Source organism: Xanthomonas hortorum pv. pelargonii (assembly GCF_024499015.1).
GTDB lineage: Bacteria > Pseudomonadota > Gammaproteobacteria > Xanthomonadales > Xanthomonadaceae > Xanthomonas > Xanthomonas hortorum_B.
In genome coordinates this window covers 4,834,212-4,891,882 of record NZ_CP098604.1, presented here as the reverse complement: position 1 = coordinate 4,891,882, position 57,671 = coordinate 4,834,212, and the positions used below count along the sequence as shown (strand labels likewise).

Here is a 57,671-nt window from a genome sequence, read left to right as displayed (position 1 = left end):
GCAGTTGTCCGCGGTATCGCGCACAACTTCCATCTCGAATTCCTTCCAGCCCAGCACCGATTCTTCCACCAGCACTTCGGTGGTCGGCGACAGCTCCAGACCACGGCCGACGATGTCGATCAGCTCTTCGCGGTTGTAGGCGATGCCGCCGCCGCTGCCGCCCAGGGTGAAGCTGGGGCGGATGATGGTCGGGTAGCCAACGCGGGTCTGGATATCAAGCGCTTCTTCCAGCGTGTGCGCCACTTCGGCCCGGGGGCAATCCAGGCCGATCTCGCCCATCGCCACGCGGAACAGCTCGCGGTCTTCGGCCATGCGGATGGCTTCGCGCTTGGCGCCGATCAGCTCGACGTTGTACTTCTCCAGCACGCCGTGGTCGGCCAGATCCAGCGCGCAGTTCAGCGCGGTCTGCCCGCCCATGGTCGGCAGCAGGGCGTCGGGCTTTTCCTTGGCGATGATCTTCTCGACCGTCTGCCAGTTGATCGGCTCGATGTACACCGCATCGGCCATGTCCGGGTCGGTCATGATCGTGGCCGGATTGCTGTTGACCAGCACCACGCGGTAGCCCTCGTCGCGCAGCGCCTTGCACGCCTGCGCGCCGGAGTAATCGAACTCGCAGGCCTGGCCGATGACGATCGGGCCGGCGCCGATGATCAGGATGGTTTTTAGGTCGGTGCGCTTTGGCATTGTCTTCTCTAAGTCTGGACAGCGTGACAAATATGGGGAGTGATCGGACGCTGTCGATCAGGAAACGTCATCGGCGGTCAGCACGATTCCGCACTGCGCCTTCAGGTCTTTCGCCATGCGTGCTTCGTGGTCGTCGGGCATCGGCGAGGCGGCATCCAGCGCGGCCATCAGACGGGCGCCGGAGGGGCTGCGCAGGAACGTGTCCAGCTCGGCACGTGCCTTCTGGTCCAGGCCTGCACCGGCCCTGTCGGCGATCGTCTGCGCGTTGGAACCGGCAAACGCGCTCGCCAGCGACTTGCCTGCGGAGGTATCCAGAAACCGCGCCCAATCTGCAACCACCTGCTCGCCGTCGTCGCCGAGACCGGTGATCATCGAGCTGCGAAAGCCTTGGTCGATCATGTCCTGGATCGGCTTGCGCGCGCAGACGCGCTGCGCATCATCCAGAGCGCTCAAGGATGGCGTGCTCTTGACCGTCAATTCGGCCATGTCGGTTCCAAGCCCGCCCATACCCAACCGGGTCAGCAGGGTCTTGACCGCGCCATCGCTGGCCGGCGCGGCATGCACTGCGCCCACCGTGCAGGACAGCGCCAGCAGCAGGCACACCCGCATCAAGACTTTGCCTCGGCCATCAACGCAGTAAACCGATCGAACAACGGCCCCACATCGCGCGGGCCCGGCGAAGCTTCCGGGTGACCCTGGAACGAGAACGCCGGTGCATCGGTCAGCGCGATGCCCTGGTTAGTGCCATCGAACAGCGACCGATGGGTCACCCGCACATTGGCCGGCAACGTGCTTTCGTCAACCGCGAAACCATGGTTCTGCGAGGTGATCATCACTCGCCCGCCATCCAGATCCTGCACCGGATGGTTGGCGCCATGGTGGCCGGTGGCCATCTTGACCGTGCTGGCACCGGCGGCCAGCGCCAGCAGCTGATGGCCCAGGCAGATGCCGAAGGTTGGCACCTTCTTGGCAATCAATTCCTGGATCGCGCTGATGGCGTAATCGCACGGCTCCGGATCGCCCGGGCCGTTGGACAGGAACACGCCGTCCGGATTCATCGCCAGCACCTCGGCCACCGGCGTGCGTGCCGGCACCACGGTGACGTCACAACCACGATCGGCCAGCATGCGCAGGATGTTGAGCTTGACGCCGTAGTCGTACGCGACAACTTTGTATTTCAGCTCGGCCCGCGCGAAGGTGTCGGAGTTCAGATCCAGCGAGCCCTCCTGCCAGTTGTAGCGGGTCTCGGTGGAAACCACCTTGGCCAGGTCCATGCCCTTCAGACCGGGGAAACTGCGCGCCGCTTCCAGCGCCTTTTCCACGTCGATCTCGCCGGCCATCAGCGCGCCGTTCTGGGCGCCCTTCTGCCGCAGCAGGCGGGTCAGCTTGCGCGTGTCGATGCCGGAAATGGCCACCACACCGCGGGCCTGCAGCCATTCCGGCAAAGCCACTTCGCTACGCCAGCTGCTGGGACGACGCGGCACATCGCGCACGATCAGGCCGGCGGCCCAGATCTTTGTGGCCTCGTCGTCCTGATCGGTGAAACCGGTGTTGCCGATATGCGGATAGGTCAGCGTGACCATCTGGCGGGCATAGGAGGGATCGGTCAGGACTTCCTGATAACCGGTCATGGCGGTGTTGAACACCACTTCGCCGACGGAAAGCCCGTTGGCGCCTACGGATTCGCCCTCGAACACGGTGCCGTCTTCGAGGACAAGGATTGCGGGTTGGGTCACGTGGGGTCTCGCTCTGGCTGCCTGGGACTCCGATGCGCTTCCGGCCAAATTCCGGTTGCAGCAAAGCGCGGACGCGGTGCTGAGGACCGGTCCGACGCTGGTTCGGGCAAGCGAGAATTGTAAAGGCAAGTGCCCCGGCATGCCAGCCTGAAGAGCACCCGATGCTGCAGTGACATCGCAACAGCGAAGTGAATGCGCTGCTGGAGCAGCTCGCCATTCATGCGCGGTTGCGTGCCGGGTTACAGCACCAGGTCGCGCACCCGATAGCTGCCGGCCGGCTTGCCGATCAGGCACTTGGCCGCATGCAGCGCACCACGCGCGAAGATGTCGCGGTTGCTGGCGCGGTGAATCAGTTCCACCCGCTCGCCCAGCCCGGTGAACTGCACCGTGTGCTCGCCGACGATATCGCCGGCACGCAGGCTGGCGAAGCGCGGCTGCGCGCCACTACCGGTGGCCGCTTCGCCCAGCGTCAGTGCGGTGCCGGATGGCGCGTCCTGCTTGTGCACGTGATGCGCCTCGACGATATCGCAATCCCAACCCGGCAGACTGCCGGCGGCACGCTCAACCAGCTCGGTGAGCACCGCGACACCCAGACTGAAGTTGGACGCCCACACCAACGGGATCTTGCCTGCGGCATCGAGCAACGCAGCACGCTGCGCATCGTCCAGCCCGGTGGTGCCGGACACCAGTGGTTTGCCGCGTTGCGCACACAAGGCCAGGATCGGCGCGAAGCCTGGCGGCAGGCTGAAGTCGATTGCCACATCGAAGGCCGGCGCACCGCCGAGTTCGCTGGCGGCAAAGTACGGTACGCCGTCCACCACGCGTTGCGACGGCGAACGCCCCACCACCGCACCGACGACGTGCAAGCCCTCGTCTTCGGCGGCCAGTCGCAGCAATGCCTTGCCCATCCGCCCGGAGGCGCCATGGATCAGAACTTTCACAGGAGACGTTGTCATGGCGGCAGGCTAGCTAGGCGATGTGGGTTGTACAGGATAGCCGGGATTGGGGGTTCGGGATTGGGGGTTCGAAAATCGCAAAAGCGCCGAGCAGTGCGGGCGTTGGCGCAATCGGTGCGCTTTGCAGTGACGTGCCGGCCTTCGTTATGCACCCTGCCTTGGCAATTCGGCCAGTGCTTCGCGCAACACCTCGCCCAGGATCTGGATACCGGCATCGATCTTCTCGCCCGGCACCGTCACGAACGACAGCCGCAAGGTATTGGTCTGCGGCAACGTGGCGTAGAACGGCGCACCAGGCACGAAAGCGACATTGCGCGCGATCGCACGCGCCAGCAATGCGGTGCCATCCAGTCCGGGAGGCAGGGTCACCCACAGGAACATGCCGCCTTCTGGGCGGTTCCACTGCACCTGTGACGGGAAATGGCGATCCAGCGCTTCCAGCATCAGGCTGCACTGGCGCGCGTACAGTGCGCGAATTTGCGGGATGTGCGTCTCGAGAAAATCGTCCTGCAGCGTCTGGTAGACCAGGCGCTGGGTGAAAGAAGGCGTGTGCAGATCGGCCGCCTGCTTGGCCTGAATCAGCTTGCCCAGCACCGCCTCCGGTGCGACCACATAGCCCAGTCGCAGCCCGGGCGCGAGCACCTTGGAGAACGAGCCCATATAGATCACGCCCTCCGGGTTGAGCGAGAGCAGGCTCGGCAACGGCTGGCCGCTGTAGTACAGCTCGCCGTATGGATCGTCTTCAACGATCGGCACGCCCGCTTCAGCTGCGCGTGCGACCAAGGCCTGACGCCGTGCCAAAGGCAAGCGGCGCCCGGTAGGATTCTGGAAATTCGGCAGGCAATACAGAAAACGCGCATCGGCCAGCATCGCCGGATCCAGCGCATCCACCACCACGCCGTCCTCGTCCGACGGCATGCCGACGAACGCCGGCTGAAACAACGAAAATGCCTGCAACGCACCCAGATAGCTCGGGGTTTCCACCAGCACCTTGCTGCCTTCGTCGATAAAGACCTTGCCGAGCAAATCCAGGCCCTGCTGCGAGCCAGTGGTGATCAGCACCTGGCTGGGGCGGATGCTGGCGCCGTCACGACTCAGGCGTGCGGCGACCCATTCGCGCAGCGGCGCATAACCTTCGGTAGGGCCGTATTGCAGCGCGGCCTGCGGCGCATCGCGCAGCACCTGATCGCTGGCCGCACGCATGCGCTCCACCGGAAAGGTGGCCGGCGACGGCAAGCCACCGGCGAAGGAAATCACCTCCGGCCGCTCGGTGATCTTGAGGATTTCGCGAATCGCCGAACTGGTTAGCGCCTGCGCACGTCGGGAGATCTGGAAGGAGGTCGTCATCGGTCAAGCATAGCGAAGGCCTGTGGCCGAGGCGCTGTGCAGTGCAGCGCGTTCAGTGACTACGTGGCGGCGTGGGCCCGCAGCTGTCGCAACCACCGCAGGCTGCGGCGCCCTGCGTCGCCGGCGGTGCCACGCGACGGCCCAGCGATTGCATCCATGCAGGTCGCCCATCGCGCAGCAGACCGATCGCCAGCGCGCCACGCATGCGCCGCAAGACGCTGGGGAACTGCTTCTTCATCACCACCCACAGGCTCAGCAGCACCGCGAATGCGATGACCACGTATTGCAGCGTGAGCGAGAGATCCATCTCAGCCTGCTCCGAGCAGCACGGCTACTTGGTAAGTCACCAGCGAGGCCAGATACGCCAGCGCGAACAGGTACACCGCGCTGATGGTCATCTGCTTCCACGAGTTGGTTTCGCGCTTGATGGTCGCCAGCGTGGAGATGCACATCGGCGCGTAGATGTACCAGACCAGCAGCGACAGTGCGGTGGCCAGCGACCAGCCATCGCTGATCAGCGGCGACAAGGCTTGCGCGGCAGCATCGTCATCTGCGGCCGACAGTGCGTAGACCGTGGCCAGCGATGCCACCGCCACTTCGCGCGCGGCCAGGCCCGGAATAAGCGCGATACAGATCTGCCAGTTGAAGCCCAGCGGCGCGAAGAAGGTCGACATTGCATGCCCGATGCGGCCGGCAAAGCTGTAGTCGATTGCTGGCAAGGTCGCATTGGCCGGCGCTGCCGGAAACGACAGCAGAAACCACAGCAGCACGGTCAGCGCCAGGATGATGCCGCCGACGCGCTTGAGAAAGATCACTGCACGTTCCCACAAGCCCAGCGCCAGATCGCGCAGCTGCGGAACGCGATAGGACGGCAACTCCAGCATCAATGGATGCTCGCTCTTGTCGCGGCGCCACTTCTTCATCGTCCACGACACCAGCAGCGCGCTGACGATGGCCGCGGCATACAGCGCGAACAGGATCAGCCCCTGCTGATTGAAAATGCCCCACACGGTTTTTTGCGGGATGAAGGCGCCGATCAGCAACGCGTAGACCGGCAAGCGCGCCGAACAGGTCATCAACGGCGCGACCATGATGGTGGCGAGCCGGTCGCGCGGGTCCTGGATGCTGCGCGTGGACATGATGCCCGGCACCGCACACGCAAAACTCGACAGCAAGGGAATGAACGAGCGCCCGGACAAGCCGGCCGCGGCCATCATGCGATCCAGCAAAAACGCCGCGCGCGGCAGATAGCCGGATTCTTCCAACGCCAGGATGAAGGCGAACAGGATCAGGATCTGCGGCAGGAACTTGATCACCCCGCCCAGGCCGGTGACGATGCCGTCCTTGAGCAGGCTGTTGAGCGGGCCCTCCGGCAGCGTGGTGCCCACCCACTCGCCCAGCATCGCGGTGCCGACATCGATCAGGTCCATCACTGGGGTGGCCCAGGCGTATACCGCCTGAAAGATCAGGAACATCACCACCGCCAGCGTCACCAGACCCCAGATCGGATGCAGTAACCAGCAGTCCAGTGCGTCGTCCACGCGCGAGGTGCGGGTGGGCATGGTCACCGATGCGCTCAGGATCTGCCGCACCTGCGCGTGATAGTTACCGCCGGCCGGCGGCGTCGCGGTCGGTGCGACCAGGTGCGCGGCCTGCGCATCGATGCGCTCCACCAGCGCCTTGGCACCGCCGCGGCGTACCGCCACCGTTTCCACCACCGGCACACCGAGCGCCTGTTCCAGCGCCGGCAGGTCGATGACGATGCCGCGGCGCTGCGCGGCATCGACCATGTTCAAGGCCACGATCATCGGCCGCCCCAACTCGCGCAGCTCCAGCGCAAAACGCAGATGCAGGCGCAGGTTGGTCGCGTCCATCACGCACACCAACACGTCTGGCGCCGGCTCGCCCGGATAGAAACCACGGCACAGATCGCGGGTGATCGCTTCGTCCAGGCTGGCCGGTTGCAGGCTGTAGGCGCCGGGCAGATCCAGTACCGCGAAGTCGCGTCCGGACGGCGCACGGAAATGTCCTTCCTTACGCTCGACGGTGACGCCGGTGTAATTGGCCACCTTCTGCCGGCTGCCGGTCAGCTGGTTGAACAGCGCGGTCTTGCCACTGTTGGGGTTGCCGACCAAAGCCAGGCGCAGCGGAACGCTTACCGCATTCATGCCTGTGCTCCTTCGATGCGCACCTGCACGCGCGCAGCCTCACTGCGCCGCAGGGCGAACCGCGTGTAACCGACCTGCACCAGCAACGGTTCGCGTCCAACCGGCCCGGTTGCCAGCACCGTCACTTCTTCGCCGGCGACAAAGCCCAGTTCGCGCAGGCGCCGGGCGATCGTGTCGTTGGGCTGACGATCCTCTACCGAATCCACAATGGCAGCGCGATGCAAAGGCATGTCGGACAACGTCACAAAGACGGCCTGATTGTTAGGAATGGTTCTCAATTCTAGCATCGACGCACCGCGTCATGGCTGGGGCCAGCTGTGCCGCTATCATGGTTCGCATCCCATTCATGGACGTCGATGCAATGCAGGACACCGGCTTGATCGTGGAGGACCAGGGAGCGGTCCGCACGCTGCGTCTGAACCGCCCGGCGGTGCACAACGCCTTCGACCCAACCTTGATCAACGCGCTCACCGAGGCGTTGCAGCAAGCCGGCCAGGCGGCGCAGATCCGGGTGGTCGTGATCACCGGTGCAGGCGGCGCCTTCTCAGCCGGCGCGGACCTGAACTGGATGCGCGGCATGGCCAGCGCCAGCGAGGCCGAGAATGCTGCCGATGCACTGGCGCTCGCACGTTTGATGCGCACGCTCGACGAATTGCCCAAGCCGACCATCGCACGCGTCAATGGCGCCGCGTTCGGCGGCGGCGTAGGCCTGGTGGCGTGCTGCGATATCGCGATCGGCTGCACCGAGGCGCGCTTCGGCTTGACCGAGAGCAAGCTCGGCCTGCTACCGGCGGTGATTTCGCCGTATGTGATTGCAGCGATCGGCGCGCGCCAGGCGCGGCGCTGGTTCGCCACTGCCGAAATTTTCGACGCCAGCACGGCGCAGTTGCTGGGCCTGTTGCATCAACTGGTTGCCGCCGATCAATTGGACATCGCGGTGGAGCGACAGGTCCGCTTGCTGCTGGCGGCCGCACCACTGGCGGCGGCCAGCGCCAAATCCCTGGTGCGTTCGGTGTTGCCGCCTGCCGACCGCAATGCCATCGATGCGGCCAATGCCGCGTGGATCGCGCGCCTGCGCGTCTCGCCCGAGGGGCAGGAAGGCTTGAGCGCCTTTCTCGACAAGCGCGCGCCAGCCTGGGTGCCGGAGGACATGGCATGAGCGCGTTCGTGCGCATTGTCGAAGTCGGCCCGCGCGATGGCTTGCAGAACGAAGCGCAGCCGATCGCGACCGCCGACAAGATCGCCTTGATCGATCGGCTTTCGGCCACCGGGCTACGCACCATCGAAGCGACCAGCTTCGTCAGCCCGCGCTGGGTGCCGCAACTGGCCGATGCGGCCGAGGTGTTCGCCGGCATCACCCAGGCGCCGGGGATTGCCTATCCGGTGCTGGTGCCGAACCTGCAGGGCTATGTGCGGGCACGCGCGGCCGGCGCGCAGGAAGTGGCGGTATTCACTGCGGCCTCCGAAGCCTTCAATCGCACCAACACCAATGCCGGCATCGACGAATCGATCGAGCGCTTTCGCCCGGTGCTGGAACAGGCCGCGCTCGACGGTGTGCGCGTGCGCGGTTACGTCTCCACCGTGCTGGGGTGCCCGTATCAGGGCGCCGTGCCGGTGGCCGACGTGGTAGATGTCGCGCAACGGCTGTACGCGCTGGGCTGCTATGAAATTTCGCTGGGCGACACCATCGGCGTCGGGACGCCGGTCAAGGCGCGCCAGATGCTGGCCGCAGTGGCCCAAGCCGTGCCGATGCAGGCATTGGCGGTGCACTTTCACGACACCTATGGCCAGGCGCTGGCCAATATCGCCGCCTGCCTGGAGCAAGGCGTGCGCGTGGTCGATGCGGCGGTGTCCGGCGCAGGCGGTTGCCCGTATGCCAAGGGCGCCAGCGGCAACGTGGCCAGCGAAGATGTGGTCTATCTGCTGCACGGATCAGGCATGCAAACCGGCATCGATCTGGCTGCCCTCGCCCGCACCGGCCGCTGGCTGGCGCAACTGCTCGGCCGCGAGACCGGCAGCAAGGTCGGCAAGGCGTTGGCGGCGGCTGGCTGAGGCGTTGACGCAACAGCTCGCCCACGGCCAACTCACATACCCTGCCGCCAAGGCGATCGCCTGGACGCTTCGGCTAGAATTGCCGACCGCTTCGCCCACCGATCGCCGCCAGCCTCCATCGGCATCCAATGTTTCCCGGGGAACCACCGCATGCAGCCATCTTCCGTTCTTGCCATCGTCAGCGGCGGCGTGTCCGGCCTGGGCCTGGCCGTGGCGCAGCGCATCGTTGCCGACGGCGGCAAGGTCGCCTTGTTCGACGTCAATGCCGACAAGGCCGATGCCGCGCTCGCACTGCTCGGCGCAGGCAACGCGCATTACTTCGCCACCGACGTCACCGACGAGGCGCAGGTTGCCGCGAATGTGGCGCAAGCCACCCAAGCGCTGGGCGGGCTCAACCTTGCGGTCAACTGCGCCGGCATTCTGGGGTCGGGCCGCGTGCTGGGCAAGGAAGCACCGATGCCGCTGGCGACCTTCCGCACCACCGTGCTGGTCAACCTGGTCGGCAGCTTCAATGTCGCCAAGGCGGCGGCCGATGTGATGCAGCACAACGCCGCCGGCGATGACGGCGAGCGCGGTGTGATCGTCAATACCGCGTCGGTCGCCGCTTACGAAGGTCAGATCGGCCAGGCTGCGTATGCCGCCAGCAAGGGCGGCGTGGTCGGCATGACCTTGCCGATGGCACGCGAACTGGCACGCTTCGGCATCCGCGTGATGACGATTGCCCCGGGCGTGTTCTGGACCCCGATGGTGGACGGCATGCCCGAGGCCGTGCAGCAATCGCTGGCCGCGTCGATCCCGTTCCCCTCACGCCTGGGCCAACCCGACGAATACGCCGATACCGTCGCCTTCATCCTGCGCAATCGCTATCTCAACGGTGAAGTGATTCGCCTGGACGGCGGCGTGCGGCTGGCGCCCAAGTAGCCGGGAATGGGGAATCGAGAATGGGGAATCGTAACGGCGCCCTACTCTCAGCACCCCGCACTCGGCGTTTCCGATTCCCCATTCCCAACTCCCGATTCCCATGAAAGCTAACGACATCAAGAAAGGCAACGTCGTCGAATACAACGGCGGCATTTACCAGATCCGCGACATCGAACGCAGCTCGCCGCAGGGCCGCGGCGGCAATGTGCGCTTCCGCTTCATCATGTATAGCGTGCCAGGTGGAGTGAAAACCGATGCCAGCTTCGATGCCGATGACAACCTGCCGGAAGTGGAGCTGCTGCGTCGTCTGTCCACGTTTTCGTACAAGGACGGCGAGGCGTTCGTGTTCATGGACGACGAGGACTTCACCCCGTACACGCTGGACGCGGATGTGATCGGCACCGATGCCGGCTACATCACCGACGGGCTGACCGGCATCTACGTGCAGGTGATCGACGACCAGCCGGTGGCCGTGCAGTTGCCGCAAACGGTGACGCTGGAAGTGATCGAAACCCCACCCGAGCTCAAGGGCGGCACCGCCACCAAGCGCCCCAAGCCGGCCAAGCTCGACACCGGCCTGGAAATCATGGTGCCCGAGTACATCACCAACGGCGAGCGCGTGCTGGTCAACACCACCACCGGCGAATTTGCAGGCCGCGCCGACTGATGCGCACGCTGGTCGTTGCCTTGATGCTGGGGTTGTTGACCGCCTGCACGGCGGAACCTGCCCCGGCGCCGGCATCTGCATCCAAGCCCGCGCCGGTGGCCTGCACCGATGCCAAGGTGGACGACGAATGGCTGCAACATCCTCCGAGCTTATGCAGCATGCCGGAGGATGTGCGCACGCTGGTGGAGGACTACGACACCTGCGAGCACTTCGCTGGCGAAGAGCCCTACGATGCCGACCGTCGACACGAGATCGAAGTGGCGATTGCGCAGTTCTGCACACCGGCACCGGCGCGGCTGGCCAAGCTACTAAGGCAGTACCGCAGCGATGCGCATGTCATCGAATGGCTGCGCAAGTATTCGGTGCAAGCGGATCTGAAACCAGCTGGCTGAGGTATGCCGGTGCAGCCCTTCTCCCATCGGGAGAAGGTGCCCCGCAGGGGCAGATGAGGGTGCGGGAGCCTCGTGCAGCTGGACCCACACGAGAGCTTCGCCCCGTACCCTCACCCCAACCCCTCTCCCGATGGGAGAGGGGCTTGTACTGCTCAGCTAACCCGGGAGTCCGGGGCGCTATTGCGCTTCCAGCGGCATGCCCATATCCGACTGCACCTTGTCGGCGGCCGCGTCGCCGCGCGCAAGCACGCGCAGTCGCGCGCGCAAGCGCTCCACATTCGCCTCGCCCTGCTCCAATCCAATGCGCACGTCGGCCGGCAATTGCTGCCGACCCAGCGCTTGTAGCTGCTTCCAACCGTCGATCAACACGCCACTCTCTTGCGCCACACGTGCAGTCAATTGTTGTTGCTCGTCTGCCTGCGGCACTCCGTAACCGGACGTTCCCAGCAGCGTGGCCGGGTGACTGAGTTGTGCCTGCCGTGCGAACAACGCCTGTAGCTGGCCTTGCACGGCATCACGCCCGGCAGCACCCGGTTGCAGCAGGCGCTTGAGCGCATCGCGCGCCAGCAATTCCTGTCGCCGCAATGCAGCTTGTTCGAGCAGCAAGGCTGCTGCCGTCTCGCGCAAACCGCCTTGGTCCACCCATTGCGCACGTGCATCCGGTCGCGCATCCAGCCATTGCTCCACGCTCGTCTGCGGCACCGGCATGCCGCGGCGGATCACCTCGAACATGCTCTGATAATGCGCGGCCGCCGATTCGAAGTAATAGCCTTGGCGAATCGCTTGCGCACGGTCGTCCAGCACCTGCATGTCGGCGATGCCGGCGCGTTGCAGGCGATGCCGCACACCGCGCGGGGTGATCGACGACAACCTGGCTGCGGCCAGGCGTGGCACGCCGTCGTGCAGCAGCTTGAAGGTCTCCACCGCACAGTTGTTGCCGATGAAGTAATAGCGCCCGTCGTAGCTCCAATGCACCTGCGCCACGCGCGCGAGCAGCGCGGCGATTTCCTCGGGCGTGAGCTTCAGCGGCACCGACGACAAAGCGCGCAGTTCGACCTTGGTGTATTCGTCGACCACCTGATTCAACGGCAGTACGAACAGCCGCGACGGATACGAACCAGTCAGCCCGCGCCAGCTGGAAATCTGCACATCGCCGACAAACGCGCGGAACGACAGCACACGGTGATATTGCAGATCCATGCGGCAATCCGGGCCAGGTGCGCGGCCTGGCGCACAGATCACCAGGCGTAGCATGCTGTGACCCCAGCGGCTCATCGGCTGCTCGTTGCCTTCAGCAAGCAGATAATCCACCGCATACACGCGCGACGGATTCAGTTTCAGCAGCGACATCGCACCGGCATCGCTATCGGCCTGCAGGTACGGCAACGTCGTGTCGCATGCGGCCACCGCGCGTGGCGCGCCAAGCTGCTCACCGAACCAGGCAGACAACGCCGGGCGCCGGCAGTGATAGTCGGCATCCAGCACGTAATGTTCGAGATTCACCGCAACAAATTCGGCAGGACTGCGCCGTTCGTACTCGTCCGGGCTGCGATCGCTAAATTGATTTTCGCCACGCCCGAGCCGCCATGGGCGCACCTGCCAGCCAGCCAGATCGCGCAGACGCGGATCGCGCGACAACCCGCCTTGCGGGCCACGATCGAGCACATGCGCCAGCTCGTGCACCACGGCGGCCATTGCCGCGCGCGTGGCCGGTGCGCCGATATCCGCCTGCGCCGTCGCCGATTGCGCGCTCCACGCCTGCAGCAATGCGCGATCGAGCAGAACGCGCTGACCGATCGCACGACCATGCACGTGCGCCGGTAGATCCGTGCGCCATTGCAGCTGGATCGGTGCAGTGATGCGCTGCGTCCACCCTGACGGCAGACGCTGCGCCACCTGTTCAACTAAGACATGCGTTGCTGTGATCTGCGCCGGTTTGAGGTCCAACGGAACAACTTCAACATGCAACTCGGCCTGCGCCGCCGGTGCGATCACGGCGGCCAACCACAGCCACCCGCACCAGCGGCGAAAACTCACTGGGCCAGGATGGACTGAGCCAGTTGCAGGTCGCTGGACAGCCGCGCCGCATCGTTGCGGCTACGCAGCTGCAGCAGCGCCGCTTCAAGACGCGCGCCACGGATGGCGCCATCGCTGGCGACGAAGCCGGCCGCGTCTTCGCGTGCATCGGCAACCACTTTGTCGTCGCCCGAACTGCTGCTGTCGGACGAACCGGCCGACGATGCACCCGCCGAGGTACCAGCCAGGCTGGTTGCGAAAGCTGCCAGCGGCAGCAGCGTCAAAGCGCAAAACACGAGAGAGCGCATCATCGGCGTATCGATTCCATGTGAAGGTGGTGAGAGACTAACCGGCGCGCGTGGTGCCGGGCAGCTCGTCCAGCTCGAACAGCTTGCCGGGATTCAGCAAAAGATGAGGATCGAGCACATGTTTGATGCCGCGCATCAAGGCGATTTCCGCCGCAGAGCGCGTGCTCCACAGGTACGCCTTCTTGACCAACCCAATCCCGTGTTCGGCAGAAATGCTGCCGCCAAAACGCTGCAAGGCCTGCGCCAGCAGCTTGGTGACGTGGTCGCAGGCAGCAACGAAATCGGCCTGCGTCATGTCATCCGGCTTGAGCACATTGATGTGCAGATTGCCGTCGCCGATATGGCCGAACCACACCACATCGAAATGCGGATACGCGTCATGCAACAACGCCTGCGTTTCGGCCATAAACGCCGGCATTGCCGAGATACGCACCGAGACGTCGTTTTTATAGGGCGTGTAGCGCGCCAATGCTTCGGTAATGCCTTCGCGCAAGCGCCACAGCTGCGCAGCCTGCGCATCGCTCTGGCTGATCACGCCGTCGCTGACCCAGCCCTGCTCCATGCAGGTTTCGAACGCGGCCATCGCGGCGGCTTCCTGCGCCTCGTCGCCGGCAGCGAATTCGGTGACCACGTAATAGGGGTGGACTTCCGCAAATGGCGCCTGTGCGCCATGCGCCAGCACGTGTTCCAGCGCGCGGTCGGTGAAGAATTCGAACGCTTCCAGACGCAACTGCGCGCGGAACGCGGCAAACACCTGCATCAATACATCGAAGGACGGCAGCGCCAGCAGCATCACGTTGCTCGGCGGCGGCGGGTCGGTCAGCCGCAGCGTCGCTTCGACCACAATGCCGAGCGTGCCTTCGGAGCCGATCATCAGATGGCGGAAGTCGTAGCCGCTGGAATTTTTCACCAGCGCATTGTTGAGCTCGAGCACTTCGCCGGCACCGGTGACCACCTTCAAGCCGGCCACCCATTCTCGCGTATTGCCGTAGCGAATCACCCGGATGCCGCCGGCATTGGTGGCGATATTGCCGCCGATCGAACACGAACCGCGCGCAGCGAAATCCACTGGATAGACCAAGCCATGTTCGCGTGCGGCGTTGTGCACCGCTTCCAGCGGCATGCCGGCCTGCACGGTGAGCGTGCGGTCCACCGCGTTGAACTCCAGCGGCTTGTTCAAGCGCTCCAGGCTCAGCACCAGTTCGCCGTTGGCCGCCACCGCGCCGCCGGACAACCCGGTGCGCCCGCCCGACGGCACCACCGCCACACCTTGCGCATTTGCCCAGCGCACCACGGCCTGCACTTCGTCCACTGAACCGGGCAAGGCGATCGCAAGCGGGTTGGGCGTCCAGCGCCGCGTCCAGTCGCGGCCGTAATGCTCCAGGTCGGCTGGCTCAGTCTTCAAACGCAACGCGGGCACGGCCTGTTGCAACGAAAGGATGCGGGGATCGGTCATGGCACGCGGCGCTGCGGTAGGAGCCGCACAGCCTGCCAGTGTGCGCCAGCCTCGTCCAGCTGCACGGCGTGGCGTCAACGCGGCGTTGGATTCAGCTGAAACCGTTGCACCGCAAGGACTTTGCCTGCGCAAACACTGCGTTGCGGCCGCCAAATCCGGCACCCCATCTGGCATAGTTGCCGACCCGATTGCTGCAGTACGCCCCCCTCATGTCGCCGAAGAGAACCTCGTTTCCCAAGCAGGACATCCGCGTCCTGTTGCTGGAAGGCATCAGCCAGACCGCCGTGGATGTGCTGCGCGCCGCCGGTTATTCGCAGATCGAACTGCATGCCAAGTCGTTGCCGGAAGACGAACTCAAGGCGCGCATCGCCGAGGCGCACATCGTCGGCATCCGCTCGCGCACGCAACTGAGTGCCGAGGTGCTGGCGCATGCCAAGCGTTTGATCGCCATTGGCTGCTTCTGCATCGGCACCAACCAGGTCGACCTGGACGCGGCCGAGCTCGCCGGCATCCCGGTCTTCAACGCGCCCTACTCCAATACCCGCAGCGTGGCCGAACTGGTCATCGCCGAGGCAATCCTGCTGTTGCGCGGCATTCCGCAGAAGAACGCCGAATGCCATCGCGGCGGCTGGTCCAAGTCGGCCGCCGGCAGCCACGAAACGCGCGGCAAGGTGCTGGGCATCGTCGGTTACGGGCACATCGGCACCCAGGTCGGCGTGCTGGCCGAATCCTTGGGCATGCAGGTGATCTTCCACGACATCGAAACTAAACTGTCGCTGGGTAACGCGCGTGCGGCGATCGATCTGAACGACCTGCTGGCGCGCTCGGACGTGGTGACCTTGCACGTGCCCGAAACACCGTCCACCAAGGACATGATCGGCGCTGCAGAAATTGCCCGCATGAAGCATGGCGCGCATCTGATCAACGCCTCGCGCGGCACCGTTATCGACATCGACGCGCTGGATGAGGCGCTGACCTCCGGCCAGATCGGCGGCGCGGCGGTGGACGTGTTCCCGATCGAGCCCAAGGGCAACGGCGATGCGTTCGAATCCCCGTTGATTGCGCACGACAACGTGATCCTGACCCCGCACGTGGGCGGCAGCACGCTGGAAGCGCAGGACAATATCGGTGTCGAAGTGGCCGCCAAACTGGTGCGCTACAGCGACAACGGCAGCACCTTGTCGGCGGTGAATTTCCCTGAAGTCACCCTGCCCGAGCACCCCGACAGCCTGCGCTTGCTGCACATCCACCGCAACGTGCCGGGTGTGCTGTCCAAGATCAACGAACTGTTCTCGCGCCATAACGTCAACATCGACGGCCAGTTCCTGCGCACCGACGCCAAGGTGGGCTACGTGGTGATCGATGTCAGCGCCAGCGAGGCGCAGGCCACTGCGTTGAAAGAAGGATTGGCATTGATCGAAGGGACGTTGCGGACGCGGATTTTGTATTGAGTTGGTCCCTTCTCCCATCGGGAGAAGGGCGTGCAGAGCCGGATGAGGGGCGCCGCGAGCGCCTTCAGAGGTCGGCCATGGCGAACGCGTCGCTACGCGCCAGCAAGGGGTGAATCATCGACCTGACAGGCAACGGCTTCGCCGTACCCTCACCCCAACCCCTCTCCCGCAGGAGAGGGGCTTAAAGCAAGGCGTCAATGAGTTTCTTCGAGACCTCTTTAGGTCATTGAAATGATCTGCCGAGGCAGCAGCGTGGCTGGGGATTGGCGGAAAGCGGCACATGGATGTGCCGCGGCGGCGAGTCAGACAGGATGTCTGACCGAGCCGAGCAGCCGATCCCCGGCCGCGCTGCTGCAGCTCACCGAAGCCAGTTAAGTAACAAGCCCGCGCTTGCGGCGCGGGCGCTCCCAGCAAGCCGCTTAACTCGCACGCGCAACCCACTTCTCCGCCATGCGCCGCATCGACGGATCCAGCTCCGGCTCGGCAAGCAGCTCTGCGATCGGCCGCCACGCCAATGCCAGCGACTCTTCGCTGACTTCGAACGCCTCGTTCGCGCCGGCCACTACCACATAGCGCGCATCGTAGTGCCAATGTCCGGCTACCTCGCCCCTTGCTGGAATCCAGTGCCGGTCCAGGTCGAAGATTGCCGTCTCGGCCAGGCGCAGCCCGCTCAATCCGGATTCCTCCTGCGCCTCGCGCAAGGCGACCTGCGCCAGATCGCGGTCGCCGTCGGCGTGTCCGCCCAGCTGCAGCCACCGCTGCAGCTTGCGGTGATGGGTCAGCAACGTGCGCGTGCCATCGGCGCTGACCACCCACGCAGAACCGGTGAAATGACCTTCGACACGCTCGCGCACGAATGGATTACTGGCATCGTCCAGCAGTCGCGCGAACTGCTCGGCCAACTCGGCTTCGTCCGGCCAGCGTGCGCGGTAGGCAGCCAATTGCTGTTGCAGCGTCGCATCCACCATCTGTCGTTCTCGGTCGCCCGTTGCGGGCCAGGCGGCCATTATCGTCGTTCATGCTGCGTACGTGCTTGTCGTGAGCGTGTAGCTTTGGCAAGGTAGGCCGCTTGCCTGTCCCACCGGGATGCGGCGCACCACCTTCGTCCGGGCGCCTGCGCCTTAGCTTTGCCACTTAGGGATGTACCGAATGCTGAAGTCTTTGTTGAGGGTCAAACCGATCGAACCCGCCGGACGTGTCGATGCGGGCGAACCGGTCGAAGGCAGCCTGCAAGGCGAGGCCACGCTGCAACGCACCCTCACCGCCAAGCACCTGATCATGCTCGGCATCGGCGCGGTGATCGGCGCCGGCATCTTCGTGCTGACCGGCCAGGCCGCTGCCAACCACGCAGGACCGGCGGTGATGCTGTCGTTCGTGTTTGCCGGCATCGCCTGCGCGTTCGCCGGCCTGTGCTACGCAGAGTTTGCCGCGATGATGCCGGTGTCCGGCAGCGCCTATTCGTATTCATACGCCACGCTCGGCGAGGGCATCGCCTGGTTCATCGGCTGGTGCCTGGTGCTGGAATACCTGTTCGCTGGCTCCAGCGTCGCCGTCGGTTGGTCCGCCTACCTGATCAGCTTTTTGACCGGCACGCTCGGATTACCGTTCCCGGCGGAACTGGCCGGTGCGCCATTGGCCTGGGACGGCCATAACTTCGTCAGCTCCGGCAACCTCATCAACCTGCCGGCCGTGCTGATCGTGGCTGCAGTGAGCATGCTGTGCTACGTCGGCGTCACCCAGTCGGCGTTCGCCAATGCAATCGTGGTGGCGATCAAGGTGGTGGTGATCTGCCTGTTCGTCGGCTTCGGCATTTCGTATATCGACCCGGCCAACTGGCACCCCTTCATCCCGGAAAACACCGGGCCGGGCAAGTTCGGCTGGGACGGGGTATTCCGTGCGGCGTCCATCGTGTTCTTCTCTTACATCGGTTTCGACGCGGTCTCTACCTCCGCCGGCGAGACCAAGGATCCGCAGAAGAACATGCCGATCGGCATCCTGGTGTCGCTGGCGGTCTGCACCGTCATCTACATCATTGTCTGCGCCGTGTTGACCGGCTTGCTGCCCTACACCCAGCTCGGCACCGCCAAGCCGGTGGCCACCGCACTGGAAGCGCACCCGCAGCTGACCTGGCTCAAGACCGCCGTGGAAATCGGTGCGATCGCCGGCCTGTCCTCGGTGGTGCTGGTGATGCTGATGGCGCAGCCGCGCATCTTCTACACCATGGCCAAGGACGGGTTGATGCCCAAACTGTTCGGCAAGGTGCATCCGAAGTTCCACACGCCCTATGTCGGCACGATCTTCGTCGGCGTGGTCGCGGCGCTACTGGCCGGGTTGATCCCGCTCAGCGTGTTGGGCGAACTGGTGTCGATGGGCACCCTGCTCGCCTTCGCCACCGTGTGCGCCGGCGTGATGGTCTTGCGCTTCACCAAGCCCGAGCTGGAGCGCCCGTTCCGGGTGCCGTTGGCGATGGTGATCTGCCCGCTGGGCGCGCTGGCCTGCCTGTTCCTGTTCTTCCAGGCCTTCCAGGAGCACTGGAAAGTGTTCGTGGGCTGGACCGTGATCGGTCTGTTTATCTATTTCGGTTACGGCATCCGCCATAGCCGTCTTGCCCGTAAGGTGTAACTGCGAGTCACTACTGCGAGTCCCTCGCAAGAGCCCGCACATCCGTGTGCGGGGATTCAATCACGCGAGTCCCTCGCAAGAGCCCGCATATCTCGCACACGCCCGCACCTCCATGTGCAGGGATTCAACAGGAACCGCTGCATGTTCAAGCAACTCTGGGCCACCAAACACCCGCACGCCAGCCATGAGGCGGCCGACGGGCTGGGCCTGCAACGCGCGCTCGGGCCGTGGGGATTGACTGCACTGGGCATCGGCGCAGTGATCGGCGGCGGCATCTTCGTCATCACCGGCCAGGCAGCCGCCGACCATGCCGGCCCGGCGATCATGCTGTCGTTCGTGCTGGCAGCGGTGTGCTGCGCGTTCTGCGCGATGGCCTACGCCGAGTTTGCCGCGATGGTGCCGGTCTCCGGCAGCGCCTATACCTATACTTACGCCACCTTCGGCGAGCTGGCGGCCTGGTTCATCGGCTGGATGCTGGTGCTGGAATACGGCGTCTCCGCCTCAGCCGTGGCGGTCAGCTGGACCGGCTATTTCCTCAGCCTGCTGGAACACTTCGGGATTCATCTGCCGGCCGCCCTGGTCAGCGCACCGCTGGACGGCAAACTGCAGCGCACCGGTGCGATCGCCAACCTGCCCGCGGCCGGTATCGTGCTGCTGCTGACCTGGCTGTGCTACGTGGGCATCCGCAAGTCGTCGGCGATGAACATGGCCATGGTGATCCTCAAGACCGGGCTGATCCTGCTGGTGATCGGGGTGGGCTGGAAATACGTGGACACCGCCAACTGGCACCCGTTCATCCCAGCCAATGAAGGCCCGGGCAAGTACGGCATGGAAGGTGTGCTGCGCGGTGCGGCGATGGTGTTCTTCGCCTATATCGGCTTCGAGGCGGTGTCGGTGGCGGCGCAGGAATCGCACCGCCCGCAACGCGATCTGCCGATCGGCATGATCCTGTCGCTGGTCATCTGCACCGTGCTCTACATCGCGATGGCGGCGGTGATGACCGGGCTGGTGCCCTACACCCTGCTTGGCACCGACGAGCCGGTGGTGACTGCCGTGGCGGCGCATCCGCAGCTGGCCTGGCTGCGCGTGATCGTGGAAGTGGGTGCGTTGATCGGGCTGTCGTCGGTGGTGCTGGTGATGATCATCGGGCAGCCGCGCATCTTCATGATCATTGCGCGCGATGGGCTGCTGCCATCGATCTTCACCCGCATCCATCCCAAGTACCGCACCCCGCACGTCAATACCGTGATCACCGGTGTCGGCATTGCCTTGCTGGCGGCGGTGTTCCCGCTGGATGTGCTGGGTGAGTTGACCTCGATGGGCACGCTGATCGCCTTTGCGGCGGTGTGCGCCGGCGTGTTGATCCTGCGTCGCACCCACCCCGAACTGCCGCGCCCGTTCCGCATGCCGGTGGCCTGGCTGATCTGCAGCGCCGGCGTGTTGAGCTGTCTGGCCCTGCTGTCGGCGATGACGCTGCACAACTGGATGCTGATGGGGGTGTGGACGCTGGTCGGGCTGGTGGTCTATTTCGGCTACGGCTATCGCCACAGCCGTCTGCGGGACGGTCGCTGATTACTTACGTGGGCTGAGAGCGGCTGACAAAACGGCTGCGCGCCGTCTATGGCAGAAGATGACCCAGAGGCCTTCGCTGCAGGGCGGATGATCTGAGGCTTGGCTGCGGGGCCCTTGCCCGCCCACCGTCGCGGGACACGCTGCAAGTACGTCCTTGTAAGCTCTTACGCGGCATCCATGCCGCGTAAGGTCCCGCGACGGTGGGCAGGCAAGGACCAGTCGAGATGGTCGGTGTTCATGGCTTTCAACGAAGCGACCTAGGAACTCTCTGGTGCGGTGTCCTCACCGATTGCGGGACCGTGTGGCGGCATGGATGCCGCCACCGAGCCTCCACGGACGGATTCACGGCGTGTCCCGCGAGCGGTGAGGGCACCGCGCCCTCGGCTCACCAAGGCTTTTGCCCTGAGCTTCTGACTGAATCCAACAAGAGAAAGCTAACAAAACCGCTGCGCTTACTGCTAGGCGCGCGCTCTACGTTTTGCCAGCCGCTCTCGCTCAGGGCGTGGCAGGAACACACCCTGCTGCGCTGCACCTGGCCGTAATCGAGTGGCGCAGTAGAATAGTTCCATGAATGCGACCACTGCCCCCCTGCCCTATAGCGCCGCGCGTCTGCACGAGCTGGCGCAGTTGTTGATCGGCAACATCCGCGAGCTGGCCCAGGCCGGCTGGACGCCGGCCACCAGCAGCAATTTCTCCCACCGCCTGGACGAACAGCACGCTGCGATCACAGTGTCCGGCCGCGACAAGGGCCGCCTGGTCGAAGAAGACATCATGGTGGTGGACTTCGATGGCCTGGCCGTCGGCCGGCCGTTGCGCCCCTCTGCCGAAACCCTGCTGCACACCCAGCTGTACCGCCGGTTTCCGGAGATCGGCTGCGTGCTGCACACGCATTCGCCGGTGCAGACCATCGCCTCGCGGCTGTACGCCGGCAGCGGCGTGATCCGGCTGGAGGGCTATGAGCTGTTGAAAGCCTTTGAAGGCAACACCACCCATGAAACTGCGGTGGACGTGCCAGTGTTCGCCAATACCCAGGACATGCAGGTGCTGGCCGCGCAGGTCGAAGCCTTGCTGGACAAACAGAACCTGTGGGGGTATCTCATCGAAGGACACGGCCTGTATGCCTGGGGCCGCAACATGGCCGAGGCGCGCCGTCATCTGGAGGCGTTCGAGTTCCTGCTGCATTGCGAACTCGAGCTGCTGAAACTGCGCGGCACGCGCTGAGTCCTCGCCACCTCCCTTACCCCTTGTGAGCCAGATCGCCATGAGCCGACTTCGCATCTTCAACGATTCCGACCCCAACCTGGCGCAGTTCGATAGCCGCCACGGCGAGCAGATCGCCGCCGAGCTGAGCAAGATCGGCGTGACCTTCGAGCGCTGGCAGGCCACGCAGCCGATCGAACCGGGCGCCACACCCGAACAGGTCATGGCCGCCTATCGCGAGGATATCGAGCGGCTGAGCGCCGAGCGCGGCTTGAAGACCGTGGATGTGGTCAGCATCGCGCCGGACAATCCCAAGCGCGAAGAAATGCGCGCCAAATTTCTGGATGAGCACTTCCACAAGGAAGACGAGGTGCGATTCTTCGTCGCCGGCTCGGGCCAGTTCACGCTGCACGTGGACGACAAGGTCTACGAGATCGAATGCGTCAAGGACGACCTGATCGCGGTGCCCGACAGCACCCTGCACTGGTTCGACATGGGGCCGGAGCCGCACTTCGTGGCGATCCGCTTCTTCACCGAGCCCGATGGCTGGGTCGGCCACTTCACCGGTACCGAAATCGCCCAACAATTCCCCCGCTATGCCCCCGAGAAACCTCACAAGGCCAGCTGACGATGACACGACCGCAAGCGATCCTCACCGATATCGAAGGCACAACCAGCAGCATCTCGTTCGTCAAGGACGTGTTGTTTCCGTATGCGCGCCGCGCCATGCCGGCCTATGTGCAGGAGCACGGCAGCCACCCGCAGGTGCGCCACTGGCTCAACCAGGTGGCCGATGAAATCGGCGAGGACGTGCCCGACGAGGTCCTGGTCAGCACGCTGCAGACCTGGATCGACGAAGACCGCAAGCACACCGCGCTCAAGGCCCTGCAGGGGCTGATCTGGGGCGATGGCTACAAGACCGCCGACTTCACTGCGCATATCTATGCCGATGCGGCGATCCAGCTGCAGGCCTGGCATGCGGCCGGCATTCCGCTGTACGTGTACTCGTCCGGCTCGGTGCCGGCGCAGAAGCTGTTCTTCGCGCATAGCGATGCGGGCGACCTGAGCGGGCTGGTCAGCGACTGGTTCGATACCGAGGTCGGCCCCAAGCGCGAGAGCGCCAGCTACCGTCGCATTGCCGAACGCATCGGTGTGCCACCGGGCGAGATCCTGTTCTTGTCGGACGTGATCGAAGAGCTCGATGCCGCCAAACGTGCCGGTATGCGCACCGCGCTGCTGGACCGTCTGGAGGACTACCCCACCCCGCGTTCGGCTGAGGATGTCGGTAGCCATCAGCGTGTGGAGAGCTTTACCCAGCTGGTGCTGTAAGCGCGCTCGACAAACCGGCTGGGCGCACTGGCATGTGAGTGCAGTCGGTGTTCGATGCGGCATGTATCACGCGCCTTTTATCGCGCGTAGGCTGCGGCCTTCGGCGCGCCGTCCAAATCCATGGGACGACCGCCGGCCAGGTTCTGTTAGCCGAGTGATGCCGGCGGATGATGCCGATTAAGTATCGGCGACGCATGCACTTAGAGCGGCTAACAAAACGTAGCTAGCAGTTTGTCAGGTGGGCGCGGAGGAACCGGAGTAAGTGGTAGATGCCGATTCCGAGCACCGACCGCGCCTGCCTGGCGGCTGCGCAGTAATTTTGCAAGCCACGCTTAAAGGGCCGCTCTATAAAACGTATTCTGCAAGACCTGTTCTTCAAGACGTGCTTGAAATGGATCAGTGGACGTCATGCAACGTCACGGTCTACGTTGCGATCACTGCGCCCAGGCGCTCCACCCGTTTCTCTTAGACCTCGGCGTTTTTCATGTCGCTGCATTTCACCATCGGACCGAACGCCTTGCTGCGGCGCCTGTCGCTGTTGATCGTCATCGTGACCTTGATGGCCGGTTGCCATCCCGACGCCGGTGCCGCGTTGCCGAGCCAATCTGCGAAGAGCCAGGCTGCGGCAACTCAGGACGAGGTCGATGCGGTCGACCAGGCCGCGCTTGCGCAGGCATTGAAAGCGTTGCAGCCACAGCGCCCCGGCATCACCGACCTGTATGTGGTCGGCTTCGCCGGCGATGCCAGCGACGACGTGTTCCGCAACGAGACGCTGTACCTCAAGCAGCTGTTCGAGCAGCGCTTCGATGCGCGCGGCCGCGTGGTCACGTTGGTCAACAACCCGGACAATCTGGGCGAGCAGCCATACGCACCGCTGGCAACCTACGACAACCTCTACGACACGCTCGCCGCGGTCGGCAAGCGCATGGATCGCAAGGAAGACGCGCTGCTGCTGTTCGTCACCACCCACGGCACCGAAGACCACGCGCTGTATGTGCAGGTGGACGAGAACGAAGAGGATTTCATCAGCCCGCAGGACCTGCGCAAGGCGCTGGACGATGCCGGCATCGGCAATCGCATCATCGTGCTGTCGGCCTGCTACTCGGGCGGCTTCATTCCGGCGCTGCGCTCGCCGGACACGCTGATCCTCACCGCTGCGCGTGCCGATCGCCCATCGTTCGGCTGCGGCAATACCTCCAACGCGACCTACTTCGGCCAGGCCTGGCTGATCGATGCGATGAACCAGCGCGACGACCCGTTGGCTGCGTTCGATGTGGCCAAGGCCGCCATCACTGCGCGCGAGAGACAGGACGGCGAACTGCCCTCGTTGCCGCAGCAATCGCTCGGCAGACGCATCGCGCCGGTGCTGGCACGCTGGCGTGCGGGGCTGCACGCAGGGCCGGCGGTTGCCTATCCATATCCGCCGCTGGAGGTTGCGCCGGACGCCGAGCAGGAAAGCGATCCGAAGGCCGACTCCGAGGCTGAGTCAGCGGACAGCCCGACGAGAACCAAGCTGCCGACGGCCTCCACCACTACGCGCAAACCGTCGCCTGTACCTGCGCCGTCGACACCCTGACAGCTGCAACCCGCTGAGACTAATTCTCATTTCGTCAGCGCTTACGCGGCCTCGCTACACTCGCGCAGCCAGCCAGCGCACGCCAGCCAGCATCGATCCCCGCCAGCGCGCCATCGCCTGCCAGCCCGGATCCCAAAACGCCTCCCTTGTGGAGGCGTTTGTGTTTCTGGCGACAGGGTTGATGCGCCGCATCCAACGCAAACGTTCCGACCAAGAAAATGCCGTAGGAGCGCATTTATGCGCGATGGGCTACACACCAAGAACCCACGCACGACGCACGCCTCTCCATCAAGGATCCGCACGCTGCAAGCGATACACAGTGTTTGCGCTGTACTCACCAGTCGGCAACGCAGCACGCACTTCAACCGTATGCTCGCCAACCTCTAACGTGGTCGGCAACGCGCCACGCCATAGATGCGTGGACGGTGTGGCCTCTGGCGAGCGGTCGTAACCGCGCAATTGCTCGGCCGCATCGTCGCGCACGTTCTCGGCCAGCAAGCGTGGGTCGGCACGCTCCACCCGCTTCATCGGCTGCCATGCGCCATTGTCGATACGCATCTGAACAACGGTATCGTCCTGCCCCATGAACACATTGGCGTAGATGCCCCACGCCGCATACGCGCCCTGGCGCAGCACCTTGGGCGCATGCAACAGCAGTTGCGCGTCGTCGGCCGCGCGCGCGGCGTGATACGCCAGGGTGTAGTCGCCGCTGGGCGCGACCTGCAGCACCGCATAACCATTCGGCGTGCCGTCGCTCATCGTGGCGGTGGGAATGCCGTCGCCGTCCTTGGCGCCCGACCAGAACGCGCCACAGGCCGCGCCGACGTTGTATTCGTGCAGCGGGCGGGCGCCCTGCCACCCTTCGTCGGCGCCGTGATCGACCTGCCGCTGGGTATGGCTGTGCCCGCTGAGCACCAGTACATGCGGAAACTCCTTCAACAGCGCAAACAAGCGACTGCGATCTGCATGCCGGAAGGTTTCCTGTCCTGGCGCTGCATCGAACAATGGAATATGCATGCCCAGCACCAGCAGGCGCTCGCGCGGCAACTGCGCCAGATACGCCCGCAGAAACACGAATTGATCCTCGCGCAGTCCGCCGACATACGCCGGCTTAGCGCCGGGCGTATAGATCACATCGTCCAGAAACACGAAGCTGGCGTTGGCCTGTTCCACCGCATAGGTATCCGGGCCGTAGACCGCACGCCAGCTATCCAGTGAATGCGCATCGTCGCCGGCATCGAAGTTGAGATCGTGATTGCCCGGCACATGGAACCACGGCACGCCCAACTGCGTGGTGACCTTGTTCAAGGCCGGATACAGGCTCAGATCGTCGCTGACGATATCGCCCAGCGTGGTGCCGAGCCGGGCCGAGGTCTTGCCGACGATCGGCGCGACGATGTCGCGCTGGTAGTAACCCACGTCGACGAGGCTGGCGGTCTGGCTGTCGGCGAACACCAGCATCTGAAAGCCATCGGCGGCAGCACTTGCGCGCGGGGTCAGTGCAAAATCCCAGCTGTGCGTATTGCGCCCGGTGGCGGCGATGCCTGGGTACTTGCGCTTGGCCGACCCCTTGGGCGCGTAGTGACGCCAGAAACCCGGCAGTCCGTCGGCGGTTGGTACAAAGCTGCGGTCGCCCGGCTTGATCACGAACACCGTCTGCCCGTCGCGCACCGGCAAGCGGTAGCGGCCTTGCGCATCTGTGCGCACCAGCTGCTCGCCGTTGGAAACGGTGACCCCGGCGATGCCCGGCTCATCCGCGCTGCGTCCGGCCTGCCCGTCGCGCTCTTCGTAGACGATGCCGTCGACAGCCGCATCGCGCGCGTATGCGCTTCCCGCGAGCAATCCCAGGGCCAACAGAGCGATACGAAGCTGCATGCGTTTTCCCGCGAAAAGATCAGCGGAAATTGTACCTGTGGTGGCGAGGCGCACAGCGCGGTTTTGAAGGCCGAAAGACATACGACACATCCTCGTAGGAGCGCCCTTGGGCGCGATGGGCGTTATCGATAACGCCTCATCGCGCCCAAGGGCGCTCTACAACGCCACGTTACTTGTGCCGCGACTCCAACAGCGCCACCGCATCACCCAGGCCCAGGCCGCGCGCGCGCAGCAGCACGATCAGGTGATACAGCAGATCGGCCGATTCGCCGAGCAACTCGGCATCGCCCTGCACCACGCCGGCCAGTGCGGTTTCCACGCCCTCTTCGCCCACTTTTTGCGCGATGCGGCGGATGCCCTGCTCGAACAGTTTGGTGGTGTAGCTGCCGTGCGGGCGCTCGTGTTCGCGCGCGGCGATCAAGGCATCCAGACTGCCGAGGAACTGGCCTGGCGCATTCGTGAAACAGCTGGTGCGGCCAAGATGGCAGGTTGGCCCATGCGGGCGCGCCTGCACCAGCAGCGTATCGGCATCGCAATCGGTCTCGATCGACACCACGCGCAAGACATTGCCCGAGCTCTCGCCCTTGGTCCACAAACGCTGCTTGCTGCGGCTGAAGAAGGTGACTTCGCCACGCTGCTGGGTGACCGCCAAGGCTTCGGCATTCATGTAGCCCAGCATCAGCACGCGCAGGTTGTCGGCGTCCTGCACGACCACCGGCAGCAAGCCGTCGCCCTTGCTCCAGTCCAGCGCGGCGAGCGCGTCGCCCGCTGCTGTTTCGTTCGTTACTGCCCATCACGTACCTCGATCTGTTGCGCGCGCAGGAATTGCTTGAGTTCCGGAATCGGAATCGCGCCGCTATGAAACACGCTGGCGGCCAATGCGCCATCGACATCGGCCTGGTCGAATACATCGGCAAAATGCTGCATCTCACCCGCACCGCCTGAGGCGATCAACGGCACGTGGCACAGCGCACGCACCTGACGCAATTGCGCGATGTCATAGCCACGCCGCACGCCATCGTTGTCCATGCAGTTGAGCACGATCTCGCCGGCACCCAGACGCTGCGCTTCGGCCACCCAATCCAGGGTGCGCATCGGCAAGGCCTGGGTCTTGCTCGGGTCGCCGGTATAGCGACGCACGCGCCACTCACCATCTTCCTCACGAATCGAGTCGACACCGACCACCACGCATTGCACGCCGAAGGCATCGGCCAGCTCGGAGATCAGCTGCGGCCTGCCGAGTGCCGGCGAGTTGATCGAAATCTTGTCGGCACCGGCATGCAGCACCGCACGTGCCGTTTCCACATCGCGAATACCACCAGCCACGCAGAACGGAATATCGATCAACCGCGCGACCCGCTCGACCCAGGTGTAATCGACCGAGCGTCCTTCCGGGCTGGCGCCGATGTCGTAGAACACCAGCTCGTCGGCACCTTGCGCGCGATAGCGCAGCGCCAGCTCGACGATGTCGCCCATGTCGATGTGGTCGCGGAACTTGACGCCCTTGACCACGCGCCCGTCGCGCACGTCCAGGCAGGGAATGATGCGGCGACTCAGCATGCCAGTGCCTCCTTCAAGGCCAGATGCCCTTCCAGCAAGGCCTTGCCGAGCACGATGCCGGCGCAGCCTGCAGCCTTGGCGGCAGCCACATCGGCCAGATTGCGCGCACCGCCGGAGACCTGCACCTGCAGTTGCGGCGCCAGCGTTCGCAGGTGTGCGTACAAGTCCATGTTGGGGCCGGACAGCATGCCGTCGCGCGCGATGTCGGTACACAGCAGATGCTGTAGCCCGGCCTGCGCGTAACGCACGGCCAGCTGATCCAACGTGGCTTCCGCCGCTTCGGTCCAGCCATGCACCGGCAATTGCCAGACGCCGTGCGCGTCTTGCCTGGTATCCAGCGCGATGGTCAAGCGATCAGCACCGAATTCCTGCAGCCAGCCGATGACGGTTTCGCTCTCGCGCACGGCCAAGGAACCCACTACCACGCGTGCGGCGCCGGCATCGAGGATGCGTGCCACATCGTCGCGCGAACGCACACCGCCGCCGGTCTGCACGTGCAGGCCAGTCTGGCGCACGATCTCGCCAAGTGTCGCGGCCAAGGTATAGCCGCCCGCCTTCGCCGCATCCAGATCGACCAGATGCATCCACTGCGCGCCGGCATCGGCAAACGCCTGCGCGCGCGGCAGTACATCGTCGCCGTACTGGGTTTCGCTTGCGTAATCGCCTTGCAGCAAACGCACCACGCGGCCGTTGCGGATATCCAGCGCCGGGTAAACGGTGAAACTCATGGGAAGCTCATCTCAAGAAAATTGCGCAGGATGCGTGCACCGGTTTCGGCCGAACGCTCGGGGTGGAACTGCGCGCCGCAGCGCAGGCCTTGCTGCACCACCGCGGTAAACAAGCCACCGTGATCGCAGGCGGCTACGGTATCGGCCGTCACCGGCGCGGCATAACCGTGCACGAAATAGGCGCTTGCACGTTCCGGCAGACCGGCCAGCAACGCGGATTCGCGCATCGGCACCAGTTGATTCCAGCCCATATGCGGCACGCGAATACCCAGCGCAGGCGTCATGTGGCGCACGATGCCCGGCAACAACCCGAGGCAATCGACATCGCCTTCTTCGGAATGTTCGAACAGCAATTGCATCCCCAAGCAGATGCCGATCAGCGGCACCTGCAGTTGTCGCAAAGGTTCGATCAAGCCCTGCGCGCGCAAGCGCGACATCGCTTCGGGTGCGGCGCCGACGCCGGGCAGGATGACGCGCTGCGCGCCCTGCAACCCTTCGGCATCACGTACCACGCGCGCTTCCACGCTCAACCGCTCCAACGCATAGCGCACCGAGCCCAGATTGGCGCCGCCGGCATCGATCAGCGCAAGGTCGGTCATAGCGCACCCTTGGTCGATGGCAACGCGGTACCTTCGCGGCGGATCGCCTGACGCAGCGCACGCGCCAGGGCCTTGAAGCAGGCTTCGACCTTGTGGTGATCGTTCTCGCCGCGCACGCTCAGGTGCAGATTCAAACCGGACGCATCGCAGATCGAACGGAAAAAATGCGGCACCAGTTCGGTGGGCATGTCGCCCACGCGCTCGCGCTTGAAATCGCCTTCGAACACGAAGTACGGCCGGCCGCTGAAATCCAGCGCAGCACTGGCGATGGTTTCGTCCATCGGCAGCGTGAAGCCATGTTGCGCGGTGTCGCCGGCAACACGCCACGGGCTGTCTTCAGGATCGAAGCCGTAACGGCCGATGCCGCGCTTATCGCCCAGCGCTTCGCGCAAGGCCTGGCCCAGCGCAAGACCGGTGTCTTCGATGGTGTGGTGCTCGTCGATATGCAGATCGCCTTCGGCGCGAATGTCCAGCGCAAAGCCGCCGTGTTTGCCGATCTGCTCCAGCATGTGATCGAAGAACGGCAGGCCGGTGGCAGTGTGCGGTTCGGCCACGCGATCCAGATCCAGTGCGACGCGGATCTTGGTTTCCTTGGTGTTGCGCTGGACTACCGCACGCCTGGGTGCATCGGCCAGCTCGTGTGCGATGCCAGGCCAGTCCCACTCGCCGCCAAACTCGTCGGTACGCAGCTGGAAGCCACGGATATTGAGGTTCTGCGCGAACTGAATGTCGGTGATGCGGTCGCCCACCATCGCCGAGCGTGCCCAGTCGATATTGCGATCCTGCAGATACGGCACCATCAGGCCGACGCCGGGCTTACGCGTGGGCGCGTTGTCAGCGGGCCAGCTGCAGTCGATCAACACTTCGCGAAACACGATGCCCTGGCTGGCGAAGATCTGCAGCATCAGCTTGTTGGGGCCATCGAAGGACGCACGCGGATAGCTTTCGCTGCCCAGGCCGTCCTGATTGCTGACGATGACGAACTGGTAGCCGGCATCGCGCAACTTGAGCATCGCCGGAATCACGTTGTCGACGAAGCGCAGTTTTTCGTAGGCGTCGATCTGGTAATCGGCCGGCTCGGTGATCAGCGTGCCGTCGCGGTCGACGAAAAGAATCGGGGTCATGCGGCGGCCTCCTGCTTGCGTTGTAGCGCACTCAACACGCGCTCGTTTTGTTCGTGCGTGCCCAGAGTGATGCGCAGTGCATCGAACAGCTGCGGCACCGCGCGTTGGTCGCGCACCACCACACCGGCCTCCAGCAGCGCCTGAAATACCGCTTCGGCATCGTCGAAGCGCACCAGCAAGAAGTTACCTTGCGAGGGATACACCTGACGCACACCGGCCAGTTGTTCAAGCGCCTTGTGCACGCGTGTGCGCTCGCTGCGCACCTCCGCAATGCGCCGACGGGTGACTTCCAGCGCCGGCGCGGACAAGGCCTGCTCGGCCATCGCCGCGCACGGGGTCGGCACCGGGTACGGCGCCTGGCAGCGCCGCAGCAAGGCGATCAATTCGGCGTTGGCGATCAGGCTGCCGATGCGTGCCGCCGCCAGCGCATGCGCCTTGGACAGCGTGCGCAACACGGCCAGATTGTCGTAGCGCGCAAGCAGACTCACTGCCGATGGCACATCGGAGAATTCGCCATAGGCTTCATCGACAACCACCAGCGCTTTGCCCTGTAATGCCTGCAAGGCGGTTTCGATCTCGTCCAACGCAATCGCCGAGCCGGCCGGGTTGGACGGCGAACACAGGAACACCAACTTGGCACGCGAGGCCAACGCTGCTTCGACAATCGCAGGGATGTCCGCGTGGAAACCCTCAGGCCCATCCACCAGCGGCACTTCGACCAACGGCGCGTTCTGCAAGCGCGCGCACACCGCGTACATGCCGAACACCGGCGGGGTCACCACCACCGCATCGCGCTCGGGCACGCACAGTCCGCGCACCAGCAGATCGATCGCCTCGTCGCTGCCGCGGCCGATCAACAGTTGCTCGGGCGCGCAGCCGTACAGCGCCGCCAGCGCGCTGCGCAGCCCCTTGGGTTGCGGATCCGGATAGCGCCGCGTGCTGGCGCCCGGGTCGGCCAGATTTCCCCACGCCGACTCGTTGGCATTGAGCCACACATCGCCCTGCAAGGCGCTGGTACGTGCCGACGAGTAGCCGGCAAAGGCGCGCAGGTCCTCACGCACAAGATCCAGAATCGATGTGGTCCTCATGCTGCCACTCCCATCCGCAACGCCACCGCATTGGCGTGCGCATCCAGGCCTTCGGCACGCGCGAGAATCAATGCGCATTCGCCGATGCCGTCGATGCCTGCCTTGCTGGCGGCCTGCACGCTGACCATGTTCTGGAAGCTGGCCACGCTCACGCCGCTATAGGCGCGTGCCGCGCCGCTGGTCGGCAATACATGGTTGGTGCCGCTGCAGTAATCGCCCAGCGCTTCGGGCGTGTAATCGCCTAAAAACACCGAGCCGGCCGCTTCGACCTGGCTCAGCCACGCACGCGGTTCGCGCAGTGCGAGAATCAGGTGTTCCGGCGCATAGCGGTTGCTGATCGCAAATGCCTCGTCCAGCGTCTGCACCTTGATCAGGCGCGATTGCGCCAAGGCCTGGCGCGCGATTTCGGCACGCGACAGCTGCGCCAGCTGAACGTCCAACTGCGCCTCTACAGCTGCAATCAACGCATCGCTGTCGGACAACAGCAACACTTGCGAATCCGGGCCATGTTCGGCCTGCGAGAGTAGATCGGCGGCGACAAAGGCCGGCTGCGCACCGGCATCGGCAATCACCAGCACTTCTGACGGGCCTGCAGGCATGTCGATCGCCGCCGCACCGGACTGCGCCACCTGCTGCTTGGCTTCGGTAACGAAGCTGTTGCCAGGGCCGAACAACTTGTCGCAACTCGGAACCGATTCGGTGCCATACGCCATCGCCGCAATTGCCTGCGCACCACCGAGCTTGAACACACGGCGCACGCCGGTCAGCTGCGCGGCGACCAGCACCGCCGGATCCACACTGCCGTCCTTGCGCGGCGGCGTGCACAGCACCACCTCACGGCAACCAGCTAGGTGCGCCGGCACGCCGAGCATCAATGCGGTCGAGGGCAACGGCGCGCTTCCGGCCGGCACATACAAGCCGACCCGGCCGATCGGCCGCACGATCTTTTCGCATACCACGCCCGGCGCGGTTTCCACCGCATAGCCTGCGCTCATGCCGGCGCGGTGAAAGGTGTCGATCCGCGCCACAGCGTCCTGCATGGCCTGACGCAGCTCCGGGGCCACCGCCGCTTCGGCTGCTGCGAATTCGGCCTCGCTCACGGCGAAGCTCTCCAGCAACACGCCATCGAAGCGCGCAGTGATGTCGCGCAATGCGACATCGCCGCGGGCGCGCACATCGGCAATCAACGCAGCGACCGCCTCGCGTGTCTGAGTGGCCACGGTCTGCACCGGGCGGGTCAATGCCTGGCTGCGTGCAGCGGCATCGAGTTGGGACCAATCGAGAATGTTCATGCCAGCGAGCGCTCCACCGTCAACACCATCAGACCTTGCGCACCGGCGCGTTCGAGTTCTTCCAAGCGTTGCCAGGTCACCGCGCCATGACACATGGTCTGCAACCGCAGAACGCCGTTTCCATCGTCTGGCAACTGCACCAGTGGGTCGGCGTCGGGCAGCAGGCGGCGCAACGCATCCACGTTGTCCTGTTCGGCTCGGAACATCAGCAGCTTGCTGTCGCGCAGCTTGAGCACGCCGTCCATGCGCCGCAGCAGCATCGCCAACAAGGCGGCACGTGCATCGGCCGGTTCGCGCACGGCGCCGGCCAGCACTGCTTCGCTTTCCATGACCAGTTCGACCGGCTTGAGCTGGTTGGCGGCCAGGGTGGCGCCGCTGGAAACCAGATCGCAGATCAGATCGGCGGTGCCCAGGCGCGGTGCGATTTCCACCGAGCCGGACAATTCCACCACCGCCGCGTCGATGCCCTGGCGCTCCAGCCAGTCGGCCAGGATCGCAGGATAGCTGGTGGCGATACGCTTGCCGGCCAGTTGCTCCACACCCTGCCAGTCCCACTCCTCCGGCACCGCGAGCATCAGGCGGCACTGGCCGAAACCGACCCCGCGCACCGCGTGATACGCGGCCGGCAAGCCGTTGCGGCGGCGCTCGGCGGCCTGCTCTTCCAGCTCGTTCTGGCCGACGATGCCCAGGTCGCAGACGCCATCGGCGATCAGGCCTGGGATGTCGTCGTCGCGTACCAGCAGCAGGTCCACCGGCAGCGATTCGCCGTAGCAGAACAACTTGTCGCGGCTCTGCCGCCAGCTCAGCCCGCAGGCAGCCAGCAGGCTGCGCGCCGGTTCGGCCAGACGGCCGCTCTTCTGGATGGCGATACGCAACCGGTCACGTGCCGGTGCTGCCGTGGAAGCACTCATCTTGTTCTCTCAGTGGGATTCGTCAGGGCGCGCCGATTGCTCGCGCAGGGCCGTGGCATAGCCGCCGGCACCGTGTTCCAGGGTGCGTGCAACGCGCCCGATGGTGGTCACGCTGACCTGGGTCAGCTCGTGGATCTCGCGATACGGCACGCCCTTGATCAACAACGGCACCACCCGCCAGCGGTCGGACATGGCCTCCAGCTCGGCAGGCGTGCACAGATCGCGCAGAAAGGCCTCGACTGCGCCGGGCTCCTTCAGGCACGCCAGGGCATCGGCCAGCATCTTGAGGGAGGCGGCGACATCAGCACTTTCGCGGGGAGCGGGTCGTTGTTTCATTGCGTTAATGTAATAGCGTGTTAGTACGTTAACGCAAGCGGGGTCCGCGGGACAAGCGCTGCAGTCCGAAGCGTTCAGCGAAGTAGCGGACCCTGCTGCGGACCGGAAACGAAAAACCCACCGACAGTGAGGTGTCAGTGGGTTTGTTTCCGCATCGGTACCCGGGGGCGCCATCGCCTACGCTGTACCAACCTGGCTGCATTCCCTAGCTGGCCAGCCAGCGACTCAATCGGCCTTGAAGCCACCAGCCACCAGCATCGCCTTGGCCTGCTCCAGCTCCACCAGCAAGGTGCTCGCCAGCTCGTCGCGGGCGACATCGAACTGCTGCTCGCGCACCAGGTCCTTGACCGCCACCACGCCGCGCGCCAGTTCGTCGTCGCCGGCCAGCACCACGAAGCGGATGCCCGCACGCGCGGCGTACTGGAACTGCTTGCCGATCTTCTTCGGCTCCATTTGCACTTCGGTGTTGATGCCGCCGATGCGTAGCCGGCGCGCGATATCCAGCGCATCGCCCAGGCGCGACTCGTCCATCAACGCCACCATCGCGTGCACGCTGCTTTCGGCGATGCCCTGGATCAGGCCCGCTTCGCGCAGCTGCCAGAACAGGCGGGTCAGACCGATCGAAATGCCTACGCCGGGCAATTTGGACTTGGTGTAGTGGCTGGCCAGGCTCTCGTAACGGCCGCCCGAGCAGATCGAACCGATCTGCGGGTGATCGGTCAGCGTGGTCTCGTAGACGGTGCCGGTGTAGTAATCCAGCCCGCGTGCGATCGAGAAGTTCAGGCGGTACGCGCTCTCGGGCACGCCCAACGCCTTGACCAATTCAAGGACCTCGCGCAGTTCGGCAATGCCCTCGCCCAGCGTCGCGCTCGCGCCGACCGAGGCGTCCAGCGCCTGCAACTGCGCCAACGCATCGGCATGCCCGTTCGAGCGTACCGCCACGAAGGCCAGGATCTTGTCGACCTGTGCGGCTGCAATGCCGAATCCCTCGCCCACCAGCGTATCGCGCACGTAATCGGCGCCGCGCTTGTCGATCTTGTCGACCTCGCGCAGCACCGCCAGCTGCAGCTCGCCCTCGGCCACGCCCAGGCTTTCGAAAAAGCCGCGCAGCAGCTTGCGGTTGTTCAACTGCACCTTGAACTCGCCGATGCCCAGCTCGGCGAACACCGCGTGGATCACCGCCAGCACTTCGGCGTCGTAGCGGATGCTCAACGCATCCTTGCCGATCACGTCGATGTCGCACTGATAGAACTCACGGAAGCGCCCGCGCTGCGCACGCTCGCCGCGGTACACGCGCTGCATCTGATAACGGCGGAACGGGAAGCTCAAGTCGTGCTCGTGCTCGGCCACATAGCGCGCCAGCGGCACGGTCAGGTCGAAGCGCAGCGCCAGCTCCGGCAGGCCGCCGCTCTCGGCGCCCTCGTCGGCGGCGGCCGCCGCATTGGCCAGCGCGCCGGTGGACTGCACGAAGTACACCTGGCGCTCGGTCTCGCCGCCGGATTTGGTCAACAGCACGTCGGACAGCTCGAACACCGGGGTTTCGACCGGTAGGAACCCGAACCGCTCGTAATTGCGGCGGATGACGTCCAGCATGCGCTGGAACGCGATCTGCTCGCGCGGCAGCAATTCCATGATGCCGGGCGGCGTACGGGGCTTGATCACGAGCGAAACTCCTGCAGGGCAATGTGGCGAACGCGCAATTCTACCGGCTGGCGGCCGCGCTGACCGCATGGCGTATCATTGCAGCGCCTCTTGGCAATGCATGGCCCATGTACCGGCAGCTTTCAGATCCCAGCACGAACTGTGCGGTGCCAAGCGCCGTATCGGGCAGCGACGCGCGCCATTCCGAATGCGCGCAGTGCGCGGTGCGCGACCGGGCCATCTGCGCGGCGCTGTCGCCACAGGAAATGGAAGCACTGGACCAGGCCACCCACGCCCAGACCTATGCGCCCGGCAGCACCCTGGTGCGCGCGGGCGAGAGCCGCCATCACGTCTACACCGTCACCTCCGGCGCGTTGCGGCTGGTACGCACGCTGGCCGACGGACGCCGCCAGATCACCGGATTCGTGTTGCCCGGCGACTACGTCGGGCTGACCGAAACGCCACAGCACCGCCACGACATTGAAGCCATCATCGACAGCCGGGTCTGCCGCACGCCGATCACACAGATGCGCCAGTTGCGCGATCGCTACCCGCAGCTGGAACGCAAGCTGCTGCAGCGCGCCAGCATGGAACTGGCCGCCGCGCAGGACACCGGCCTGCTGCTGGCGCGCCTGCAACCCAGCGAACGGCTGGCGCATTTCCTGCTGCGGCTGGCGGCGCGCTCCACCCAGCCCGGTGCCAGCGGCGACACCGTGGCGCTGCCGATGAGCCGCAGCGATATTGCCGACCATCTCGGGCTGACCGTGGAAACGGTGAGCCGCACCTTCACCAAGCTCAGGCAACAGCAGCTGATCGCGCTGCCGCAACTGCATCTGGTGCAGATCCTGGATTACGCGGCGCTGCGCAGCCTGGCCGGCGATACGGTTTGAGGTGTGGCAGCTCTGGTCAGACCGGTTCATCTAGCTAAGGCCTGTTAACACTAATGGCCCGAGCGATTAAACTATTGGGCATGGAGATCACGCCAGCACAATTTTCTCTGATCGAACACTGCCTGCCGGCGCAGCGCGGCGATGTCAGCATGACCAACCTGCAAGTGGTCAACGCCATCCTTTACGTTGCCGAGCATGGCTGCAAATGGCGCGGCCTACCCAAGCGCTTTGGCAACTGGCATACGGTCTACACACGCATGAACCGTTGGGCCAAGGCGGGTGTGCTGGACCGGATGTTCGCCCAATTGCAGAAGTCCCAGATCGTGCGCATCAAGATCGAAGCAGTCTCGCTGGACTCCACCAGCGTCAAGGTCCATCCCGATGGCACGGGTGCATTAAAAAAACGGCCCGCAGGCCGTCGGCAAGTCTCGCGGTGGATGGAACACCAAGATTCATATGGTTGCCGCAGATGCTCGAACAGCCATCACCTTTGGATTGACGCCTGGCAACGTGCATGACGCACCTGCAGGCCGCGCGTTGCTTGAACACCTGGGGCCAGTGGAGCGGCCGATTCATTTGTTGATGGACCGTGCTTACGAAGGCAACGAAACCCGCCAGTTGGCGCTCGATCTTGGCTTCGTGCCGGTGGTCCCGCCGAAATCCAATCGGGTCGAGCCTTGGGAATACAACCGGGAGATGTACAAGCGGCGTAACGAAGTGGAGAGACTGTTCCGTCGCTTGAAAGGCTACCGCCGGATTTTCTCGCGCTTCGAGAAGCTGGATGTCATGTTCCTTGGATTCCTCAGCTTCGTCCTGGTCGTTGATGGGCTTCGGATGTGTTAACAGGCCCTAGATAGAGCGCGCGCACTCAACAAGCGCGGCTGGCAGCAGCAAGCACATAACCTCTGCACGCCTGCCCGCACCGGATCACTGAGGACCACTGCCGACGATTTGCAGGTTGCCCCGGTACCCACATCGCCGAGTGACCGACGCGCCAGTTCGAAAGCACTGCCAGCGTTGCAGGCCGATCGCGCTGGTGACAGCCCCGCGACTAAGACGCTAAGGAATCAGCGCCCGCCCACGTTCGCACTCGCCACCGATGCGCCACATCCGCCACTCAACAGCCGCGATTGCCGCAGCCAGGCACGGTCCGGGTAGTAAGCGAACACGAAGGCGCCTTCACGCAAGGTGTCGATCAACTGTTTGGCCACCGCCGGTCGCACGGCCGGGCAGCCCAGGCTGCGCCCGAGCCGGCCCTGGGAGCGGATCACCGCCTCGCTGACGTAGGGCGCGCCGTGGATCACGATCGCGCGGTCGCGCGCATGGTCGTTGAAGCCGGGCTCCAGGCCTTTGAGCCGCAACGAATAGCCGTTGTGGCCGGTATGGGACTCCTGCGCGGTGAACGCGCCCAGGCTGGACTGGAAACTGCCATCGTCGTTGGAAAACTTCGCCGCCAGGTTGTTGCCGGTGTTGCGCCCGTGCGCCACCCATTCCTGAAACAGCAGCCGCTGCCGCTCAAGATCGAATACCCACAGCCGGCGCTCGGTCGATGGCCGGCTGTAGTCGATGACGCTGAGCACGCGCTCGGCACCCACCTGCTGGCGCTGCCGGGCGCATTGCAGCGCCTCGGCAGCCAAGGCCAGCACCTGGCGGTCCAGCGACGGCGCCTGGCGCGCCAACGCGTCAACCAGGCCCATGCCCGGCGCGCCCAAGGGCGCCACGGTGGAGGCTGAAATGGCGTCGGCCGCAAAGGCCGCTCCAGCCATTGCGTACCCACTCAACGCGGCGGCAATGGCAATTACTCGATAAGACATGCAACAACCCACAGCGGACGCGACACCACGCCGGGGCCGCACCCGATAGAGATAGCCCCATGTGCGGCACTTTCCAACCCCTGGCGCCTGAACACGTTGGGGTCAGGCCGCATCCGCAAGCAGGCGCTGCCGGAAAGCGGCGTAGTCCGGCGCAAGTGCTTCGGCGTGTGCGGGACGCTGCAAGAGCGCGGCCAGCGCCGGTGGAACCTCGACTTCACGGCCGATCAGCGGCTCCACCACGCCCTCGAACTTGGCAGGATGCGCGGTGGCCGCCACCGCCCAGTCGCCGGTTCCGCCCTCGGCCCCTTCTGCGCGCAGTTGTTCGAGTACGTGCACGGCGGTGGCGGTGTGCGGGCAGTGCACTTCGCCGTAGCGCGCAAAGCGCTGCTGCACGGTGTGGCGGATCGCCGCATCGTCCACCGACAACGCACGGAATGCCTCGCGCAACGCGGCATCGTCGCCCTGGTAGAGCCAACGCAGGCGTTCGAAATTGCTCGGCGCACCCACGTCCATCGCATTGGCCAGCGTCGCCACGCTGGGCTGCGGCGCGTAATCGTCGCCGGCAAAATAATCCGGCAACACGTGATTGGCATTGGACGCCAGCGCGATACGGCCCAACGGCACACCGAGCGCGCGCGCCAGGATCGCCGCCAGCCCGTTGCCCAGATTGCCGGTGGGCACCACCAGATTCAGCGCCGCGCCCGCGCCGGCATGGTGTTGCAGAGCGGCATGCGCGTAGTAACTCATCTGCGGCAGCAAGCGCCCCAGGCTGATGCTGTTGGCCGAACTCAGCGGCACCTGCGCCTGCAGCGCGGCATCGCTCAAGGCCTGCTTGACCATCGCCTGGCAGTCGTCGAACGAGCCGGCCACGCGCAAGGCCTGGATGTTGTCGCCGAAGCATCCCAACTGATGCGCCTGGCGCGGCGACACGCGGCCATCCGGATACAGCACCACCACGCGCAAGCCCGGCTGGCGATGGAATGCCGCAGCCACCGCAGCCCCGGTATCGCCGGAAGTGGCGACCAGAATGGTGAGCGGGCGGTCTTCGGCGCGGCGCAGGCGGGTCAGGCAGGCGGCAAGGAAGCGCGCGCCGAAATCCTTGAATGCGGCGGTCGGCCCATGGAACAGCTCCAGCGCGTAATCGCCGGGCGTAGCCAGCGGCACCAACGGCGCGGGGAAGTCGAACGCTTCGGCGCAGATGGCCGGCAGCTCTGTTGCCAGCGCATCGCCTTCGAAGAAAGGCTGCAGCAACGTAGCGGCGGTGTCGGCCAGATCGGCGCCGGCCGTGAGCGTGCGTGCCGGCGGCAGGATCTGCGGCACGTACAGGCCGCCATCGGGCGCCAGGCCGGCGGCAATCGCCTGACTCAGGCTTGCGGCAGGCGCGCCGCCGCGGGTGGAGATGAAGTTCATGGTGACTCCAGACAAAGCGAGAACGAGGTGGGCAACGCGGCATTGCCCGAGAACGCGGAGACCGGGATTGGCGGTTGGGCCGATGTCGGTGCCCCGGCCGCATCCGGCCAGATGGTCATCCACCGCCAGCGCCACGGCGCTATGCTGCGGGCACCTTTCCGTGGAGCAGGCAGATGATCAAGGTCAGCGTGATGTACCCGTACCGCGACGGCGCCCGCTTCGACCACGCCTACTACCGCGACACCCACATGCCGCTGGTGAGCGCACGGATGGGCGCGGCTTGCCTCAGTTACACGGTGGATAAAGGCATCAGTGGCGGCGAGCCGGGCAGCACCCCGCCCTACATCGGCATGTGCCACATTTTTTGTGACTCGGTGGAGGCCTTCGGCGCCAGTTTCGGGCCGCATGCCGAGGAAATCCTGGGCGACATCCCCAACTACACCGATCTTGCGCCGGTGATGCAGATCAGCGAGGTCGTGGTCGGTTGAATGCTGCGTCGCAGGTTGCACGGCATGCGTGCACTGCAAGCGTGATTGGTCGAGTACCGCATGCGCGCGCCGACTCATGCGAGCAACCGCGCGGCCGGGCTGGCGATCGGAGACACCCAGTGCTGGCTATCCAGGCCAACGTCTGCGAATGCAGCCTTCACCGATGCGGCCGCAGCGTCGGCGGCCGCGCGCGATTCGAACCAGGCGAACACACTGGGGCCGGCGCCGGAAATGCTGGCACCCAGTGCATCGTGATCCAGCGCAGCTTGCTTGGCAGCCGCGAACCCGGCGATCAACGGCGCGCGGCGTGGCTCGATCAACACATCGCGCAAGCCTGCGCGCACCAGGCCCGCATCGCCGGCATGGCAGCCAGCCAACACCAACGCCAGGTTGGTGCTCTGCGCGACGAACTCGCGTAATTGATAGTCGCCGGCCAAGGCTTCACGCGCGCGGCGGGTTTCCAACACCGCGTCCGGATGCACCAGCAGGCTATGCCACGCGGCCGGCACGCTGATCGGCACCAGCCGCTCCAACGTGCACAACACCAGGCCGCCTAAAAACAGCGGCCCCAGGTTGTCGCCATGGCGGCTACCGCTGGCCACCGCCTCGCCATCGAGTGCGTACTGGTAGAGCTGCTCGTTGCGCAGCGGCGCATCCAGCAGCGCGTTGGCGGCAACCATAGCCGCTACGCACGATGCAGCCGAGCCGCCCATGCCCGAACTCAAGGCGATGCCTTTGTCGATCTCTATCTCGAAGCCGAATGGCAGCGCCAATGCCGCACGCAACGAGATCAACGCCGCGCCCGCCGTGTTGCGTTCGGCATCCAGTGGCAAGGCGACGGTGGTGCCGCGGATGGCAGCGATACGCACCAGTGGCTCGTCGATGCGCCGCACCGTGACGGTGTCGCCGACGCCGTCGATGGGATAACCGAGCAGATCGAATCCTATTGCCACATTCGCCACCGAAGCCGGTGCGAAGGCGCGTGCTTCGTGCAGGCCCTGTGTCGCGGTCGCCACGTGATTCGCTTCGGTTGTCTGATTTAGCGCCGTTTGATTTACAGCCGCCTGGTTTGCAACCGCCTGATTCACAACCGCGCCCCCTCGCCCGCCGCCACCCGCAGCAGGTCAGCGAACACGCCTGCCGCAGTGACTTCCGGCCCCGCGCCCGGTCCCTGCACCACCAACGGGTTCTCGCAGTAGCGGCGCGTGGTGAACTGCACCACGTTGTCGGTCAGACGCAGATTGGCGAACGCGTGATCGGCCGGCAGCTCGACCAGACCCACGCTAGGCGCACGATCCGGCGGCAGCTGCGCGACGTAACGCAGCACATTGCCGCGTGCACGCGCATCGGCCAGGCGCTGTGCGAACGTGGCATCCACTTCATGCAGGCGCGCTATGAAATCGTCCACGCTGGCCTGGCGCAATGCTTCGGGCACCAGGCTCTCGACCTGCACGTCCTCCAGGCTGATCTCGCGCCCGGCTTCGCGCGCTAGGATCACCAGCTTGCGCGCCACATCCACGCCGGACAGATCGTCGCGCGGATCAGGTTCGGTATAGCCCATGCCGCGCGCCTGCGTCACCAATTCGGCGAACGGCACGCTGCCATCGTATTTGTTGAACAACCAGGCCAGCGTGCCCGAAAAGATGCCTTCGATCGAGGTCACCGTATCGCCGGTATCGACCAGATCGCGCAGCGTGGTGATCACCGGCAGCCCCGCGCCCACGGTGGCTTCGTAACGGAAACGCGCACCGCTGGCATCGGCCGCCGCACGGATGGCCTGATAGCGCTGCAACGGGCCGGAGCCGGCCTGTTTGTTCGGCGTCACCACATGGATGCCGGCGGCCAACCACTCCGCATAGCGGTCGGCCACTTCCGCGCTGCCGCTGCAATCGATGATCACCGTATGCGGCAGATGTGCAGACAGCAGATGCGTGGTGAACTGTTCCAGATCAGTGGCAGTGGCTGCAGAGGCAAACGCATCGCGCCAGTTGCCGACCAGGCCGCGCTCGTCGAGCAACATGCGGCCGCGCGAAACCACTGCGCGCAGGCGCAGATCGATGTTGGCCTTGCCCAGCAATTGCGGCTGCGCAATGCGCAGTTGATCCAGCAACGCCGCGCCCACGTTGCCCGGCCCGATCACGCCCACCGAGAAGGTTTGCGGCGACAACCAGAAGCCCGCATGCGCCGCACGCAAGGCCTTGGTCGCATGCGCCGCATCGATCGCCACCGAGATATTGCGCTCGGACGAGCCTTGCGCGATCGCCAGGATATTGACCTGCGCACGCCCCAACGACTCGAACAAGCGCGCCGCCACACCCGGTTGCCCAGCCATGCCATCGCCTACCGCGGCCAGCACACTGATGCCGGTAGTCAGCTGCACGCGCTGCACCTGGCCAACCGTGAGTTCGTGCGCAAAGGCCTGCAACAAGGCATTGCGCGCACGCTCTGACTCATGCTGCTTGACCACGCAACAGATCGAATGCTCCGACGAGCCCTGCGAGATCATCACCACCGAGACCTGCGCCACGCGCAGCGCCGCAAACACCCGCTCGGCCGTGCCCGGCACACCGATCAGGCCGGTGCCCTCCAGATTGAGCACCGCCAGATCCGGGCTCAAGGTCAGCCCCTTGATCGGCCCGCTCACCTTGCTGCTTGCGGTGATGCGCGTGCCCGGATGTTCGGGCTGAAAGGTGTTGCGGATGATGATCGGCAGCCCGCGCTCGATCGCCGGCGACATCGTCTGCGGATGCACCACCTTCGCGCCAAAATACGCCAGTTCGCAGGCCTCGTCGTAGCTCAGCGTTTCCAGCTGAACCGCTTCTGGCACCACGCGCGGATCGGCCGAGAGCACGCCATCCACATCGGTCCAGATATGCAACTCATCGGCATCGAACAAGGCCGCGAAGATCGCACCGGAATAATCGCTGCCGTTGCGCCCCAACGTGGTGATGCGATCGGCGCGGTCGCGCGCCACAAACCCGGTGACCACAACGCGTGTCTGCGGATGCGCCTGGCGCCAGGTCTGCAAGCGCTGCGCGCTGACATCCCAATCCACATCCACGCCGAGTTCGCCGCGATTGACCACCAGCACATCGCGCGCATCCAGCACTGCACAGTCTTCGCCAAGCGCGCGAAAGTGATCGCCAAGCAATTGCGCCGAATACACCTCACCCAACCCTTGCATACGATCGAGCACTTCGCGCGGCAGCTCGCCGATCACCGCCAATGCACCAAGGATCTGCGACAGATGCTCGAAGCGCTCGTCCAACCACTCCACCGTGGGCCCGGAATGTTCGCCCAGCAACGCCACCGCCGCACCGCGATGGCGCGCCCGCGTTTCATGCCAGCGCTCGCGCCACTCGGGGCGGTTGTGCGCTGCCAGTTCGGCCAGTTCGATCAGTGCATCGGTCACGCCCTTCATCGCCGACACCACGGTGACCTGCACAGTCTCCTCGCGGGCAAGCAACAGCTGCGCCACATGCCGGTAGCGCTCGGCATCGGCCACCGACGTGCCACCGAATTTGTGCACAACGGTGCGCGCAGAGGACGCGGGAACTGCAGCGGGTTCGAGCGAAACAGCAAGCGATGACATCGACAGACCTCGTTTGGGAGGCCCCGTCCGCTTCAGGTGAGAGAGGGAGACCCCCGCATCCTGATCCGGGTGCGGGGCCGTTGTTTTCGGAAATTACGCGAAGACGACGGACCGCACCGGGCGAATGGTGGCGGTGGTAATGGTGGTGCTAATGCCGGCCACGCCCGCACCCGGCCGCAGCTGCGGCTGGCAAAGGAGCGATGCGATGGCGGAAGCGTTAGGCATGTATGCAAAAGACATCACCAGACCAAAGGCTGTCAAGCACTGCGTATTACGCCAGCCCTGCGCGGCTGCGCGCCTGTACAGAAAGCCTTGCAGGACAAAGATTTAAGCGACGCAGCCACAAGCGATTGATTGCTATGGAAACTTTTAATGCGCTGGGCCAAGCGTTGCTTGCGCAGCATCCTGTAGCGGAGACCTGGTGCCAGACGAGGTCGTATTCGGCTGATTCCGCCTAGCGGCCGCGCACCCATCTCGCGCCGAACGCAGAAGTGCATCAGCCACTTTGATCCATGCAGGCCTTAGCCAAGCACCTGAGGATTGAGCTGCCACACCGAATAGTTCAACGCCGCCGCAAAACTTACCCATAGCAGATATGGAACCAACAACCACGCAGCAACCCGCTGCCACTTGGCGAACGCTACGATCGTCAGCACCAACGCCACCCACAGCGCCACGATATCGACAAACGCCCAGGCGCCCATGTGCCAGGCAAAGAACAACCAGCTCCACAACCCGTTCAACCCCAACTGCAGCACGAACAGACTCAGCGCCCCACGCGTACTGTTCCACCCACCGCGCCGCCAGACCAACCACGCCGACACCGCCATCATCCCGTACAACGTGGTCCACACCGGCCCGAACAACCACCCGGGCGGCGCCCACGCCGGCCGCTGCAACTCAGCGTAGAAGCTCGCCGCTTTGATCGAAGCCGCCGCTCCCAGGGCAGCGACCAGATAGCACAGCACCAACCACCCCAGCAGTCCAAACCACTGCGATTTCTTCGTCATCGACATCTCCATACAGAGCTAGCGAGTGAGAGCATGCTATTCAGGCATCCGAATGTCGGGCACGCTGCCACATAGACCGTCCAGTCGATGCAAACAGAGCGGCGACTATCAAGGCCCGGCGCTCGCTGGCACCGCACCCAATCCACTCGCGCACCAGCGCATGACGCGCCGGTGCGCTCACCACCTTTTTCGCAGCGCATCCTTGATCAGGTCGTTCTCGAACACCTGCTCGGCCAGCAACTTCTTCAGCCGCGCGTTCTCGGCCTCCAGGTCCTTGAGCCGTTTGGCATCGGGCACGCTCATCCCGCCGAACTTGCTGCGCCACATGTAGTACGAGGCCTCACTGAAGCCATGGCGCCGGCATAGGTCCTTCATCGCCACGCCCGCTTCGGCTTCGCGCAGGAAGCCGATGATCTGTTCTTCGGAAAAACGCCTCTTCACGTCCAATCTCCTTGGGGTAGGGAATTGGACTCCAAACTAGGGCGCTACTCAAAGTTGGGGGACGTCGCCCCTAACCAGACAAAAATCTAACTTTCCAGTAGCTTCTCGATTTTCTTACCCAGTACCGGTGGGAATCCGGAATAAGGAACTCAAAGTCTCCACGTTTTGAAACCCAGCCGCCATGAGCTAGATCCTCATGAAACCGAGAACCGTCCAAATGCATAAAAATATGCCTGTCAAAATTTATATAGAAGCTAGGAAGCCTAGAAGCAAGCATATTAATTCTTTTGAAGTGGCCTGCAGATATATCGCGCCCAGAAGTATAGTGCCCTTCCAATTCGTCCAGCAAACCATCACCCGTGCCACAAGCACTATCGAAAAATAACTCCCCCAGATCATTTGTCGACAGCACTTTCGCTGAGGTGTTCTTCAAATAATAATCAAAATTTTCAGAATCTAGACGCAACACCCCCTCTAAATTCTTTACACGCCGCCTCATACTGAGAATTTGTTATGTCACCCCTTTCAAGATAGGCCCTATAGTCTTTTTCGGCATCTAAGGAATAATTCACCTTATCATCCACTACCCAGATAGCCTCCTCATTAAAAACAAATAAGCATATATTCAGGTCTCCATCCCACATTGCGTCACGCAAAGAATTATTTCGAATCATTCCCAAACTCCTTTAAAAATTCAGACTGAGAATAAACGCGAGCTCCGCTAGAATGCTCTTCAAGCAAAGACTCCCACATCCTTGGAAGTTCCAACGCGGTACCTGGTTGATTTCGATCCACTTTCTTAGGAGCCAAAGGATCCCTGGGAATACCTGGCACAGGTCTTTGCGGCACAGCTGACTCCATAATTTGATTGTGAAGCACGTCATCGACCTCAAAGACGACTACAGAGCCATCAGGCCGCCTATTAGTCAGATAGTAGACTGCATGCTCACTATTGCCAACACTCACGCAAAGTTGCCCCAAACAGCCAGGATTAATCGTAATGCTGCCATCTGCATTCGGAGTAATTCTCTGCTGACTCGTAGCATTACCTGCACCTCCTCCCTCAACTCTGAAATATGTTGTTGAGCTACGACTATCAGAGGCTGCGTAAGTTGCTCTCGTAGCGTTATTTGCAGCAACCTCCGCATTAATTGCGCGATTGGCGGATATGGCCAATCCAGCACTAGGGAACCTCTGAACAACGCACCATAGATACGCGACACTACCCGCCTCATGTTGAGGAGTAATCCATGCAACTGACGTTCGGCGACGCTGAAGGCCTGGGCAAGCGCAAGCAGACCCGCCGGGAGATCTTCCTGGCCGAGATGGAGCAGGTCGTTCCGTGGCAGCACTTGCTCGGTCTGATCGCACCGCACTATCCGGTGTCGGGACGCCCTGGTCGACAGCCATACGCACTGGCGACGATGTTGCGGATTCATTTGCTGCAGCAGTGGTATGCGTTGAGCGATCCGGCGATGGAAGAAGCGCTGCACGAGATTCCGACCTTGCGGCGCTTTGCCCAGCTCGGTGGCTTGGACAACGTTCCGGACGAGACCACGATTTTGAACTTTCGGCGCCTGCTGGAGACCCATGGCCTTGCCGCGCGGATGCTGGACGCGGTCAACGCGCATCTGGCACGCAAGGGGCAGAGCCTGCGGTCGGGCACGATCGTCGATGCGACGCTGATCGCTGCACCCAGTTCGACCAAGAACGCCGATCACGCGCGCGACCCTGAAATGCATCAGACCAGGAAGGGCAATCAGTGGTATTTCGGGATGAAGGCGCACATCGGCGTGGATGAATTTTCCGGGCTGGTGCACCACGTCCATTGCACAGCCGCCAATGTCGCCGACGTCACGGTGACGCACGCATTACTGCATGGCAAAGAAGACAGCGTGTTCGGCGACAGCGGCTACACCGGTGCGGACAAACGCGAAGAACTGCAGACCTGCAAGGCTGCATTTTTCATTGCCGCCAAGCGTTCGACGCTGAAAGCCATCGGCAACAAACGCGAGCGTGCTCGGGAACAGCGTTGGGAACACTTCAAGGCCAGCGTGCGCGCGAAGGTGGAGCATCCGTTCCGGGTGATCAAGCGCCAGTTCGGTTACACCAAGGTCCGCTATCGCGGCCTGGCCAAGAACACCGCACACGTGCTGACCTTGTTTGCGCTCTCCAATCTGTGGATGAAGCGAAAGCAGTTACTGCCTGCCATGGGGAGCGTGCGCCTGTAACCCGGGAATTCCCAAGGAAAGTGCCAGAAATAGCGGAAGATCCGAAGATCCAAACGCGACTCTCCGGACCGACGCGACATCCCGCACTCTCAGGCCTCGTTGTTCAGACCTTCCCTAGGGGCCAACTGAGTCATTCCATACAAAAGTTCAGCAGTCTCAGCTTCAAAGCCAAGCCCCTGCAACGCGGTTCCGCCCCAGGTATTTTGACGCTTACCCGTAAACAACTGATCGAGACCAGCTTTTCCGGTGTCGTAGCCACTAAAAACCAGAAATGGTGCTGCGATACAGCCAACCAAGCTGACGCATGCTTCAACGCCACCTATAATCTGCGCAATACCTCCGGCCGTCTGGAGGCCGCCAGCAACACGTGGTCCTACCAAGTTACGTGAGCCCCAATCTGTCGTGGCGTCTGTCCAACCGTAATTAAACAGATTCTTCGTGACCGGCAGACCATTTCCAGCCGTATAAATCAGCTCACCATTGGTCTGATTGGCCAACCACTCGCGATCCTGTTGATACTCCGGCTTACTCCCGAGCGCTTCAATTCCGGCCCAATAGATGTACTCGTCTGTACCTACTTCATACTGAGCAGAACATTTGATAAGCGCGCAGCTAGCTGCGAGTAGCTCAGCTTGGCGTTTGGGATCATCGCCGGCCAGCTCCTTGATACGCGCCACCTCATCTTGATGTAGCTGACGATTGAATTTATCTCCCGCAACTGCGATGCTTGTGTCGACTCCCCGTAATTCAATGCCAGCCAAAATTAGAGGTCTGCGGTTGATGTTGATCACGGAACTCGGCGGGCGTTAGCCCGCCCAGGCTGTCGTGCGGGATCTGCTGGTTGTAGTCGGCCAGCCAGTGTTCGGTCTGTTCGCGAACCTCGCTCAGCGTGCGGAAGAGATGCATGTCCAGCACGCCGCGCCGGTAGCTGCCGTTGAAGCGTTCGATAAAACCGTTTTGCATTGGACGCCCCGGCTCGATGAAGTCCAAGGCGATGCCTTTGCGCTCGGCCCACTCGGCCAAGGCCAATGCGACAAACTCCGGGCCATTGTCCAAGCGAAGTTTGGCGGGGTAGCCGCGCCAGGCTGCGATGCGTTCCAAGGTGCGGATGACGCGGGCGGCCGGGAGATTCAAGTCCACTTCGATCGCCAAGGCTTCCCGACTGAAATCGTCGATGACATTGAACGTGCGGAAGCGTCGACCATCCCACAACGCATCGGACATGAAGTCGATCGACCATCCAGCATTGGGTCGCTCTCCGCATGCCAGCGGTTGTGGATGACGCGTCGGGACCCGGCGCCTGCTGCGACGACGTTGATTGAGTTTCATCAGGCAATACACGCGCCACACCCTTTTGTGATTCCACACATGTCCGCGACGGCGGATGATCTGAAAGAGCTTTCCAAAACCACGCTCGGGAAAACGCTCGGCCAATTCGGACAACAGCGCAATGACCTCCTCGTCGCGATCGGGACGACGCCGATAGCGCACTGTCGAGCGAGCCACGCCAACGACCGCACAGGCCCGGCGCTCGCTCCAGCCATGCTGCTCGACGAGCCAGGCAAGAAGCGGGCGTTTGTGCGCCGGGTCTACAGCTTTTTGCGATGACATCCTTCAATGCATGGTTTTCCATGGCGAGCTCGGCGTACATGCGTTTGAGCTTGCTGTGCTCGGTCTCCAGGTCGCGAAGGCGCTGCACATCGGCTGCCTCCATGCCACCGTACTTGGACTTCCAGACGTAGTACGTCGCATCGGAAATGCCCAGCTCACGGCACACATCCTTGACCTGGCGGCCGCCCTCAACCTGCTTCAGCGTGGCGACAATCTGGCTTTCGGTGAACTTGCTCTTGCGCATCGTTGGTCTCCTTGGTGGCTAGTGTGCCCGGAGACCTCTAGTTATGGATGGATCAATTTTACGGGGAGTCGACAGTTGCGCGTAGCGCCGTTCAAACTCTACAGGGGACAAGTCGCCAGTTGAACCGTGGCGGCGGTTGGGGTTGTAGAACATCTCGATGTAGTCGAATACCTCGGCGCGAGCGGCGTCCTTGGTGGGATAGGTCCGCCGCCTGATCCGCTCGCGTTTGAGCAGGCCGAAGAAGCTCTCTACGGGTGCGTTGTCGTGGCAGTTGCCACGCCGACTCATGCTGCACACCAAGCCATGGGACGCCAGGAAACTGCGCCAGTCATCGCTGGTGTAGACAGACCCTTGGTCCGAGTGAACCAAGCAACCAGTGTTGGGTTTGCGCCGCCACACCGCAGACAACAAGGCCTGCACGACCAACTCGGTGTCGGCCCGATCGCGCATCGCCCAGCCGACGACCTGCCTGGAAAACAGATCGATCACAACAGCCAGGTACATCCAGCCTTCATGCGTGCGGATGAAGGTGAAATCGCTCGCCCAGGCCGTGTCCGGCTCCGTCACGTCGAACTGTCGGTCAAGCAGATTGGCAGCCGCCTTGCACTGCATCCCTCCATGGAAGCGCGGTTTGCGACCATAGCCCACCTGGGCACGCAGTCCCTCGGTGCGCATCAGCCGATGCACCCGATGGCGACTACAACGCTCACCCAGATCGCGCAGATCCGTGGTGATCTTGCGATGCCCATAGACACTGCCGCTGGCCAGCCAGTGGTGCTTGATTAGTCCAAGCAAGCGATCATCTTCCTTGGCGCGCTCACTGTTGGGCGAGCACAACCAGGCGTAATAACCCGACCGGTTGACCCGCAATACCCGGCACATCGCACACACCCTGAATTCCCCGCAGTGGGCTTGCATGAAGGCGTACTTTGCCTTTACCCCTTGGCAAAGTACGCGGCGGCCTCTTTAGGATGTCGCGCTCCTCGGTCACTCGACGCAACTCTGCCTTCAGCCGCCGAACCTCGGCGCTCTGGTCCACCTCGGCGCGATGCACCACGCCAGACTTGCCGAACGTGCGCAGCCAGGCGTACAGGCTGTGCGTCGTGACACCCAGCCGCTCGGCGACTTCTGCCACCTTGAACCCACGATCAGTCACTTGCCGGACCGCCTCGATCTTGAACTCATCCGTATACCGCTTGCTGCTCATAGACACCTCCGAATCGACCATTTTCCATGGCCTTGAGATGTCTAGGAAACCCTGGGCGTATCAATATTTACTCAAAGCTTTCCCAACGGCAGCAGGTTGATAGCAGGTGAAGTCTGCGACAAATAGTGGTTGAAAGTTATCCTATTTCGTTGCGCCAAGCTTCTCAATTGAATCGAGCAACACACTTGGGACATTTCCCTGACAGCCACGGACCATATCAATCAGAAGAGGTAAAGCACGCCGGTCACCTAGTTGCCCTGCTGCATCGACAACTGACAAGCTAACGTCGTTATCTTCAAGTGCACTTAATAACGCAGGAACAACACTTGTATCACCAAGTTTGGCCAGTGCTGTTATCGCTGTTTCACGAACTTCCCGACTTGAATGTTCTGTAAGCTCAGCCAGTCTTTTTCTAATCAGATTGTTCGAGACATTGGAGCCGTTGGCCAACCCCAGTGCGGCCCACTCTGCGACTTCCCGATCTTGATCGTGAGATAAATCAATAAGAAGCTTAGCCGTTTCCGGTGTGTCAATTTGACCAGCCGCAAAGGCTACGCTCGCTCTCACATCTTTTTCTTGGTCAAGTGCACCAGCAGACAAAGCTTGTAATTTTTCGACCGCGTTCAAATGACCAAGCGCAGAAGCTGCTGAAGATCTCACTAGGCCTTGGGAATCGCCTTCCAGCATATCGGACAGAATGTTTATAACGATATTTCTTGAGTACAGATCCAATCCAGGCAACTGCCCCATAACGAACGCAGCAACCTCTCTCTGATCAGAAGAAGGACTATTTGCCAACTTGAGAGCGATCTGCAACGTAGATTTTTCGCCACTGCTGTGCAATATCCTGGCAGCTGCATATCTGCGATCACGGGAATCAGACTCTAACTCCCGATGCAACTGATCAAGAGTTGCGTCTCGAAGCTCGCTCCAAAGTTTAAAGTCCAGCTCATCCCGATCATTTTCCTGCATTGTCTTACCCTGGAAATTTAACAGCGATCTTTTGAAATTCTTGAAGGTCTGCAACCCCAAGCCTTTTGTGTTGCCTTTGCTGCTTTTGCAGGAATCACTCCACTATCAATCAATTGCTGTAAAACCTCACAACGATCCGGACGTTTGCGACCAGCAAGAACGGCATCGCTTTGAATTCTTGAAACAATCTGAACAACTCCGCTGTCAGCCTGATTCCCTGGAGAAGCCATTAGATGAACCAGATCGAATACCGGGCTTAATGGATTACCTCTGTAATCGCCAAAGCTTCCGTCTACCGTGAGTTCACTAGGATTCTGAAGAGCATGGCCACTCAATGCCGTTGCGCCTGTGACAGCCGGATTAGCACTTAGAGAGATTGCCTGCTGACCGTCAACATCCTTCCAAGAGTATGGCGCATTCTTAACATACCCATACAAATTCAGCCCACCGCCTTGACCGATGGGGTCGCTTTGAGTGTAGCGCCCGGAAGATGTGTCGTATTCACGATAATAGTTCTGGTTTAGTCCACTGAAAGAATCATAGCGCTGCCCAGGAAATCGCATGTTTAGTAAAAAATTCGAACCATCTTTGTCTGCATCTTGATCAGGATTGGTAAGGCCAAATGCCTCACTCTTCAAATTCCACGCCCACACTGCCGTATTGCGCGCCGGATCAATCACTACACGCGGGCTACCCAAGTGATCAGGCTCGATGTAGGCCAATTTGGCATCAGCACTGGTGACGCCCACCGGCATGTCATCAAGCCAGATCGCTTGCTGTAATGGCTTGCCAGCGTTGTCGTAGTCGCCCATCCAGCGGCCGAACTCGTCATAAAGTGTGTAGGTGTTGGCGGTACCGAGGAAACCACGGACCTGCTCGCCCTTGCCGTTGTAACGGTACTCGCGTGCCACCGCGCCATTGCGCTTGACCTGGCTCATGCGGCCGGTCACGTCGTAAACGAATTCGCGCTCGGTTCCGTTGATCGAGGTGGTATCGCCTACGGCGTTGTAGACACGTGGTGCCCCACCTACCTTGATTAGGCGATGGCTGTTTGCCTCGTAGGTGTAAGCGACTTCGCCGGCTGCCGATTTACTGCTCTGACGGTTACCTGTCTTATCGTAGGTGTAGCCATCCAGCACCGTGCCGGTCACGCCGTCCTTGAACTCCGTCAACCGGCCAAGCGGGTCATAGCCCAGCGTGACATCCGCAACAGTGCCGCCGGCAGGGGTCAGCTTGGACAAATTGCCGACTGGGTCGAAGCCAAAGCCGACATCCAGACCTCCGGCGCTGGTGTCCTGAATTGCTTTCGGGCGATAGTCCTGATCATAGGCGCGTGTCAGTACGCGGCCATTACCGTACGTCCAGCCTGCGATTGGACCAAGCGGAAGATAGCTGGCGTTTTTCAAGAGAATTTGGCGAGCGCCCGTTGCGGAGGTATAGCCCACTTCGGTGGCTTGACCCAGCCCGTTGCGGACGTAATCCACCTTGGCGCCGTCCGGGTAGATAACGCTCGCCAGACGACCCGACGCGGTGTAGCCATAGCGCAGCGTGAAAGCCTTGCCGTTGGTGGTCTGCAGCTTGCGCACCAGATCGCCGAAACTGTTGTAGCAATACTCGGTCGCCCCGCTACTGTCCTTGATAGACGCCAAGCGACCCTGCGCAAAAGTCTCTCCCGCCTGGCAGCTGACCGGCGCGACGTCGTAACTGTAGGCTACGTTGAGCGCGCTGGTGGGGTAGCTCAGCTTGGTCAGGCGTCCTAACACGTCATAGCTCGAACTGATCTTGACCCCGCGGGCAGTCGCTTCGAGTGTGCGGTTGCCAGCGGCATCGTAACTATACGTGGTGGCACCGGTATCGGGGCTAGTTAGCTTGCCGAGGTCGCCAAGGCTGCTGTAGTCGTAACGCGTGGTCAGACCCTTAGGATCGATGACCGCGGTGACGCGGTCCAGCGCATCCAGTTGTTGCGTTATCTCCACCGCCAGCCCGCCCACATCTTGAAGCGTACGTACCACACGACGCAGAGGGTCGGGATCCAGCTGTGTCTTGCGCCCAAGCGCATCGGTCACCAATTTCAGATCACCATTGAGGTCATAAGCAAACTCAGTGGGATTAGCAGACGCATCGGCCTGCGTCTGCAGCTGACCAAGTTTGTTATAGACCCGCGTCAGAGTCCGCTTGACGTTTCCGGACGCATCTTTGATTTCTTCCTTAAAACAATTCCCAGCTACGTCGAGAGAATAATGCAGGTTACTGCCGGCACTGTCAGTGATATCCGTGAGGCGGTGGGCTGCATCGTAGTCGTACTTTACGAAATCGCCATCGGGCTGCGTTACCTGCTTGACATTGCCTGTTTCGTCGTACGCAACCGTCATCACCCGATCCTGGCTGGAAGCAGCGGCACTCGCTGCGAACCGAGTAATTTGGGAAGTGAGCCATCCACGAGGTGCATAGCTGAAATCAGTCGCTATCGCGTTCGAATCGATAACGCGCGTCGGCCGCCCATTGCTGTCATACGAAGCGTAGGTGGTGGTCTGACCTGCTGCATTCGTGCTTTGGAAAAGATCACCAACCCGGTGGCATTGGCCGCTCGCAGTACCGCATCCGGATTCATCGCTGCTAGCGTAGTAGCGGTACGACGTGATGTCGCTTACGTCCGTGCGCGGCCCGTCTACCGAGAGAACCAAACCGACTTGGGGACAGTTGGCTGCATCCACCTTTTCACAATAGCTTGTGCGCCACTGACGAACACCTGCGGGCGCATCTGCTGCACTCCCACACGCATAAGAAAGGGCAGCAGCCACCGCTGTGTTGATCTCGCAACTGGCAGTCTGCAATCCACTGGCGTTATAAGCCCATTTCGACTTGGCTCTGACGACGTTACCAGCATCGAGAATGGTTCGTTCTAGGGGCTCACGGATCGCCCCATTCCACACAGTGTTGATGGTACGCTGCTGTGAAGAACCCACCCCATCGATCTGCTGCTTCAAAAGCCCATCGCTGTCGAAGCTGGTCTGGCTTTTGTTACCTTGGAAGTCGGTCGTAGAAGCAACATAGCCATTTGCATCGTACGTAATCGCCTTGTAGGACTGATTGCACTGCGTACCGCAGGGTGTACCTGCACCTGCAAGTCGTATTGCACCCGTCGCAGCATCAACAAACGTTAACCCGCTCCGCGTCCCAAGCGGCCCGATGACTGCAGAGTCGACTATGCCGTTTGTGGAGTAGGCATTGTAGTCAATCTTAGTGGTATCGACACCATCAGCAAATGAAGCCGATGTCGCTTTTCTCGACGATTGATAGGTAATCGTTTCGTATCGCACACCTTTTTCGTCGATCACCCCAGTCATCACACCAGGAAGATTATTCCCTCCGGTATAGTTACTCTCATTGTAAATATAGCCAATCGATTTCTCGTCAGAATATTTCGCAGACGCGAGGTATCCAGCGGCGTCATATGAATAGACAATTTTTCCTTTGTCCGGAAGGGTGACTCCGGCCAACCTTGCAGCACTATCGTAATCAAAAATCAATTGCCGGCCACTCCTGTCGGCCACGCTCTGGAGAATCCCGCCGCCCGCTCCCGTTGCATCAGGGAGGCTATAGGTCAACAGATAGATCCTTTGGCCGGCCTTGTCGTACACCTCCTGCAGAAGACCTTTCGCATCATAAATCTCTGTCTGCTGGGTAGCGGAGATCGCCAAGGCAAAACCTGCACCATCCGGCCGCTCTACAAGTGTTTCGGAGTAGTCTGAGCTGGTCTTCCAAACGCCACCTATCAGCTGAAAGATCAACGAACCTCCATCTGGCCGATGGGCATTGATCGACTGCGTATCGGTAGCCGCACTTGTCGAACGCTGAATTTCCAATTTTCGATCAAACAAGTGACGCCACTGCTTGCCCATTGTGGAGGAGGTAACTGATGCCGAGCTGTTGTAAAAGCGGCGAAACATAAGACCGCTTGGATTCTCGTAGTCCGTTTCTTGACGGTAGAAGTTGCCTGTGGCGGTATTGATCGGATCCCCTTCAAAAACGGATCCCGCTCGGTTTGCGCTGGCTGCGCTATCACGGCTTCCGCGCGGCCCGGTTCCGTCCTTGCCGGCGCCAAGCCCTCCGCTGCAGGACATGCTGCAGCTGCCAAGATTTTTTCTCGGCGAACCGACAGAATAGGTAGTCGCGATTACAAAAAAACCAGATGAATCCTTCGGCCACATGACAATCGCCCCTGTCGTGGTCGAGTTGTACTTGACCACAGGCCACGACGAACATCCTTTAGGGGAAGAGCTGCATCCTTTGGTCATCTGACCTATGAGCCAATCAGCAGCAGCGCCTGCCGAGTCAAACCTACCGTTCCCGTAGATAGAATTAACCGTGTAGGGCGGTCCGTAGTAAGAAGCTGCAAACGCATCAACCGACACTGCAAAGAGCAAGCCCATCGCGGCGCAAAAATAAAAGCTTCGTGTCAATATGCACTTCTTGGTGCTCATACCACTCTCCATGTGTTTAAGTTTTTTTCTTTAGCAGTCCACTGACGTTATCAAAACAACAAGTCAGAAAATTGACAGCGTCACAAGCCAAAGACTAGTTCTGTTCCGTTGCCACGTCAAGATTAAATCAATACTGAAATCAAAAAATATCTGAACATTTCACTGCCGTTAGAAACGGCTAGCAATACTAATTTACCGGAATTTGTCAGCGCTTGACACACATCGGCAAAGATCAAACTTCCAGGCTGCACCTTTGCCTCCTGATTTATTGAAGAAAATCTCAATTTAAGGCATTCAGCGGTCTTGATCTGAGAGCCTAGAATTGCACGAAGCGACAGTCGCTTGAAGACGAAAATCTTTATTGAGAATTTAGCTCCATGTGGAATATGACCAAAATTTTTACCGAACGGTTGAACTCAGTCATTATCTAAGGCGCTTCAAACACCAAGCACCTGCTGCGACTGTGCAGCCGGGAGATGTCGGAGGTTTAGGGCAACAAGTGAACTATTGCTGCCACGGCAACCTATAGTCGGCATGTGAGCATGCTTGGCCCACACGTTGCTGCCTTATTGACTATCTGATCGATCCTGGTGACCCCGGCCCGATTCGAACGGGCGACCTTCCCCTAGGAGGGGGACGCTCTATCCAGCTGAGCTACGGGGCCAAGGGCGGCATTGTCGCACGATCGTTGCGATTGCCAAGCCGGTGGGTGGTCGGCGGAGCCTGCTAAAATCGGCGGCTACCCGTGTCGTAGGTGGCCCTGGCCGCCGCGCGACCGTTCCGACCTTTGGAGATCCCATGTCCGCTGACCTGCTCAAGGCGCTCGACCTCGCCGCGTCCAATTCCGGTACCTATCTTGGCGAGGCGACCTGGTCGCAGGCCACCGGCGCCGGGGTGCTGCAGCCGCTCAATCCGACCACCAATGAAGTCATCGCCGATGTGCAGGCGACCACGCCGGAGGACTACGAGCTGATCGTGCAGCGTGCGCAGGCCGCCTTCAAGGTGTGGCGGACCACGCCTGCGCCGCGCCGTGGCGAAGCCGTTCGCCTGTGTGGCGAGGCGCTGCGGGCGCACAAGGATGCGCTGGGGTCGTTGGTCGCGCTGGAAATGGGCAAGAGCAAGCCCGAGGGCGATGGCGAAGTGCAGGAGATGATCGACATCGCCGACTTCGCGGTCGGCCAGAGCCGCATGCTCTATGGCTACACCATGCACTCGGAGCGGCCGGGCCACCGCATGTACGAGCAGTACCAGCCACTGGGCCTGGTCGGCATCATCAGTGCGTTCAATTTCCCGGTGGCGGTATGGGCGTGGAATGCGTTTCTGGCGGCGATCTGCGGCGACATCTGTATCTGGAAGCCGTCCAACAAGACCCCGTTGACCGCGATCGCGACAATGAAGATCTGCAATGCGGCATTGCAGGACGCAGGCTTCCCGGACATCTTCTTCCTGATCAACGATGCCGGCACGTCGCTGTCGGAGAAGCTGGTCGAAGACGGCCGCGTGCCGCTGATCAGCTTCACCGGTTCGACCCAGATCGGCCGCGTGGTGGCCGAGAAGGTTGCGCATCGTCTGGGCCGTTGCCTGCTGGAATTGGGCGGCAACAACGCGATCATCCTGGACGAAACCGCCGACCTGAAGCTGGCCATCCCGGGCATCGTGTTCGGTGCGGT

Annotated in this window: 51 protein-coding genes, 1 tRNA gene and 1 pseudogene (2 of these 53 cut by a window edge); 17 read left to right on the top strand and 36 right to left on the bottom strand. The window is 62.7% G+C overall.

Features of this window, described 5'->3' with window-relative positions; all coding sequences use genetic code 11:
• The 8 genes from carB to NDY25_RS20920 form a co-directional block, all read right to left on the bottom strand.
• Window positions 1-684, bottom strand: partial view of a carbamoyl-phosphate synthase large subunit gene (gene carB / locus NDY25_RS20955; RefSeq protein ID WP_168959699.1) — the 5' end (the start) only. The gene continues 2,559 nt to the left of window position 1, outside the view; 684 of the gene's 3,243 nt are visible here — the first part of the coding sequence; the start codon lies at window positions 682-684; its stop codon lies off the left edge, out of view.
• Window positions 685-741: 57 nt separating this feature from the next.
• On the bottom strand, window positions 742-1,293 hold the full coding sequence (locus NDY25_RS20950) for a hypothetical protein (protein ID WP_168959700.1): 552 nt from the start codon (window positions 1,291-1,293) through the stop codon (window positions 742-744).
• On the bottom strand, window positions 1,293-2,420 hold the full coding sequence (gene carA, locus NDY25_RS20945) for a glutamine-hydrolyzing carbamoyl-phosphate synthase small subunit (RefSeq protein ID WP_168959701.1): 1,128 nt from the start codon (window positions 2,418-2,420) through the stop codon (window positions 1,293-1,295). Before carA ends, NDY25_RS20950 begins: the two co-directional genes overlap by 1 nt.
• A 239-nt stretch (window positions 2,421-2,659) precedes the next feature.
• Window positions 2,660-3,376, bottom strand: coding sequence for a 4-hydroxy-tetrahydrodipicolinate reductase (gene dapB, locus NDY25_RS20940; RefSeq protein WP_168959702.1), 717 nt, complete (start codon window positions 3,374-3,376; stop codon window positions 2,660-2,662).
• Between the two features lie 144 nt (window positions 3,377-3,520).
• On the bottom strand, window positions 3,521-4,723 hold the full coding sequence (locus NDY25_RS20935) for an aminotransferase-like domain-containing protein (RefSeq protein WP_168959703.1): 1,203 nt from the start codon (window positions 4,721-4,723) through the stop codon (window positions 3,521-3,523).
• A gap of 52 nt (window positions 4,724-4,775) precedes the next feature.
• Window positions 4,776-5,030: a DUF6587 family protein gene (locus tag NDY25_RS20930; RefSeq protein WP_168959704.1), complete on the bottom strand. Its 255-nt coding sequence runs from the start codon at window positions 5,028-5,030 to the stop codon at window positions 4,776-4,778.
• 1 nt (window position 5,031) lies between these two features.
• Window positions 5,032-6,891, bottom strand: coding sequence for a ferrous iron transporter B (gene feoB, locus NDY25_RS20925; RefSeq protein ID WP_168959705.1), 1,860 nt, complete (start codon window positions 6,889-6,891; stop codon window positions 5,032-5,034).
• Window positions 6,888-7,136: a FeoA family protein gene (locus tag NDY25_RS20920; protein ID WP_128417256.1), complete on the bottom strand. Its 249-nt coding sequence runs from the start codon at window positions 7,134-7,136 to the stop codon at window positions 6,888-6,890. The genes feoB and NDY25_RS20920 overlap by 4 nt, the downstream gene beginning before the upstream one ends.
• Window positions 7,137-7,252: 116 nt before the next feature.
• On the opposite strand from NDY25_RS20920, the gene NDY25_RS20915 reads away from it, so the two are divergent.
• From NDY25_RS20915 to NDY25_RS20895, 5 genes are all read left to right on the top strand, one after another.
• Complete coding sequence (locus tag NDY25_RS20915; protein WP_168959730.1) at window positions 7,253-8,050, top strand: enoyl-CoA hydratase-related protein; 798 nt, start codon at window positions 7,253-7,255, stop codon at window positions 8,048-8,050.
• Entirely contained in the window at window positions 8,047-8,943 is an 897-nt protein-coding gene (locus tag NDY25_RS20910) for a hydroxymethylglutaryl-CoA lyase (RefSeq protein WP_168959706.1), read from the top strand. The genes NDY25_RS20915 and NDY25_RS20910 overlap by 4 nt, the downstream gene beginning before the upstream one ends.
• Before the next feature lie 150 nt (window positions 8,944-9,093).
• Window positions 9,094-9,864: an SDR family oxidoreductase gene (locus NDY25_RS20905; protein ID WP_168959707.1), complete on the top strand. Its 771-nt coding sequence runs from the start codon at window positions 9,094-9,096 to the stop codon at window positions 9,862-9,864.
• A gap of 100 nt (window positions 9,865-9,964) precedes the next feature.
• Window positions 9,965-10,531: an elongation factor P-like protein YeiP gene (gene yeiP, locus NDY25_RS20900; protein WP_055823478.1), complete on the top strand. Its 567-nt coding sequence runs from the start codon at window positions 9,965-9,967 to the stop codon at window positions 10,529-10,531.
• The gene (locus tag NDY25_RS20895; protein WP_168959708.1) at window positions 10,531-10,923 is read left to right on the top strand and encodes a hypothetical protein; all 393 of its coding nucleotides are present in this window, start codon (window positions 10,531-10,533) and stop codon (window positions 10,921-10,923) included. Before yeiP ends, NDY25_RS20895 begins: the two co-directional genes overlap by 1 nt.
• Before the next feature lie 177 nt (window positions 10,924-11,100).
• Here NDY25_RS20895 and NDY25_RS20890 read toward each other — a convergent pair whose 3' ends face one another.
• Genes NDY25_RS20890 through NDY25_RS20880 form a run of 3 tightly spaced genes read right to left on the bottom strand, consistent with a single transcriptional unit; the run spans window position 11,101 to window position 14,703 of the window.
• The gene (locus NDY25_RS20890; protein ID WP_168959709.1) at window positions 11,101-12,960 is read right to left on the bottom strand and encodes a DUF7844 domain-containing protein; all 1,860 of its coding nucleotides are present in this window, start codon (window positions 12,958-12,960) and stop codon (window positions 11,101-11,103) included.
• Window positions 12,957-13,250: a DUF2388 domain-containing protein gene (locus NDY25_RS20885; protein ID WP_006451514.1), complete on the bottom strand. Its 294-nt coding sequence runs from the start codon at window positions 13,248-13,250 to the stop codon at window positions 12,957-12,959. Before NDY25_RS20885 ends, NDY25_RS20890 begins: the two co-directional genes overlap by 4 nt.
• Window positions 13,251-13,284: 34 nt before the next feature.
• Window positions 13,285-14,703 (bottom strand): FAD-binding oxidoreductase, encoded by a 1,419-nt coding sequence (locus NDY25_RS20880; protein WP_168959710.1) that lies wholly within the window; start codon window positions 14,701-14,703, stop codon window positions 13,285-13,287.
• A 209-nt stretch (window positions 14,704-14,912) separates the two neighbouring features.
• Here NDY25_RS20880 and serA point away from each other — a divergent pair, with 209 nt between their 5' ends.
• A complete protein-coding gene (gene serA / locus NDY25_RS20875; protein WP_168959711.1) occupies window positions 14,913-16,154 on the top strand; it encodes a phosphoglycerate dehydrogenase in 1,242 nt (413 codons plus the stop codon).
• Between the two features lie 419 nt (window positions 16,155-16,573).
• Here the strand turns inward: serA and NDY25_RS20870 are convergent, their stop codons facing one another.
• A complete protein-coding gene (locus NDY25_RS20870; RefSeq protein ID WP_168959712.1) occupies window positions 16,574-17,161 on the bottom strand; it encodes an NUDIX hydrolase in 588 nt (195 codons plus the stop codon).
• Window positions 17,162-17,303: 142 nt separating this feature from the next.
• On the opposite strand from NDY25_RS20870, the gene NDY25_RS20865 reads away from it, so the two are divergent.
• The 6 genes from NDY25_RS20865 (at window position 17,304) to NDY25_RS20840 (ending at window position 24,453) form a co-directional block, all read left to right on the top strand.
• A complete protein-coding gene (locus tag NDY25_RS20865; RefSeq protein ID WP_043909600.1) occupies window positions 17,304-18,776 on the top strand; it encodes an amino acid permease in 1,473 nt (490 codons plus the stop codon).
• A 141-nt stretch (window positions 18,777-18,917) separates the two neighbouring features.
• Window positions 18,918-20,348, top strand: a complete 1,431-nt coding sequence (locus NDY25_RS20860; RefSeq protein ID WP_104549461.1) for an amino acid permease — start codon at window positions 18,918-18,920, stop codon at window positions 20,346-20,348.
• A gap of 567 nt (window positions 20,349-20,915) precedes the next feature.
• On the top strand, window positions 20,916-21,569 hold the full coding sequence (locus NDY25_RS20855) for a methylthioribulose 1-phosphate dehydratase (RefSeq protein ID WP_023903823.1): 654 nt from the start codon (window positions 20,916-20,918) through the stop codon (window positions 21,567-21,569).
• A gap of 40 nt (window positions 21,570-21,609) precedes the next feature.
• The gene (locus NDY25_RS20850) at window positions 21,610-22,176 is read left to right on the top strand and encodes a 1,2-dihydroxy-3-keto-5-methylthiopentene dioxygenase (protein ID WP_168959713.1); all 567 of its coding nucleotides are present in this window, start codon (window positions 21,610-21,612) and stop codon (window positions 22,174-22,176) included.
• Window positions 22,177-22,178: 2 nt separating this feature from the next.
• A complete protein-coding gene (gene mtnC, locus NDY25_RS20845) occupies window positions 22,179-22,877 on the top strand; it encodes an acireductone synthase (protein WP_168959714.1) in 699 nt (232 codons plus the stop codon).
• A gap of 484 nt (window positions 22,878-23,361) precedes the next feature.
• Window positions 23,362-24,453, top strand: coding sequence for a C13 family peptidase (locus NDY25_RS20840; protein WP_168959715.1), 1,092 nt, complete (start codon window positions 23,362-23,364; stop codon window positions 24,451-24,453).
• Window positions 24,454-24,741: 288 nt separating this feature from the next.
• Here the strand turns inward: NDY25_RS20840 and NDY25_RS20835 are convergent, their stop codons facing one another.
• The 11 genes from NDY25_RS20835 to hisS form a co-directional block, all read right to left on the bottom strand.
• A complete protein-coding gene (locus NDY25_RS20835) occupies window positions 24,742-26,328 on the bottom strand; it encodes a calcineurin-like phosphoesterase C-terminal domain-containing protein (RefSeq protein WP_168959716.1) in 1,587 nt (528 codons plus the stop codon).
• 169 nt (window positions 26,329-26,497) lie between these two features.
• Window positions 26,498-27,076: a bifunctional phosphoribosyl-AMP cyclohydrolase/phosphoribosyl-ATP diphosphatase HisIE gene (gene hisIE, locus NDY25_RS20830; RefSeq protein WP_256628018.1), complete on the bottom strand. Its 579-nt coding sequence runs from the start codon at window positions 27,074-27,076 to the stop codon at window positions 26,498-26,500.
• A 35-nt stretch (window positions 27,077-27,111) separates the two neighbouring features.
• Window positions 27,112-27,888: an imidazole glycerol phosphate synthase subunit HisF gene (gene hisF, locus NDY25_RS20825; protein WP_168959718.1), complete on the bottom strand. Its 777-nt coding sequence runs from the start codon at window positions 27,886-27,888 to the stop codon at window positions 27,112-27,114.
• Complete coding sequence (gene hisA / locus NDY25_RS20820; protein WP_168959719.1) at window positions 27,882-28,616, bottom strand: 1-(5-phosphoribosyl)-5-[(5-phosphoribosylamino)methylideneamino]imidazole-4-carboxamide isomerase; 735 nt, start codon at window positions 28,614-28,616, stop codon at window positions 27,882-27,884. Before hisA ends, hisF begins: the two co-directional genes overlap by 7 nt.
• Entirely contained in the window at window positions 28,613-29,215 is a 603-nt protein-coding gene (gene hisH, locus NDY25_RS20815) for an imidazole glycerol phosphate synthase subunit HisH (protein WP_168959720.1), read from the bottom strand. The genes hisA and hisH overlap by 4 nt, the downstream gene beginning before the upstream one ends.
• Entirely contained in the window at window positions 29,212-30,339 is a 1,128-nt protein-coding gene (hisB, locus tag NDY25_RS20810; protein WP_168959721.1) for a bifunctional histidinol-phosphatase/imidazoleglycerol-phosphate dehydratase HisB, read from the bottom strand. The genes hisH and hisB overlap by 4 nt, the downstream gene beginning before the upstream one ends.
• Window positions 30,336-31,427, bottom strand: a complete 1,092-nt coding sequence (gene hisC / locus NDY25_RS20805; protein ID WP_168959722.1) for a histidinol-phosphate transaminase — start codon at window positions 31,425-31,427, stop codon at window positions 30,336-30,338. Before hisC ends, hisB begins: the two co-directional genes overlap by 4 nt.
• The gene (gene hisD, locus NDY25_RS20800) at window positions 31,424-32,719 is read right to left on the bottom strand and encodes a histidinol dehydrogenase (RefSeq protein ID WP_168959723.1); all 1,296 of its coding nucleotides are present in this window, start codon (window positions 32,717-32,719) and stop codon (window positions 31,424-31,426) included. The genes hisC and hisD overlap by 4 nt, the downstream gene beginning before the upstream one ends.
• Complete coding sequence (gene hisG / locus NDY25_RS20795) at window positions 32,716-33,630, bottom strand: ATP phosphoribosyltransferase (RefSeq protein ID WP_168959724.1); 915 nt, start codon at window positions 33,628-33,630, stop codon at window positions 32,716-32,718. The genes hisD and hisG overlap by 4 nt, the downstream gene beginning before the upstream one ends.
• 9 nt (window positions 33,631-33,639) lie before the next feature.
• Complete coding sequence (locus NDY25_RS20790) at window positions 33,640-33,966, bottom strand: YerC/YecD family TrpR-related protein (RefSeq protein WP_168959725.1); 327 nt, start codon at window positions 33,964-33,966, stop codon at window positions 33,640-33,642.
• A 225-nt stretch (window positions 33,967-34,191) separates the two neighbouring features.
• Window positions 34,192-35,628 carry a histidine--tRNA ligase gene (gene hisS, locus NDY25_RS20785; protein ID WP_256627657.1) on the bottom strand — a complete coding sequence of 479 codons (1,437 nt, stop codon included), beginning with the start codon at window positions 35,626-35,628 and terminating at the stop codon, window positions 34,192-34,194.
• Between the two features lie 203 nt (window positions 35,629-35,831).
• Between hisS and NDY25_RS20780 the strand changes: the two genes are divergently transcribed.
• Together NDY25_RS20780 and NDY25_RS20775 are read left to right on the top strand one after the other, a co-directional pair.
• Window positions 35,832-36,497, top strand: coding sequence for a Crp/Fnr family transcriptional regulator (locus NDY25_RS20780; RefSeq protein WP_180336606.1), 666 nt, complete (start codon window positions 35,832-35,834; stop codon window positions 36,495-36,497).
• Window positions 36,498-36,577: 80 nt separating this feature from the next.
• Window positions 36,578-37,340 (top strand): IS5 family transposase gene (locus NDY25_RS20775; RefSeq protein ID WP_256628008.1). Its coding sequence is split into 2 segments (ribosomal slippage): window positions 36,578-36,897 and window positions 36,896-37,340, totalling 765 coding nucleotides; the frame shifts between segments, so codons are not numbered across the junction.
• 224 nt (window positions 37,341-37,564) lie between these two features.
• Here the strand turns inward: NDY25_RS20775 and NDY25_RS20770 are convergent.
• On the bottom strand, window positions 37,565-38,311 hold the full coding sequence (locus NDY25_RS20770; RefSeq protein ID WP_256627656.1) for a murein L,D-transpeptidase catalytic domain family protein: 747 nt from the start codon (window positions 38,309-38,311) through the stop codon (window positions 37,565-37,567).
• A 102-nt stretch (window positions 38,312-38,413) separates the two neighbouring features.
• Entirely contained in the window at window positions 38,414-39,721 is a 1,308-nt protein-coding gene (gene thrC / locus NDY25_RS20765; RefSeq protein ID WP_168960082.1) for a threonine synthase, read from the bottom strand.
• A gap of 173 nt (window positions 39,722-39,894) precedes the next feature.
• Here thrC and NDY25_RS20760 point away from each other — a divergent pair, with 173 nt between their 5' ends.
• The gene (locus tag NDY25_RS20760; RefSeq protein WP_023903805.1) at window positions 39,895-40,209 is read left to right on the top strand and encodes an EthD family reductase; all 315 of its coding nucleotides are present in this window, start codon (window positions 39,895-39,897) and stop codon (window positions 40,207-40,209) included.
• 74 nt (window positions 40,210-40,283) lie between these two features.
• Here NDY25_RS20760 and NDY25_RS20755 read toward each other — a convergent pair whose 3' ends face one another.
• The 5 genes and pseudogenes from NDY25_RS20755 to NDY25_RS20735 all read right to left on the bottom strand — a co-directional run bounded on the left by NDY25_RS20755 (window position 40,284) and on the right by NDY25_RS20735 (window position 45,721).
• Window positions 40,284-41,225 (bottom strand): homoserine kinase, encoded by a 942-nt coding sequence (locus tag NDY25_RS20755; protein WP_168960081.1) that lies wholly within the window; start codon window positions 41,223-41,225, stop codon window positions 40,284-40,286.
• 68 nt (window positions 41,226-41,293) lie between these two features.
• Window positions 41,294-43,801 carry a bifunctional aspartate kinase/homoserine dehydrogenase I gene (gene thrA, locus NDY25_RS20750; protein ID WP_168960080.1) on the bottom strand — a complete coding sequence of 836 codons (2,508 nt, stop codon included), beginning with the start codon at window positions 43,799-43,801 and terminating at the stop codon, window positions 41,294-41,296.
• Window positions 43,802-44,322: 521 nt separating this feature from the next.
• Window positions 44,323-44,811 (bottom strand): TspO/MBR family protein, encoded by a 489-nt coding sequence (locus NDY25_RS20745; protein WP_425510756.1) that lies wholly within the window; start codon window positions 44,809-44,811, stop codon window positions 44,323-44,325.
• A gap of 76 nt (window positions 44,812-44,887) precedes the next feature.
• A pseudogene (locus NDY25_RS20740) lies at window positions 44,888-45,252 on the bottom strand (transposase); the annotation flags it as partial.
• A gap of 70 nt (window positions 45,253-45,322) precedes the next feature.
• Complete coding sequence (locus tag NDY25_RS20735) at window positions 45,323-45,721, bottom strand: hypothetical protein (RefSeq protein WP_256627655.1); 399 nt, start codon at window positions 45,719-45,721, stop codon at window positions 45,323-45,325.
• A 781-nt stretch (window positions 45,722-46,502) separates the two neighbouring features.
• Here NDY25_RS20735 and NDY25_RS20730 point away from each other — a divergent pair.
• Window positions 46,503-47,483 (top strand): IS5 family transposase, encoded by a 981-nt coding sequence (locus NDY25_RS20730; RefSeq protein ID WP_233366556.1) that lies wholly within the window; start codon window positions 46,503-46,505, stop codon window positions 47,481-47,483.
• Between the two features lie 89 nt (window positions 47,484-47,572).
• Here NDY25_RS20730 and NDY25_RS20725 read toward each other — a convergent pair whose 3' ends face one another.
• From NDY25_RS20725 to NDY25_RS20700, 6 genes are all read right to left on the bottom strand, one after another.
• The gene (locus NDY25_RS20725) at window positions 47,573-48,274 is read right to left on the bottom strand and encodes a hypothetical protein (RefSeq protein ID WP_256627654.1); all 702 of its coding nucleotides are present in this window, start codon (window positions 48,272-48,274) and stop codon (window positions 47,573-47,575) included.
• A protein-coding gene (locus NDY25_RS20720; protein WP_256627624.1) for an IS3 family transposase occupies window positions 48,231-49,338 on the bottom strand; the annotation gives its coding sequence in 2 pieces (ribosomal slippage) (window positions 48,231-49,083 and window positions 49,082-49,338; 1,110 coding nt in all). The genes NDY25_RS20725 and NDY25_RS20720 overlap by 44 nt, the downstream gene beginning before the upstream one ends.
• Before the next feature lie 18 nt (window positions 49,339-49,356).
• A protein-coding gene (locus NDY25_RS20715) for an IS3 family transposase (protein ID WP_256627653.1) occupies window positions 49,357-50,545 on the bottom strand; the annotation gives its coding sequence in 2 pieces (ribosomal slippage) (window positions 49,357-50,302 and window positions 50,301-50,545; 1,191 coding nt in all).
• Window positions 50,546-50,686: 141 nt separating this feature from the next.
• On the bottom strand, window positions 50,687-51,571 hold the full coding sequence (locus NDY25_RS20710; protein WP_168957814.1) for a HEAT repeat domain-containing protein: 885 nt from the start codon (window positions 51,569-51,571) through the stop codon (window positions 50,687-50,689).
• Window positions 51,535-56,001: a polymorphic toxin type 34 domain-containing protein gene (locus NDY25_RS20705; RefSeq protein WP_233366414.1), complete on the bottom strand. Its 4,467-nt coding sequence runs from the start codon at window positions 55,999-56,001 to the stop codon at window positions 51,535-51,537. Before NDY25_RS20705 ends, NDY25_RS20710 begins: the two co-directional genes overlap by 37 nt.
• 588 nt (window positions 56,002-56,589) lie before the next feature.
• Window positions 56,590-56,665: transfer RNA gene (locus NDY25_RS20700), tRNA-OTHER, on the bottom strand.
• Window positions 56,666-56,799: 134 nt separating this feature from the next.
• Between NDY25_RS20700 and amaB the strand changes: the two genes are divergently transcribed.
• On the top strand, window positions 56,800-57,671 hold the 5' portion of the coding sequence (gene amaB, locus NDY25_RS20695; protein WP_168957816.1) for an L-piperidine-6-carboxylate dehydrogenase. It continues 664 nt past the right edge of the window; the window shows 872 of its 1,536 coding nt (coding positions 1-872); its start codon is at window positions 56,800-56,802; the stop codon falls past the right edge of the window.

What these genes read in the sequence shown, in the direction of transcription:
- NDY25_RS20950 (WP_168959700.1), bottom strand. Translation starts at nt 1,293, where the DNA reads ATGCGGGTGTGCCTGCTGCTGGCGCTGTCCTGCACGGTGGGCGCAGTG.
- dapB (WP_168959702.1), bottom strand. Translation starts at nt 3,376, where the DNA reads ATGACAACGTCTCCTGTGAAAGTTCTGATCCATGGCGCCTCCGGGCGG.
- NDY25_RS20935 (WP_168959703.1), bottom strand. Translation starts at nt 4,723, where the DNA reads ATGACGACCTCCTTCCAGATCTCCCGACGTGCGCAGGCGCTAACCAGT.
- NDY25_RS20930 (WP_168959704.1), bottom strand. Translation starts at nt 5,030, where the DNA reads ATGGATCTCTCGCTCACGCTGCAATACGTGGTCATCGCATTCGCGGTG.
- feoB (WP_168959705.1), bottom strand. Translation starts at nt 6,891, where the DNA reads ATGAATGCGGTAAGCGTTCCGCTGCGCCTGGCTTTGGTCGGCAACCCC.
- NDY25_RS20915 (WP_168959730.1), top strand. Translation starts at nt 7,253, where the DNA reads ATGCAGGACACCGGCTTGATCGTGGAGGACCAGGGAGCGGTCCGCACG.
- NDY25_RS20910 (WP_168959706.1), top strand. Translation starts at nt 8,047, where the DNA reads ATGAGCGCGTTCGTGCGCATTGTCGAAGTCGGCCCGCGCGATGGCTTG.
- NDY25_RS20905 (WP_168959707.1), top strand. Translation starts at nt 9,094, where the DNA reads ATGCAGCCATCTTCCGTTCTTGCCATCGTCAGCGGCGGCGTGTCCGGC.
- yeiP (WP_055823478.1), top strand. Translation starts at nt 9,965, where the DNA reads ATGAAAGCTAACGACATCAAGAAAGGCAACGTCGTCGAATACAACGGC.
- NDY25_RS20895 (WP_168959708.1), top strand. Translation starts at nt 10,531, where the DNA reads ATGCGCACGCTGGTCGTTGCCTTGATGCTGGGGTTGTTGACCGCCTGC.
- NDY25_RS20885 (WP_006451514.1), bottom strand. Translation starts at nt 13,250, where the DNA reads ATGATGCGCTCTCTCGTGTTTTGCGCTTTGACGCTGCTGCCGCTGGCA.
- NDY25_RS20880 (WP_168959710.1), bottom strand. Translation starts at nt 14,703, where the DNA reads ATGACCGATCCCCGCATCCTTTCGTTGCAACAGGCCGTGCCCGCGTTG.
- serA (WP_168959711.1), top strand. Translation starts at nt 14,913, where the DNA reads ATGTCGCCGAAGAGAACCTCGTTTCCCAAGCAGGACATCCGCGTCCTG.
- NDY25_RS20870 (WP_168959712.1), bottom strand. Translation starts at nt 17,161, where the DNA reads ATGGCCGCCTGGCCCGCAACGGGCGACCGAGAACGACAGATGGTGGAT.
- NDY25_RS20865 (WP_043909600.1), top strand. Translation starts at nt 17,304, where the DNA reads ATGCTGAAGTCTTTGTTGAGGGTCAAACCGATCGAACCCGCCGGACGT.
- NDY25_RS20860 (WP_104549461.1), top strand. Translation starts at nt 18,918, where the DNA reads ATGTTCAAGCAACTCTGGGCCACCAAACACCCGCACGCCAGCCATGAG.
- NDY25_RS20855 (WP_023903823.1), top strand. Translation starts at nt 20,916, where the DNA reads ATGAATGCGACCACTGCCCCCCTGCCCTATAGCGCCGCGCGTCTGCAC.
- NDY25_RS20850 (WP_168959713.1), top strand. Translation starts at nt 21,610, where the DNA reads ATGAGCCGACTTCGCATCTTCAACGATTCCGACCCCAACCTGGCGCAG.
- mtnC (WP_168959714.1), top strand. Translation starts at nt 22,179, where the DNA reads ATGACACGACCGCAAGCGATCCTCACCGATATCGAAGGCACAACCAGC.
- NDY25_RS20840 (WP_168959715.1), top strand. Translation starts at nt 23,362, where the DNA reads ATGTCGCTGCATTTCACCATCGGACCGAACGCCTTGCTGCGGCGCCTG.
- NDY25_RS20835 (WP_168959716.1), bottom strand. Translation starts at nt 26,328, where the DNA reads ATGCAGCTTCGTATCGCTCTGTTGGCCCTGGGATTGCTCGCGGGAAGC.
- hisF (WP_168959718.1), bottom strand. Translation starts at nt 27,888, where the DNA reads ATGCTGAGTCGCCGCATCATTCCCTGCCTGGACGTGCGCGACGGGCGC.
- hisA (WP_168959719.1), bottom strand. Translation starts at nt 28,616, where the DNA reads ATGAGTTTCACCGTTTACCCGGCGCTGGATATCCGCAACGGCCGCGTG.
- hisH (WP_168959720.1), bottom strand. Translation starts at nt 29,215, where the DNA reads ATGACCGACCTTGCGCTGATCGATGCCGGCGGCGCCAATCTGGGCTCG.
- hisB (WP_168959721.1), bottom strand. Translation starts at nt 30,339, where the DNA reads ATGACCCCGATTCTTTTCGTCGACCGCGACGGCACGCTGATCACCGAG.
- hisC (WP_168959722.1), bottom strand. Translation starts at nt 31,427, where the DNA reads ATGAGGACCACATCGATTCTGGATCTTGTGCGTGAGGACCTGCGCGCC.
- hisD (WP_168959723.1), bottom strand. Translation starts at nt 32,719, where the DNA reads ATGAACATTCTCGATTGGTCCCAACTCGATGCCGCTGCACGCAGCCAG.
- hisG (WP_168959724.1), bottom strand. Translation starts at nt 33,630, where the DNA reads ATGAGTGCTTCCACGGCAGCACCGGCACGTGACCGGTTGCGTATCGCC.
- NDY25_RS20790 (WP_168959725.1), bottom strand. Translation starts at nt 33,966, where the DNA reads ATGAAACAACGACCCGCTCCCCGCGAAAGTGCTGATGTCGCCGCCTCC.
- NDY25_RS20770 (WP_256627656.1), bottom strand. Translation starts at nt 38,311, where the DNA reads ATGTCTTATCGAGTAATTGCCATTGCCGCCGCGTTGAGTGGGTACGCA.
- thrC (WP_168960082.1), bottom strand. Translation starts at nt 39,721, where the DNA reads ATGAACTTCATCTCCACCCGCGGCGGCGCGCCTGCCGCAAGCCTGAGT.
- NDY25_RS20760 (WP_023903805.1), top strand. Translation starts at nt 39,895, where the DNA reads ATGATCAAGGTCAGCGTGATGTACCCGTACCGCGACGGCGCCCGCTTC.
- thrA (WP_168960080.1), bottom strand. Translation starts at nt 43,801, where the DNA reads ATGTCATCGCTTGCTGTTTCGCTCGAACCCGCTGCAGTTCCCGCGTCC.
- NDY25_RS20745 (WP_425510756.1), bottom strand. Translation starts at nt 44,811, where the DNA reads ATGACGAAGAAATCGCAGTGGTTTGGACTGCTGGGGTGGTTGGTGCTG.
- NDY25_RS20730 (WP_233366556.1), top strand. Translation starts at nt 46,503, where the DNA reads ATGCAACTGACGTTCGGCGACGCTGAAGGCCTGGGCAAGCGCAAGCAG.
- NDY25_RS20705 (WP_233366414.1), bottom strand. Translation starts at nt 56,001, where the DNA reads ATGAGCACCAAGAAGTGCATATTGACACGAAGCTTTTATTTTTGCGCC.